Origin of the sequence: Klebsiella sp. 2019SCSN059 (assembly GCF_021739525.1) — a bacterium.
In the GTDB taxonomy this organism is placed as follows: Bacteria; Pseudomonadota; Gammaproteobacteria; order Enterobacterales; family Enterobacteriaceae; genus Klebsiella; species Klebsiella quasipneumoniae.
Window position 1 is genome coordinate 226,068 of the sequence record NZ_JAKKOM010000004.1, and the last position, 52,967, is coordinate 279,034.

Below are 52,967 nucleotides of genomic sequence, written 5' to 3' on the forward strand. Positions count from 1 at the left end.
CAGTAAGTAGATATGCGCCAAATAACACCGTAAAAATTTTTTTCATTAGATAAGTTCCCTTTGTTTCAATCAGAAACACAATATCACAGAAAAATCACAAAAATCCAGACTACCTGACCTTGCTTTATGAAAATACTTAGATTAATGAAGGCATGGCTTCTACTATTTGGCTGCTGAAAGTAATGCAGCCTCTAATCCTGCAAAGGGATCGCCGCCGTCGTTTACCTCATCCTCTTCTGCGCTCCACTGAAGCAGAGCATCTTCAATGGTGACTTTACCGCCCTGCGCTCCGTAAACCGCAGATACCAGCTGAGCATTGAGAATATCGCCGCGAATATCGCCGATTGGGCTGATACGGTCGTATTCAGCCCACATCCTGAATTCGCCAACCGTCATGGTTTGTCGCAGTTCGCCCAGCGTGCGGCCCATCCGGAGCGCCAGCGCCATCAGGAACTGCATGCCAGGCATTTTTACTTTGCTTTAGCATCATCCGCGTCACGAATGAGATCAAGTGCCTGCTTCAACAGCCGGGAATGCACAGGGCCATAGATCGCTTCAACCTGTTCGGTGTCATCGACAGTAAAGACGGGCTGCAGGTCGGTATCCAGCAAAATATCGATGAAAAGCGTGACGTCGGCCCGCATCGTGCGGAAGGCTCGTTCTGAAGGGGTCAGTTCTGGTGCCTCCTGGGGCTCCTGCCCTTCCGGTAGTTTGGGTGGTTCCGGGCTGGCAATGCCCTGCCAGCGAATCCAAGCTTCTGCTGATGGCTCACGAATGATGACTTTGGCGTTATCCCACTCCGGAACGGAAACTTCTTTTTTACGAAAGCCCGCCATCGGTGCCAGTGCCAGTGCTTTAAGACTCGGTTTTGACATTAATTTTATCGCCGGTCTCCCGGCGCTCCGTTAATTGATGGTGACGGTGCAATCAGAAGAAGTGATCACAGTGCCATCGGCATCAGTAACCACGCAGGAATAAACCCCGGCATCACCGGATACAGCGCTGGCTTTCGTAAACGTTGCGCTGGTCTGGCCGCTGACCGTCGAGGTGCCCTTTTTCCAGGCGTAGGTATAAGGTGCCGTACCGCCCTGGACGACCACGCCCATGGTCAGGGCGCTTCCTGCCGCGACCGTTTGAGACGCCGGAAGGTCAGTAGCAAACGACAGAACTCCTGGGGCGTTAATATTGGTGGGTTTACCTTTCAGACGCAGCGAGAACGTTGCAGCAACCACGCCATTGGTTTGAGAATCCCAGGTGTGCTGACGTACCTCAGCGCGCATCAGGAATCCATTACCAGACGGGAAAATAACCTTAAATCCATAAACCCCGTCGTTATCGTATGCTGCACGAAGTGCATCCTGCGCCGGGTTGCGGTAGAAGTTCCCGGAAAGTGACATTTCAGACGGAGCAGGAAGGCCGTTGATATTTTCCGTTTCATCCGAACACAGCACTGTCACGTCAATATCGTTTTTCTGACCAGCGGTAAAGCTGGCCTGTTTGATAGTGCAACTCAGGTTTAACCAGGTTGCCGTATCCAGCCCTGCCGCAGTGACCGGCACAGAGGTAATCATTACTACCGTTTTTTGGGCACGTTCAAATAGTGCTGACATCGCAGCCTCCATAAATGAAAAAACCGCCAGCGGCGGTCGGATTGAATTGGTTTTTATCAGGCAATAACCGTTATTTCGAGGGTTGCCCGATGAAGATGGGTTGTCGTGTCGTAGCCAGGAATTTTTGTCACCTCGACAGGTGAAAGCACCTGCAGGCGAGCAAGGGCGTCCAGGCGTAACGCTCTGGCCTCATCATTCGTTTCAGCCCATACATCAACCTGAATACGCAACGTTGACTCTGCCTGGCCGCAGAAAACATCCCCGGCAACATCAGTCGGTATCGAGAAAATGATGTAAGGCGCTGGAACATCGGGAAGTCCGTCACTGCCCAGCGATACCACATACGGATAAACCCGCCCGTCTGCCAGCGGCGACAGCAGGTCATAGAGATCATCTTCTGTCATTTAGCCAGCACCTCATCAATAGCCTGATTCATCCGCTGCATCGCCACCTGCGCAGCCTCTTCCATGCGGGTATCAAAGGCAGGACGAACAAACGGATGTGCTGGCGCCGTAGCTGTCCCCAGCTCCACAAAGCGCCAGTAAAACGCATTCCGCTTGTTGCTGGCCTTCATGGTGTTGTCGCTGTTCCCCGTTCGCGGGTTAACGCCACGAATATGCACCCCCGATGAGATTTCACCTCGACGGCGGCTTTTCTGGGTGACGACAACAACGTTTTTCTTCAGTTTGCCGGTTTTCTCCGGAGCGCGATCAATAACCTCCTGGCGGAGCAATTCGGCGCCAGCACGAGTCGAATCACGGAGAACTCTATTATTTTCGGCTTTGCTGAGCGTTTGCAGATCGCGGGCGATATCCTGCAGCCCGGAAAAATCCAGATTCACATCAATCATTTTTCGGTCCCCTGTTTGCAGAGAATTTCCAGCCGGGTACCTTTGATATCCGGAACCGGAGGCCCGGTAACGTTAAGAACTGCGCCTTTAAACGGGCCGGTGCGTACTTTCAGGCGGGAAGAAGCTGAGATATCTGTACGAAAACGCACCCAGACTCGAATGGTGGCATCGGCACGCTCAGCGCCAGCGGCTAAAAGTTCACGACCGCTTATACCCTTAACCTCGGCCCAGATGGTTTTCCCATCTTCCCATTTTTCAACCGGCTGACCTGAAGGCGTTCTGGAGGTTGTGAAGTTTTGAATGGTGACCCGGTGCCGTAATCGCCCTGCCTGCATAAGTCCCCCTACGTCCCAGGAATTTTTCGATGCTGTTCCAGAATTGATTTAACGCCGAACGGAATAGTATTAACGCTGTCGCTACTAACAGGCTCCCGGTTTTCATACCAGTGCGAAACCAACAGCATCAGGGCCAGTTTGATATCGTCCTCGATTACCAACCCGTCAGGGTCGTCGTCTGGAACAGCGTTATCATAAAGACGGCAATTTGTGATTTTTTCAGCGTGCTTCAAGGAGGCATTGAGGTAGAGAGTTAACATCACATCCTCTGTATCGTCATCGCTGTCGATACGGCACTGGTAACGAAGCTCATTTACAGAGGGCTTCATTTGCCTTCACCCCGCTTATTACCGACTTTAGGCTTAACAGTTGTTTCAGTTTCCGGTTGTTCAGTGCCGTCAAGAATCCCCATTTGAGCAGCAACCTCAAGAGCGCGCTCAGGAAGTGATCCAGACTCATATTCACCGGCGGGAATGTTTATGATCTGAATGCCATCAGGTGACCATTTCAGGTCTTTTTTCAGCAGCATAATGACCTCCATAAGAATGGGGCCGAAGCCCCATCAGATTATGCGCCAGCACCGATCTGCAGCAGTTTGATGGCCTGAGAATCGGCAAGCATTCCGCCGGTACGTTTGGTGGTGTAGAAACCAACGAATGGTTTGTTGGTGTACGGATCGCGGAGGATGCGGGTACCAATACGATCAACGATGGTATAGCCACGTTTAAAGTTACCGAACGCAATGGCTTTCGCATCTGCTGCGATATCCGGCATTTGCTCATTCTCAGCAACACCATAACCTGCCAGAGAAGAGGGTTGGCCCAGCTCAAGGCCCGGACGCCAGAGATAGTTACCCTCGGAGTCCTTCAGAATGCGAACGGCAAACAGGCTGTTGTTGTTCATCATGAATTTAGCACCGTTGCGATGAACCTTGCGCAGGGTGTAGACCAGTTTGATAATCGCATCGGCAGTCACACCCGCCGCCGCACCGGAAAGAATGTGCTGCAGCGTGCCAAAGGCACGGGTTTTATCGTCCTCCAGAGTGGAGGCGTAGGCCAGGAAGCCTTTCGGTTTTTTCGTACCGTTACCGCTGGTAAAAGCGATTTCTTCCTGTTCGGAGAACTCAACCGCCAGTTCGCTGTTGATCCAGTCCTCTACATTGAAGAAGGCATCATCCAGCATCGTTTGGGTTGCCTGAGGGTTTCCGTAGATTTCACCCATGAACGGTTCAATCTGACCGAGTTTAGACGCATCAGTAGCCGGACGGGGATCGGTTTCACCGACCCAGCCGGAAGCGGTGCCGCCAAGGTTAACCAGCTTTTTATAGTTGGCACCGCCAACAGTGATAGTTGTGGCCTCCTGGCGCATCACTACTTCATCTTTCAGAAGATTAAGAATGGTGCGGTCCAGCTCTTCTGGGACAGCATATCCGCCGTCTTCATCCACGCCAACCTGCAGGGCTTTACGCTCCAGATCACGCAATCCGTCATCCTTACCCTTGCGCATAAAGTCGATGAAAGCGGTTTTGTGCTCGGTTGCGGCCTTGCTTTGAGTGCCACCAGCTGGACGTTTAACCTGTTTAAGCTCATCCTCCAGCGCGGTTTTAAGCTGATCCAGCTCGGTCAGCTTGCCGTTAAGTGTTTCAACTTCTCCGGCCAGCTTGCCTTTTTCAGCTTCGATAGCTTCAATGCGCTTATCATTTTTCGCTTTAAAATCATCGAATTTTTGCTGCAAATCCTGCGCGACCTGCTCAACGTCTTTAATTTCGACTGCCATAATTCAACTCCTGATTAAAATTTGATGTTTTTCAGTGCATCCAGTGCGGCATCCACACCATCAGCGTCACGCTGAGAGAGGTTGCCATAGCCCCCGGCCATGAATGCTTTGGCCTGGGTGCGGGAGAGCCCAACATCGCGCAGGACCCGTTCAATACTTTTCTGGGATGGTGTTTCGCCACGGGCAAACGCGCTTTTAACATCGCTGACCCGCGCCTCGTCATTCGACGGAAACGTTACGGGACTGACCTCCCAAAGGTCGATTTCCTTTAGGAGAAACACGCCTTTCTCACGGTCGTATTCCCAGTCTTTTAGCATGTAACCAATAGAAAGGCCGGTTAAAGAACCGGCCTTCATGTGGGCATGCGCTCGCTTTGAAAGAGGATCATCATCAATGAGTAACCGGCCTTTGACATATAAGCCGACGTCATCCTCTTTCATTTCGGTATAAACACCGATAGGTTCATCCATCTGATGCTGCCAGAGCATAGCTGGCAGCGCGTTTTTCTCCCGCCATGACTGAAGCGATTTACTGAAAGCGCCGGGAACAACTACATCGTCGTAACTGTCCTTAACGCCAAACACAGAGCCATAGCCTTCAAATTCCCCGCTGTCGCTGACAGACTTTAGCTTCAGCGGAATATCCAGCCGCTGTTTAGTCATCGGCATCATGTTGTTCCTCGGTTATTTTGCTCTTATTGCTGTCAGACGGTTTGGTCGTCATATTCATCGGCGTCAGATAAACGTCACCGCCAGAGCGTGGGTTCATATCCTCCAGTTCACGGCAGTCATTTGGTGAGTAAATGCCCCAGTTAATACCGGTTGAATACGATTCAAATCTTGATTTCATATCCCCACGCAGCAAAGCACCGGCATTAAACTTGGCATAATAGGTGCCCTGCTTCGATTCCTTCACCAGCCCCACGTTGATTCGCTGCTCAATACGGGTCATGTACGGAACGAGTGAATAGTTGATGAAGCCAATGCCAAGGTTTTCAATATTGTTGAAGGTGGCGCGGTCAGTGTTCTGCACCATATGCATCGGCACCCTGTACAGGCGGCAGACTTCCTCCAGCTGAAATTTTCTGGTCTCAAGAAACTGGCTGTCTTCGGCGTTGAGTCCCATCGACTTCCAGTCAAGACCCATTTCAAGAATCATCGGACGATGCGCATTGCTGAGCCCAAGGTGGCGATCTTCAAAATCTTTTCTCAGCCGTTCATAGGCTGCATCAGTCAGCGTTTGCTCAGTACGGAGAACGCCAGAAGTGACCGCGCCATTTGCGAACAATCGGGCGCCGTGTTCTTCTGTCGCCATACCCAAAGAAATGGCCTCCCTTGCGTATGCGATTGGGTTCAGGCCCACCAGCCCGTCAAAGGTCAACGTCCTGACGTGCCAGATATCATCCTGACCCAGCACATCCGTAGAACCATCAGGGAACGTGACCTGATATACCGGTTGCCACTGACTGTTAAGCTTAGGGTCAACGCAGCCCGGATCAATGGGTAAAAGCTCGACCACTTCACCCAGCGCTTTGACCTTGTAGGCATAAAAATTACCGCGCAGGCAAAGACACACAATGACCAGCTCCCAGAACTCCTGGGGGGTCATATAGTCATTTGGCTTCATGGTCAGTAATTTATGCAGCCTTTCAGAGGTCGCTTTTTGCTTGCTGTTACCAGTGATTTTGTACAGGTTGCAGGGAAGCATCCCCATAGACTCAGCCAGAACTCTTATGCAACCAAAGACTGCTGTAAGTCGCATCGCTTTCTGGCTGCTAACGCGCTTTCCAGTGTAGGTGTCGTAAGTCATCCCTACAGCTTCCGCCAGTTCCGCTGGCGTCGTGACCGATGCGGTGCTTTTCGTAAACATTCCGGGAAAAAACATTAGCCACCCTCCCCGGATTCAATTTTCCAGTTACCGGAAAGGGAGCGGGATACAAGCCATGACCAGAGCAGGCACAGAATACCGCCAGTAATGTAGCCAGCAGGGGGGTAAATAACCCAGGCACCGAATGAGAGCAGAATAGCCCCCAGCACACCAACAAGTGGCGCGAGTATCATCAGGATCATAATTGCCTCTTAAAGTGAGCGCACGCCATAGCTTTCGAGATGATTTGAAAGGGTTTCTTCCTTTTCAAATAACATTGCCCGTCCAATCGCCATAATCAGAGCAACAGCCCCATCTATTTTATTTTCGTTTTGCTCTTTAATTGGCCGAACAACATCATCATTTCCAGGCAGGTGCTTACCCACCACGTTTGAAATACACCAGGTCATTATCGGATTACCGTCATGATGAAATCGACCGGACTCTACAGCGGCCTCAAGCTCTTTCATCGGGTCAGACATGTTGGTGTAGTTCTGGATAATGGTTATAGGGTTGAGCTGTTCATCAGCAAGCTGATGAGAAAGGTTTGTTGCACCGTGCGGGTCAATTGGGCTTTGTTCAACCGGAGTTTGCTGATTATCACGCTTGGCATCTTCAAGTATTACTCGGTAATCAATTTCCGCACCATCAGTCACGGTGATATATCCTGCTTCAACCCATTTACGGTAACGCTCAGCGGTGCGGTGATCGTCAACATCGTTGCTGTATACGGTGTCATACGGAACATAGAAGCGCGGAGATATACAGTAATAATGCCGTTTCCCATCTATTTCACGGGTAAATAGCCGAACCATAGAGTTCATATCCAGCTTGCGCGCAAGGTCAAAAGACAGAATGCAGGGCTGTCCTTCAAACTGCTCAATGGTGAGCGTCTCATCCTCACATTTTCGCCAGCTTAACAGGTTGAAATAAGCAGCACGTGCGGCGACCCAGATATTCAGGTGTTTCGTTTTGAATATCCCGGCCATGCGGGGATTATTTTTGGCCCTGCTTTGCTGGCTTAAGAGGAAATCCGAGTAAACCGACACCCCCATATTGGGATTGGCTTTGTGAAGAACAGCGGGATCGGTCCAGTCATCACCCTCATCAACGGTGTAAATGACGCCAAAAAGCTCATCATTCGGCACGGTTCCGTTCAGCATTTCGATAACTTCACGACGCTTATCGTAGCAAGGCCCCTCAATGTTATAACCAGCAGTGGTTATAGCCCACATAATCGGCTGTCTGCGGGCCCCCATGCCGGTGATCATTGTGGTATACAGCGCATCGCTTTCGTGCTCGTGATATTCATCAACAATAGCGCAATGCGGTGACTGCCCGTCACCAGGATTACCGATCAGCGGTTCAAATCTGGCGCCATCTTCAGGACGGCTAAGGTTCTTGGCGTTAACCTCTATTCCAAAGGCTTCAACGAGTAGTGGCGTGCGTTTGCACATCAGCCGCGCAGGTCGAAATACTTCCCATGCCTGCTTTTCAGTGGTTGCACCGGAATACACCTCCGCACCAAATTCACCATCACAGGTGAAACAAAAAAGCGCCACACCGGCGCTTATCGCTGACTTCCCGTTTTTCCTGGGGATTTCTGTATAGACCTCTCTGAATCGGCGCAGCCTGCTGCCTTTATGAACCCATCCAAAAGCGCAGCAAATAATAAATAATTGCCAGGGTTCAAGGGTAATAGGCATCCTTTTAAATGCCCATTCACCTTTGGTGTGCGGGAGAAGTTGAATAAACCGTGCGGCACGCTCAGCAAGGTCTTTATCAAAGCGGTATCGAAATTTCTTTCCCTGCGATTTTGACAAATCGTCGATATGTCGCTGGCAGGCATCAATGACATACTGGCATGCCGGAATCTTTCCGGCGACAACATGCCTTGCGTACTGATTTGCAGCGTTAACGTTTGGATAGGCTTTTCGGCTCATGGCGTGATCATCTTCAGGAATGGGTTTTCGTTCTTTTTCTTCCCGGCCAGACCGACCAGGCGCTGTCGGCTGCTGGGGTCCAGCCCCAACATTGAACCGGTAGAACTCATTTCCGATTCCTGTTCTTTTTTAGCCGTAAGTTCAGGGTTTTTAATTTTCCCGCCCATTGCGCCAGTGATGGATAAACCATCAACAGCTATATTTTTTACCGCCCTGCGCCAGAACTCATAGGCAACGCACCAGCGCTCCAGTACTGCAAGATCGGTCACGCAGAGCAAGCCCTGTCCGCATAATTCTTTGGTCGTCAGCTCCCACATGATGGATGCTAACGGGAGTTCCTCTTCTGCAAACCAGTCCGGAGGTGCTACGCCATTGATGGGGGTGAATACTGGTTCTTCTTTATTCAGGGCTCGCTTGCCGGGGTTTCCGGCCAGCTCCTTGCGCGCCGTTGGCTTTGGTCTACGCCCGGAACGCCCCGCCGTTCCAGCCATAAGCGTTACTCCTGGTTAAATTTCATTTTTCGCGGGTATAAAAAATTGACTGAGGCGGCGGTCCTTTTGGCCTTTGCCGTCAGGGATTTGACCCCGCCCCCCTCTGCCACGGCTCAAATGAGAATCGATATCATTTGATGCGTTCGCGCCCGGTTTTCGTTCGATGGCAGGGCCAACACAGGCTTTCGAGGTTCGAATCGTCATCGGTACCCCCATGAGCCTTGGCCTTGATGTGGTCAACCGTCTTTGCGGCGACAGCTCGCCCGCTGCGAAGGCAGTTCTGGCACAAATGGTTGTCGCGCTTCAGGATGTACGCACGTCTGATATCCCACTGGCTACCGTAGCCACGCTCGTGGCGACTCTTTCGCTGTTGATGCTGTTGCCAGCCTTCATTGTGGTGCTTCTCGCAGTAGCCTGAGCGGTCGGTAGTAGTACCGGGGCACCCTCGTTTACGACAAGCCCTTGGTATCAAAGATGGCATTTTTTATCCTGTTGTTTTTTTGTATAGATAGAGCAAGAATAACCAAGCTACACACACCAAAAATAAGGAAATATCAATGGGTATATTCGATAAAACTCCGTCAGACAAACGGGGAGTGATTGATTACGGTAAAGAAAAGAAAGGTGGCGGACACGACCACCGACATAATAAGGGAGAGGACCGAACCCCCTCACAGAAGGAAGGTGATAAGAATCGCCGAAAATAGACCTTACCGTGCCCCTTTCGGGGCATTTTTCTTGTTTATGCAGCTAGTCTGAACTGATTCGTTGTGTGCCAGGATGTCGCGCTTGGTCTGCTTATCCAGCACGTCGATATCTTGGTCGGTCAGGTAGATGACCCGCACCCAACTACAGGCCGTATCAACGACTACCGGGGCGGGTAAATCTTTCGCGCAGCTCCCGATCAACATCGTCATCAGGCATATGGCTAACAGTCTGCTGTACATCGCTTGCCCCTTTCGTGACTTCTGCCTTACGTTCTGCTGCGGCGACGGCAGCGGCGGCATTCTCTTCGGTATGCTGCTGATCGGCTTTCGCTTCTGCCTTACTGGTACCGCGAGCGTGACCAATGCCAAACGCGCCAGCAATAGCACCCAGGATGACAACCACCAGCCCCGCGATAATTTCAAAGCTCATTGCTGCGGCTCCTTCAGTTCGTCGGCCTTTTCTTTCAATGCTGGCTGGCGTACGTACTGCGATAGCACGGCCAGCACCACCAGCGCAGGACTAATCAACGCAACGATGTTTGGCGGCAGGATACTTTTGATATCCGGTGGCAGCATCGCCCAGGCGTGCAGCGCAGCATCCGGGAACGACTGCGCCCATACACCAACCAGCGCGCCGAAAGCTCCCAGCTTTACAGACCACGTTTTCAGCAGCAGGCTGGCATGCCCTACGAACTCCAGCCGGGTATATTTGCGCAGAAGTAACAGAACGAGCACGGCCACCAGCACGAGCAAAGCGAAAATGATCATCTTCACAGGACACGCTCCTTAACCCAGCCGTAGAGAAAATCCTCGTTGGCTTCGCGGCCCTCCGCCAGTTCGAGGTATCTGGCACCCTGGCTGCAGTTCAGCGCACGCAACAGAACCTGTTCACCCTCTTTCCCGCGGGCGGAAAGGTATCCCTTAAGCGCGGTGATGGTTCGGGGACCAATGGCGCCATCCGGAATCAGATCGGGATACAGCTTTCCGCGCATATTCAGGGCAGTGAGCCAGCGCTGAAAGAACTTACTGGCGACGCTGGGCCCCATGTTCACGCCAGTGTCGCAAAGCTCATCTGCCAGTAACGTAGATAGAGCTGCCACCTGGTCAAACCGGGGGCCGGTCCAGTAATCGCTCAGCAGGATTTGCTTTGCTGTTTCCCTGGGCAGGTTCCGCATATCACCGGTGTAGCCATGTGCACGGGCGGTGGTCTGCGTGATGCCCCAGCGGGTCGGCCCGCCTTTATCCGACGGATGATCGACATAACCACCCTCCTTGCCGAGGATCCCCTCGATAATCTGATCTGCTGTCATGGCGCCTTAACTCCGGTAATGCGTTCCCAGAAATAGGTCAAAGCAACAGAACCCATTGCCCCGCTAATTCCGGAAGTGGCCAGTATCATGTAAATGCTCAGTCCGCTTTCAATGCTCACCAGGCCAGCAATAACGCCGGTAAACCCTGAAACCACCATTTGGGCAAGAGCATTGATCAAGCTCCATGTTGCCTTGCTCTGCTTCACATCTATCAGGTAGCGGACAAGTCCACCCCAGCAAGCAATGATCAGCAGAACCAGCCAGGACATCCCGGCAATGCTCTCTTTGTCTTGCATACGTTTAGCCATAGTTACCGCCTCCGATGGAAGATCGGGAAGCTGTGTGTTTGAAAAGGGTCAGGCCCGTCAGGCTGGATTTAACAACGAAGCGTGTCGATGATGATTCCTGCGGGACCTGATAATAAAAAAGCCATGCAAATGCATGGCCTTGTGATTTGAATCCGTTATTTACAAAATGTATTCGAGACAGTATCTTTCGACTTCCGGACAAAAAAACATATACCGGGACAAAATCTAAATGTAACTGCCTTGCCTGCATGAAACCATGCGGGCTTTTTTTTTGCCCAAAGAAAAAGCCCACCGAAGTGGGCCTTACAGCTATCATCATTTTTTATTAGGTGTGGTGCCGGGTGCCTCCCGGTAAGTCGCCGCCAGTCCACAGACGACTCGCAATGCGCAAAAAAACATATCAGACTGGCAATGCCCCTCCGCATAGGGGGATTCACCACACCAGAAATTTAACATTCAGTCTTTCTGGTTTCAATACTCTGCTTGTCTGAGGTATCGGCTCACCATAACCGCCCAGTCTGATGTTATCAGCGTGTAGCGGCTTGTTTTTCTCTTTGATAAAATTGATTCGCAAATGATTAAAACATCAACTGGTGAAAATATGAGTAAGTACTCAGACCTTTTACAGGTAATCAAGTCCCGGGTTTGTCAAAATAACAACTTCCCCCAAACATTACTGGCAGACTCACACAGTTACAGAGCCAGGCAGGTTTGGTATCGAATAGGACAAATATTCACTCTTGAATGTATTCTCGATGAGTACAGGAAACATTTTTCATCGGATTATTATTATCTTGATAACGATAAGGCTCTTCATCACCTTATCTTCGAAATGACCAAGTGGAAACCTGAAGAGATTAGAAGACTCTCGCTAAACGACTGTCTCTTTATCATTGCCAGTCAACTAAAGCCCAGTTATATGTCAGAAGATGCTGCCGCTGTCCTGGCGTCACTCAATCTGCCGACTGGCCACTATCCTGTTGAGGATTTTCCACAAGAGGACTGGGATCCCAGGGAAAACTCAGCATTCCTTCAAAGCTACCAGTAGCGACTCGCCCAATCTCCGCAGAGATCTGACTCAACCGCTCCTCAAGAGCGGCTTTTTCTGCTATCAGACGGTTGAAGTGGGCAAGATAGATTTTCTGTTGCCCAAGCCAGTCTTCAAGCTGTTGAGTGGTCATGCCCGGGTTAAAAAAATATGGTTGCTGCATAGCTTCCCCTAGATAAGTTACGCATTGTGATCGGGATTCGCTTCAGACGCTGGCCCCTCTGCCGTTCTGGTGCTGGTTGACGGAATCGAACCGCTGACATCCTGCTTACAGGGCAGGCGCTCTACCTTCTGAGCTAAACCAGCAATCTGGTTCAGGGCTCTGCGCAGAGGGCTTTAACGTATCGTGCAGCACGTCTCTACCCAAGAGCCCTGACCGGAGTGCAGAAATGACAAAGCCCAAGGGGGTTAGCCTTGGGCCTTTAATTTATTTCATGCTGCTCAGTTCGCTTTAACGTCCCGAGCCTATCACAATTCAAGCAGTTTCTGGCTCACTTTGCAAGTAAAATCTGTCGCCATTTGTGCCGAATGCGTCACACATTGGTGCGTAAAGCATCGATTCTGCCAAACTAAGCCACGTATCAACTCTGCGTCTACAGGTCATAAAGCACCAGTCGGGATGCTTTTCATAGAGCTCTTCCGCTATGCGGCGTTTGCTCTTCCGTAACCGGTAATGCTCCACCAGCAGGTGATACAGCTCTTTGTGACCACCTGTAATAAGGACTGCCCCCAGTACCTTATCAATCAGCAGTCCTTCATCGTCTGTACAGAAGGCCAGGCCGCTTTTGTTTTTCCCCGCGAGTATTTCACGAAAAAACGCCTCAAGCTCTGGCTTCGAGATGCCAGACTTCTTCATCCGGCGTAATGCTTCGTTGATGGCTGTTTTAGTGACTTTCCCGGAAGCCAGTAACTGGTTAAACATATTGCCGCCACTACCGCCGCCGATGTAAGACCAGCGGCCCCACATGCGCAGCTTCCCTTGAATCCAGATGGCCTCCAGCGTTTTCAGCCTGACCATTTCACCAGCTTTTCCAACCTCGGACGGGTTAATCATTATGCGTTCTCCACTATGCCAGCACGCCAATTGCCAGCGAACGATCCAGAAATCGAAACAGCAGCTCCAGCTGTGAGCCGTGCTTCTCCTCAAATGCCACGGTGTCAGCGTGCAACTCGTCGTGATGCGCTCTGCAAAGCGGCAACACAAACAGGTCATGCGCTTTTGTTCCCATTCCACCTTGTCCGTGGCCTATCAGGTGATGGGGATCATCTGCTGGTTTGTTACAGCAGACACACTGCTGGGACTTAACCCAGCGCGTCCAGCTCTCGTTTACCCAGCGGCGGCGTTTTGGTCGCAGCATGAATGATTCCGGCGTTTCAGGATCTACGCGAAGACCGAGAATCTTTTTCTGCACCACTTCGCTCGCCGCTGGCTCCGGCACAATATCGCTCTCCTTCGTCACTGGTTGATGCTTTATTTCCGGCAATCGCAGGGCTTTACGGGCCAGCGATTCAGGGATTACGTGCGCCAGATTGTTTATCACCAGCCACCAGCACAACTCCGGGATCGTCAGTTGATGGTCTTCGTTGAACCCCAGCTGTGAGCGGATGACCGTTATCAGCCAGGATACCAGGTTCCCACGCGCAATGCCTGCCAGCGTCTCTGTGTACTGATCACGCAGCAGGTTATCGCAGGCCCAGCAAAGGCGGATGCTGCCAGGCTCATGCCGGAACAGCGTAAAATTTTCGCTGTGCCATGAGCCATGGGGATACTGGCATTCAAAATGACGCTCCAGCTCGGCCTCCAGCGAGCTGATACCACCCGCGCGCAGAATGACGTCTTTGTTTTCGAATACTGGCTTCAAAACCGGGTCTTCTGCCAGTGGCTGCGTGGCGGGAGGGATGGCGCCGGTTGCGTAGTCGCTGTATTTTTCCGGTGCAGGCTCAATCAGTACCCGTCCTCTCCTGAACATCGGCATGAGATCAGCACCTGGGCGAAGAAGAACAACGCCCATGCGTGGGGCAATCTCAGGGGTTAGTAGTGCTCTCATATCATCTCCACGTCAGGCAACTGCACGAAAACGTCGGATGGTGATTTCTACTTTCCCTTTCTTCACGATGTTCCCCCACTCCACCAGCATGCGCTTAACCTGACTGTCGTCTTCCCAGACGCCTGTTAGAGTCAGGGCATCGAACAGCGCTTTGTTGTAGTTATCGATATCCCGACGGCGCTGATCCGGCGGATACAACACTATGTGAACCTCAGCCAGATCAGAGGATGGCCGGGGAACGGCCCGCAGTTGCTCAATAATCGCCGCTCTCGCTGCCTGCTGGAACTTGCGCCCTGTCTCGCTTACCAGATGTCTGCCTTTCAGCGGTCCCTTGCTCGGGGCGCGCCAGTAACTATTTACGCTCGGTGGAAATGGTAAAGTCAGTTTCATTTAGCCCCCTTAAAGGATCGCTACAACGTCTTTTGCGACTTCCCGCGTACTGCTTTTGCAGGAGATCGAACGGCGCGCTTTGATGAATAGCAGGTTAAAACCATGCTCCCGGTACAGATCGAGAACCTTCGGTGCGGATGAGTTAGAAATTACTACCCGAGCCCCACGGTGAAAGGCAGATACACATTGCTTCGCCAGGTCTACCTGGTTCTCCCAGTTAAACCCACCAGCGGCGTAGGCAGTGAATCCGGCTGTTCCCGGCATCGGTTCGTAAGGCGGATCGCAGTAAACCACATCCCCTTTCCCGGCCAGGCTGATTGTCCGACGGTAATCAGCAGTCATGAATACGCAGTTATGCGCCATAGCCGCGAAGGCTTTCATCTCATCCATCGGGTAATACGGAGCCTTGTAGCCTCCCCAGCCCACATTGAATTTGTTCGCCTGGTTGTAGCGCATCAGGCCATTGAAGCAATGCCGGTTGAGATACAGGAATGCAGCTGCGCGTTCAGTAGCATCCAGCGTCTGAGCGTTGAACTCGGAACGGATCAGCTCATAACCATCTGGTGACCGCATGTGCTCGAACATCCAGCGGGCCTTCAATTCCACTTCATCCGGCACCACCGCTAACATCTGATACAGATTAATCAGGTCCGGATTAACGTCCGCCAGCAGGTAATCTGCGTGCTTTTCGCTGTTCAGGAATACCGACCCACCACCAACGAATGGCTCTATCAGGCGTTTCCCTGCCGGGATATGCACGAACAGGTCAGCCAGCTGGGTATACTTTCCACCAGCCCATTTGAGAAATGGCTTGCTCATGTGCGGAACCCCGAGTTTTCTGGCAATGAGTAATCAACCTCATCGAAGCTAGCTCGCGAAATGGACGCCTCCTGGCGGGAACTATTGAGTGGAGCAGATAGTTTTAACGACAGCTCATCCCATTTTTCCCGAAGCTTCGACGGGCTGAGTACGTTTTTACACCAGAACGAATCTTTGTTGGCGCGCTTGAAAAGTGAGCAAATTTGTTTATGGGTTCTCCCGTCCTGCATCACCATCAGGCGAACCTCATTCGCCCATGCGGTCCAGTTTGGTTCTTTAGGGCGAACTACCTCACCATCACTTTCAGCCGCCAGTTCGTACATGCTGATAATTTTTCCCCAAATGAACTCGGCGCAGGTTAAATCGTCCTGGCTGCCCCACTGCCGCTTTGCAGCGCTGTACACCACCGCGTCAGGATGTCGTGATAGAAATTCATCAGCAGAGCCCTGTTCGTCCGGTTGCGAAGCGTCCGGACAAGAAGGATTTATATCTGATGGATCAGTAGTTGATTTTACTGACGGATCCCCCCCAGATTCTGACGGGTCAAAACTGGTTTTTTTGGTGGATTCCGACGCCTCAAATTTTGAGGGGTCAGTTTTTGACGCATCAGATTTTGACGGTTCAGATTTTGATGTGTCAGATTTTGACGGGTCAGAAACTGACAGGTGAGAAAATGCCGCTTTCTGTAGTTTGGAAACGTTGAGCTGGTAGACGTTCGATGCATTACGGTTGCCGTTGCGGCGTTGCGTACGGGTGAGCCATCCCTCTTTCTCAAGCGTAGTAATCGCCGTTCTGACAGTACTTTCACCAGCGCCAATCTGACGGGATATAGTCGCGATAGAAGGCCAGCAAACACCCTCATCGTTGCTGAAGTCAGCCAGGCGCGCCATGATTGCCACGCTGGATAGTTTCATCCCCGAAGATGCGCAAGCGTCCCAGACGTATCCTGTTAATTTAGTGCTCATGATCGTCCTTTATTTCTCTGAATTTACGTCTGAACTGCTCGAGGGGGCTAAAGCATTCATGCTCGTACCCTTCACGCAGGTATATAACGCGCTGTGTCTGGGGCTCCCAGCGTATGACCCTGACCGGGACACCGTAGTGATCTCTGAACCATCGGTTGAGCTCTCGCATACTTTCTCCGCCTGGCCGTTAAAGTCCCCTACCACCCACTGAGCAAACTGGTAGCAGACAGGTTCGAATCCGCCTGGTACTCTTACCCCATACACGAACTGCACCGGTCCTGCTCCACCAGGAACTGGCCGCGCTACAAGTTGCGACCTGCGGTATTGTGTTGATAAACTGTTCATGCGTTAGTAATCTCCACTGATAACGAGACGCCACGACGCCAGGAGCTGCAACTCGCTGGCGTCACTTCTTTTTGCGTGCAAACAACGTGATAATTGCCGCGATCTCTTCTTCACGCGCAGCCAGGTGGCGGCGGTGATGCACCATGATTTCTTCAGCTTCATGTCTTTCGATTACCCCATCCTCAAGTGCCTGTTCGATAATCTGATCAACCTGTCCTCTGGCGGCAGAGGTACGCATTGCCCGGCTGAACAAGTCCACGCGATCCAGCTCTTCCAGATGCGGAACATCCACCAGCAGAGCACCACGGCGGCGAGCGAAGTAATCAGCCAGTAACGACGTGTTGGAAATGTCCTCCATCGCTTCCAGCTCGCTGACTTCGAAGAAACGACAGCCGTTTTTCTCGTAGAGGTTGTTGTTGAACTGCGTCACCGTCATTCCCAGTGCGCCAGCCATTGCTTCGCGCCCACCTGGATATGCTTTGCACATAGATTTCACGACTTCTTTGAGGTTCATACCTACTCCTTTCAAACTCGGGTGGTAGTTACAAATTTGATGCAGTGACATTAAGCTTTCGGATTGCTGTACCTCTTAAATAGGCCCAGTCAATGTCAGGACGAAGCTCTTCGCAGGTGACAGCACCACCAGTGGCTTTTTCAATCTCAGGGCATCGTTCCGCAGGTATTTGCCTAATGCCCGTTGTCCATTGATTCACTGTTGGTGATGAGATGCCTAGATTCCTTGACAAAGCGGCTTGTCCCCCAACAATGCGGCAGGCTTCACTGATTGCTTCAAGGCTACTTCTCATAAACGGATTCCTATGATTTCCACACAAGCAGATATTAGGCTAAGCCTAATAAACAATCAATAGGAATTGCCTAAGCTAAAGGTTATGAGGATTATTAGGCAATGCTTAGTGGTAAAGAATTGGGCCGAGCGATCGAGCAGGCCATAGACAAGAAGCTTTCAATAGGTTCTGCCAAGAGTAAGGCGGAAATCGCACGTCATTTCAAAATAAAACCCCCATCAATCCATGACTGGATCAATAAAGGCTCCATATCGAAAGAGAAGCTACCAGAGCTTTGGAACTACTTTTCTGATGTTGTGGGCCCCGAGCACTGGGGACTAAAAGGATACCCGCTAACTGATACATGTGAGCCCGCAACAGATCCCATAGTTAAAAATGGTTCTATTGACGAACTCTATAATAAGGCTTCGAGAGAGAAAAAGGCTATCATTGATTTTGTCCTCTTAGAGCAAGGACAGCGTATACCTGGCTGGGTAGATAGCGACGCTAAAGCATATTTAGACTCACTAGAGATGAAGATAAGGAGATGGGCAGAGCAGGAGGAAGATGGAAAAAAACAAACGAAAGCCAGAGCTTAAGCTTATATGGTCTAACGGACAATATCTCTAAGCTCCATACATGTTAAAAGCTCTGAGATTGATTCACTTGCATAACTCAATCCCTGTGGGGGATTGGCTTGTATGAAGCCCATCCGGGGATTGTGATTTGCTTTGATTTAACAGCAGGTTTTCACTTTGCATGGAGGATGCATGGAAAACTTCAAAGTACGTCTTAAAAATCACATTGAACATGTTAAAAATGTTAGAGAACACTGCACAACGGAAGAGACAACCAAGCAGGCTTTGATACTTCCTTTCTTGGACATCCTAGGCTTTAACGCATATGATCCGCAAAAAGTCAAAGCTGAATATGGTGCGGACTTCCCTGGTGTTAAAGTGGGTGAGCGTGTAGATTATGCTCTATTCTGCCAAGGTGTTCCCGTTATGTTTATTGAGGCCAAAGGTTGTAAAGAAAAAATGGACAACCATTGCCCTCAATTATCTAGGTATTTTAATTCTACTCCTGAGGTGACAATATCAGCAATTACTAATGGCATTGAATGGCGTTTTTTTACGGATCTCAATGAGAAAAACATAATGGATTCAACGCCATTTTTACGAATCATGATGGATGACATTAAAGATTCTGATGCTGAGCAATTATTTAGATTCCGGCATGACAAATTCAAACCAGAGGCCTTAAGAACACTTGCAGAAGAGAGTGTATATATTTCTGCATTTGTTAAAGTTGTGAGTACAAGCCTTCGGGAAGTAGATCATGAATTTGTTAGATATGTTGCAGGACGAGCAAACATTGGTCGTCAATTAAATCAAAGATTTATAGAAACAATAACTCCATTGGTGAGGCAGGCCGTAGAGAGGTCAGTAAGTGAAATGGTTGTTTCTGGTCTTTCATCAAGAACATCTATTCCTGAATTAGAATCCCCTGCTGATGTAACTGAAAATAATGTAATTGATGAGCGCGCAGATATTGTCGATGCAGAGAATCCCAACATCGTAACAACCTATAATGAAAGAATTTTATTTGAAAAAATCTGTTCTATTATAGGTCCTGCATACGAACTTCAAGCCAAAGACACAGAGTCATATTACTCTATTCTTTTCCAAGGAAAAACAAACCGCTGGCTGGTTCGCTATTATGACAAGAAGAACCGCTCAAACATACAGTTACCAATTGATATCAATGAAATAACAGGTAATGAAATTAAAAGAGCCGGACTTGAACATGATAACAATCGTATTTTCATTGAACATCCCGAGGATGTATTAAGGATTTCAGGTTTAATCCTTGATTCTTTACAATATGTACAGAATGATGAGAATTTCAGAAAGCGTCGTCCATAATCATAAAAACACTAGCTTTATTTCACACAAATCCCGCTTATGCGGGATTTTTTTTGACTGCCGACAAACATTAGGCTAAGCCTATTGACATATCATTAGGCAGAACCTAATATCAAGTGAGTCTGATGGACTATGTCATCTTGGCGGCGCCATGTGCAAGCTAAGTGTTTCAGGCACGACGTGCGCCCCACCAGCACGGCGAAAAGGTGTGACGCCCGGGAAGAGTCCGGGACGCAACAGATGAGAGCATTGGCGGTGAACGGGCAAACACACAAGCCGTAAGCCGATCCGAACGCAATAGCTAATCGTATCAGTGCTCTGCTCGTTGTGACGTGTACAAGCGTACTGCAGCGCCGCTCGACGCAAAGACCTGGAAATCGACTGAGCAACAGCAGCTGGTTGCCAATACCAAAACAGAGCGGCGGGAAGTAAGCAGATTAGCGATCTGGTGTCACAACATTCATTCCCGATAAGTCCCCTTCTACTGAGGAGGTTTATCGGGACTGGAAGAGTTACCACTTGGAGACGGTCCTTTTAAATGTCCTGGACAGTGGCGCTTTGGTAGCGATAACAACCACTCCAGTTGATCCTGGGAGTTATCAGGTCAGTGAGCTGCCAGCACTCTCGACGGCAGTGACAGCCGGAAGTAGACGGCCCAGCGTGGCAAACAGAGGAAGCACGATGACAGCCGGGAAAGACCGGCACACAACAGGAAAAAGCACTGTGTTAGTCAAGTGAGTTTCCAGTGCTTCAGTGCTCTTTCCGTTGTGTGGAGATAACTAACTAATCCTTTGCAGAGGAAACAGAAATGAAATTATCAAAGTTACGTAACGCCATTGTCTATCGGGCTACTTTGCCCAGTATTGAAGCGGTTGAAGGGCACCTGCAGGAATTGCCCTACTCTGAACTTACAGAAACGGAGTTCGCGCGGGCTTCCTTCGTCCCTAATCCGATTACCGGCGAGCTGGTTACGCCAATTACTGGCGGTTATGCAATCGTGATTCGCCGCGATGAGAAAATAATCCCCCAGCACGTCGTGATGAAAGAAGCCAATGAGCGTATCCAGCGCATTGAAAATGCATGTGGTCAGAAACTAAAGCGCGCTGACCGTAACAACATTATCCAGGATGCTAAGGTTCAGCTCTGCAAACAGGCATTCATCAAGTCGTCTCTGATCCTGGTCCTGTATAACACTGAAGAAAATCTGCTGATCATTAATTCCGCCAATAAAAATATTGCCAATTTAGTCGGGGCGATGCTGGTTAAAGTGATCGGCTCAGTCAAAACAGTCACGATCAACATCAGTGATATCAAAAACGGCCTGACAACGCGCCTTAAAAACCATCTGGACGGCGAAGAATCAGCCTTTGCCGGGTTTGAGGTCGGTGATTATGTCCAGCTATCCCGCCTGGCAGAACAGAAAGAAGTTATTCGCTACTCTGCGGAACACTCTTCCGTTACCAGTGAAATTCTGGAGAGCCTGAACACAGGTTTTATCGTCGATAACATGGAATTAAGAGGCTGCGGCGTCTCTTTTCTGCTTACAGATAAGTTCCATTTCCGGCGGATCGATACCAAGGATAATGATTATTCTGATGATGACGACAAAGCCTACCGCTGGCGTCACCAGGCAGGTACGGACATGTTCCAGTTCTGTAAAGTAATTAACCAGCTTTGTGATCTGCTCGCCTACAAAGAGCCCGAAGAACAAAAACCAGCAGCCTGATTAGAACAGCAGCAATTACCCCATTCTCATGGGTTGGGTTGCTGCACCCTAAATTTACGCGTTGCAGCACGTCAGATGGAGAACAAAAGATGGCTAAGACAGCAAATCAACTTATTAAACAGGCGTACGAAATAGCCAAAACTATGCCACCAGCACAGGCAGCAATCATCAGGGAACTGGCTACCGTCCTCGATGTTTCGAATGTAGCTCTGCGCCAGACCCGCACCGAACGTGACGCCCTTCTCGCAGAGGTCAAATCATGGGCGAAAGAGTGTGATCGTCTGACCGAGCGACACACCAAGAATCGCACAAATATGCATGTTCTAGAGGCTATGCGCGATTTGAAAGCAATTTGCCCCGCCAGCTTCCGTAACGTGGAGGCTCTCTGATGGCTAAAGACTCAAAGCTTGTATACGGCGCCAACGGCAAAACCAACGTTCTGATGTTCGAACCGGAAAAGCTGCATCTTGTTACCGACAAAACCCATCTTCTCTACGATGAACGTATCAACCTGCCGATCGACGAAGGGATGGTACTGAACATCAAGGAGCTGGGTGTACTGGAGCCGATTATTGTCTGGAAAGACCCTGAAATTGGGCTCACCTGCGTAGTTGCAGGCCGTCAGCGCGTTAAACATACGCTGGAGGCAAATAAGCTTCTTTTGAAAGAGGGCAAAGACCCACTGCTTGTTCCTGGGGTTATTAAGCGCGGGTCAGCAAATCAGATGGCTAAATACATGGTCAGCGAAAACGAAATTCGCCGACCTGATACACCGCTTGGCCGGGCTAAAAAAATGTCAGACGCGCTCGACCGCGGGCTCGATGAGGACGACATTGCGGTGTTGTTTGGCTGCAGCGTTCAGACCGTACGCGCAACGCTGTCACTACTGGATGCCACCCAGGCTGTTCGCGATGCAGTGGAGTCCGGAACGGTCACCGTTACCCAGGCGCGTCAGCTGGCATCGCTTAAACCCGAAGAGCAGCGGGAGAAAGTCTCTGAAATCGAAGCGGCAACTGCTGGCACAACCGGCCATGAAAAAGCCCGGCGTCAGCGTCAGATCCTCGGTGATGTAAAGCCGCGCCTGAAAACCCGCAAAGAAATTACTAAAGCCCTGGAATCTGCCGGGGGTGAGTATGCGAGCGCACTCCGTTGGGTGCTTGGGGAGGCGCAATGAATTTTGAACCTGAGAATTACAGCAAATACACCCTGCGTCGGTTCGCCGCCCTGTTAGATGTGATCTGCTGGGTGCTGATTGCCGTAGTAACCGTTGGTATCTGCATGTTTATTGAATGGTGGGCAGCATGAGTAAATCACTGAACGCACGTTGCATCCGCCGCTGGGAAGTTGAATTTAAACCATTCTGCGACTCAAAGCGCAATCCGTACTGGCGCAAGCGTGACCTTCGTGGGTATATCCGCGAAGCGGCGCTTACCACCGCTTACAGCATGGTCGAGAGCATGGCTGAACGTAACGCCAAAGTTGACTTTGACGGCTCCCTACAAGGCTGGACTCCTGAGTTCTCAGAATGGTACCGGAAGCATCGTGAAGTGTATCTCAAAGAAGCCCGCGACCAACTGAATGAAGAAGCTACCAACGACGAGATCGACGAAGAAGTAGAGAACGAGCTGGAGGCTTGGAATGACTGATATCGCCACATTCACTAATGAGCAATTAATCGCCGTGTGCCGTGCTGACGTGGCGGAAATGTCGAAGTTTTTAAAAGAGGGTGAATTCAGCAATCCGTCCCGCGCAGCTATGTATTTGCGTATTACTGAAATCGCATTGGCAGCGCTGATGGGGGAGTTCTCATTTGCTCGCAATCAGGTTCGCCGTGAACACGCTGAATGGTCACAGGCTACCTTCGGCAATGTGGGCCCGGTTGGCCCGCTGAATCACCTCAGCAAAGAAGCACTGGAAGCCGCTGAACAGCCTGGCGACCTGTCGGAATGGGCTGATATGCAGTTCCTGCTGTGGGATGCCCAGCGCCGGGCTGGTGTCACTGATGAGCAGATTACCCAGGCGATGATCGATAAGCTGGCAGTCAATAAACAGCGCAAATGGCCGGAGCCGAAAGACGGAGAGCCGCGCCTGCACATCAAAGAGCAGCCAGCGCCAGTAGTTCCTGATAGTTACGTGATGGTACCGATGAGGTTAACTGCTGAGAACGGTGCAAAGGGGGCGCTATCCGGTGAGTTTTCAGAAACCAAGTTCGTAAACTGCCCGGAATGCTTTGGTGATGATGAATGTGAAACCTGTGACGGCAGCGGGAGAATTGAAATCACGGTACCTGTCACCTGGACGACTATCAAAGAAATCTGGGCTAAAGGCGTTGAGCATTTTTCAGCCACAGCGCAGGAGAATAATTAACGTGAACCATTTAATGATCGTCCTGGAAACTATGGGTAATAAACCCAATGCCCCTATCGTCTCCATCGGTGCGGTATTTTTTGAGCCGTCAACTGGTGAACTTGGCGATGAATTTTATCGCGTTGTCAGCCTGAAAAGTTCAATGGATGCCGGTGCTGTTCCTGACCCTGACACCATTATTTGGTGGATGCAGCAAAGCGAAGAGGCCAGATCTGCTATTTGCGCTAAGAATTCAGCGATGGCTATCTCAACTGCACTCATTCAATTAGTGGTATTTATTCGTGGTAATTCCGAGCCTGGCCGAGTTCAGGTATGGGGCAACGGTGCAACTTTTGACAACGTCATCATGCGAGCCAGTTATGATCGTGTAGATATTCCCTGCCCATGGCATTTTGCCAATGATCGCGATGTGAGAACTATCGTCGAATTAGGCCGCACCATTGGCATTAACCCCCGGCGTGATATTCCGTTTGAAGGTGATATGCATAATGCTTTGGCTGACGCCAAACACCAGGCTAAATACGTTTCCGCAATCTGGCAACAACTTTTACTTAAACATTGGTGAGGTAACTATGAATACTATGTTTTTGTTAATGGCTGAATATGGTTCTGCAACTGTCCAATTAAGTCAGGTTTGCGAAAAATATTTTGGTTTGAAACCTTCTACTGCAGAGAAACGAGCTGCTATGGGCGACCTTCCGATCCCCACTTTCCGTGTCGCTGAAAGCCAAAAAGCGCCACGCATGATCCACATCCAAGACCTGGCTAATCATATCGACGAGCAGTTGCAGAAAGGTCGAGACCTTCTTGAGCAGATGAAAATCGCCAACCACTGACAAAACTTACCCTTGCCGATTGCTGCATTTTTCGCAGCATTCGGTGTTATTTTTTCCAACACCAGCCCCCCAATAGCACCCCAAAATTTCATAACAACATGTTTTTTATGCTTATTCTTATCATGTTCAACTGGAGCAATATGGGTAAGTTTATGGCCGTTGGCCTGACGGACCTGCTGGAGAGCGCCGGCATGAACGGCGTCCCGGCGTTTGTCGGTCTGGCGCTGCTGTCGGCTTTTCTGTGTATGTTTATCGCCAGCGGCTCGGCCATCTGGTCGATTCTGGCGCCGATCTTCGTGCCGATGTTTATGCTGCTGGGCTTCCACCCGGCGTTTGCGCAGATCCTGTTTCGCATCGCCGATTCATCGGTGCTGCCGCTGGCGCCGGTTTCACCGTTTGTGCCGCTGTTTCTCGGTTTTTTACAGCGCTACCGACCGGACGCCCGCCTCGGGACATACTATTCGCTGGTGCTCCCTTACCCGCTGATTTTTCTCGCCGTCTGGCTGCTGTTGCTGGTGGGCTGGTATCTGGCAGGACTGCCCATCGGCCCTGGCATCTATCCGCGGCTTCCTTAAGCCGTTGAAGCGCCAGGGACGGCGGCTTACGCTTAACGCGGCACCTTCACTTTGACCTTGCGGGGGAGATCCACGGCTCCGGCGAAGATGCCGAAAAGCGCGCGATACCCGCGTTCGAGCAACAGCGTGAGGCCATGGATAACCAGGCCGCTGAAGATCAATACGATTACGCCAGTCAGTATATATTGCATAGCCCCACCTCTGAGTTATTAACCGCGCCGCGCCGACGCGGCGGCACCTTCCCGGGCGCGCAAAGCTGCGCGGAGGACCGGCGTCGTCAGCTTAAAAGTAGCAAAAACCATGCCCGATAACCCGCCAGGATCGATCCAAAAATAAATCAACGTAACGGCCGCTGGATGCCGGTCGTCGGGTTTATCTTTTGGGAGTATAGTTGACCGCCGCCGGCGCGTGGTATCGTGTGGCCCTCGTGTACGATGGTGGATGACCGAAACGATGTTGACCTTGCTGCAGGATAAAATGGATACCCCGCTGGGGGCGCTGTGGGTGCTCTGCGACGAACAGTTTAATTTGCGCGCCGTCGAGTGGGACGAGCACCGCGATCGGATGGAAACCCTGCTCGATGTACACTATCGCCGGGAAGGCTATCAGCGCGTCGACTGCCGCAATCCAGGCGGTCTCAGCAGTAAGCTGAACGACTATTTTGCCGGCGACCTGGCCGTTATCGAGACCCTGCCTACCGCCACCGCCGGCACCCCTTTCCAGCGCCAGGTCTGGCGGGCGTTACGCGAAATCCCCTGCGGCCAGGTGATGCACTATGGTCAGCTGGCCGAGGCGCTCGGTCGTCCCGGCGCGGCGCGCGCCGTGGGGGCCGCCAATGGCGCCAACCCGGTGAGTATTGTGGTGCCCTGCCATCGGGTCATCGGGCGTAACGGCACGATGACCGGCTATGCCGGCGGCGTGCAGCGTAAAGAGTGGCTTCTGCGCCACGAGGGCTATCTGTTGCTTTGACTGAAAATGCGTTTTCGGAATTTTCAGGTAATTTTACAATCCAATGTGGCTGAATAATCTATTTTTAATCAAGCAGATATCAGCCTGTGTTGATTTACCCTGCTGATATTACGTGTTTCAGAGCCTGAAGACTTACCTGCTCATCAAAAAGATGTTAAAATTGACCAATATCAATTAAGGCCTGAGCAGACATATGATCCCTGAGAAGCGAATTATTCGACGCATTCAGTCTGGCGGTTGTGCTATCCATTGTCAGGATTGCAGTATCAGCCAGCTCTGCATCCCCTTTACTCTGAACGAGCATGAGCTTGATCAGCTGGATAATATTATCGAGCGGAAAAAGCCCATCCAGAAAGGTCAAACCTTGTTCAAAGCGGGTGATGAGCTGAAATCGTTGTACGCCATTCGCTCCGGGACCATCAAAAGCTACACCATCACCGAGCAAGGCGATGAGCAGATTACCGGCTTCCATCTGGCGGGCGATCTGGTGGGCTTCGACGCCATCGGCACCGGCCTGCACCCTAGCTTCGCCCAGGCGCTGGAAACCTCGATGGTGTGCGAGATCCCCTTTGAAACCCTCGACGATCTTTCCGGAAAAATGCCGAATCTGCGTCAGCAGATGATGCGCCTGATGAGCGGTGAGATCAAAGGCGACCAGGATATGATCCTGCTGCTTTCCAAAAAGAACGCCGAAGAGCGCCTGGCCGCGTTTATCTATAACCTGTCCCGCCGTTTCGCGCAGCGCGGTTTCTCTCCCCGCGAGTTCCGACTGACCATGACCCGCGGCGACATTGGCAACTATCTCGGCCTCACCGTCGAAACCATCAGCCGGCTGCTGGGGCGTTTCCAGAAGAGCGGCATGCTGGCGGTGAAAGGCAAATACATCACCATTGAAAACGGCGACCTGCTGGCCCAGCTGGCCGGTCAGGCGCGCAACGTCGCTTAATCTCCGCGCAACACCTGGTCAGGATCGGCATTTTTTTCAGATTTGTTGATCTGACCAGGCTCCTCCCCTGTTTCAATTCATCCATATAGGTTATCTTTTTAATAACTGACGGTAGCTGCAGTTGTAAGGAGACCCTGTATGGCGAAGTATCAGAGCATGCTGGTAGTAATCGATCCTAACCAGGACGACCAGCCGGCGCTAAGGCGAGCGGTGTACCTGCACCAACGGATTGGTGGACGCATCAAAGCCTTTTTGCCGATCTATGATTTTTCTTATGAAATGACCACCCTGCTGTCGCCGGACGAACGGACGGCGATGCGTCAGGGCGTCATTGCCCAACGAACGGCCTGGATCCGCGAGCAGGCGAAATTCTATCTTGAATCCGGTGTGCCGATTGACGTGAAAGTGGTGTGGCACAACCGCCCCTTCGAAGCCATTATTCAGGAAGTGATCAGTGAGAAACACGACCTGCTGCTGAAGATGGCCCACCAGCACGACAAGCTGGAAGCGGTGATCTTCACCCCGACCGACTGGCATCTGCTGCGTAAGTGCCCCTGCCCGGTCTGGATGGTGAAAGATCAGCCGTGGCCGGAAGGCGGTAAAGCGCTGGTCGCCGTCAATCTGGCCAGCGAAGAGAATTATCACAACACCCTCAACGAGAAGCTGGTTCGCGAGACGCTGTCGCTGGCGGAAGAAGTCAACCACACTGAAGTGCACCTTATCGGCGCCTATCCGGTCACCCCGATCAATATCGCGATTGAGCTGCCGGATTTCGATCCCAGCGTCTACAACGACGCCATTCGCGGTCAGCATCTGCTGGCGATGAAAGCGCTGCGGCAGAAGTTTGGCATTGACGAGAAATTCACCCATGTGGAAAAAGGGTTGCCTGAGGAGGTGATCCCGGATCTCGCCGAGCATCTGCAGGCGGGGATCGTGGTGCTGGGTACGGTCGGACGCACCGGCCTCTCCGCGGCGTTCCTTGGCAATACCGCGGAGCAGGTCGTCGACCACCTGCGCTGCGATCTGCTGGTGCTTAAACCAGAGGCCTATCAGACGCCGGTGGAACTGGACGACGACGACGACGATTAACCTTCCCTCCCGGAACGTTCACCTTCCCCCGCCTCGCGGGGGATTTTTTTGCCCGCTTTCCCTCAGGCACAAAAAAGGGCCGCTTGCGGCCCCGTCATTGCATGGCGATCATGAACGACTCAGTGGATACCCAGACGCCAGGCCAGATCGATCTCTTCTTTCAGCTCCAGCGAGGAGAGCGCCATCAGGTCAGCAAACTCCAGCTCCAGCAGTTTAAGTTTTTTCAGATACTGCGCTGGGGTCATGACGGTGGTGTCGCGGCGTAAGAATTCGATGGCCATCTGCGTTGGGGTTAACTCGGTATCCATAATATCCTCTGTCTGATGTAAGAACCGGAACATTATATCACCTCTCGCCGCTTATTTTATGAACAATTCCTGGCATCCTTCTGCATATAAAAAAGCCGTCTCACAGGAGACGGCTTATAAACAAACGTTGTAAAACAATAATGTTACATTACAGCGCTTTCAGGATCGCATCGACGCTGGCTTTGGCATCGCCAAACAGCATATGAGTGTTCTCTTTAAAGAACAGCGGGTTCTGTACGCCGGCGTAACCGGTGTTCATCGAACGCTTAAAGACCACCACGTTCTGCGCTTTCCACACCTCAAGCACCGGCATACCAGCAATCGGGCTCTTCGGATCGTCCTGCGCCGCCGGGTTGACGGTATCGTTAGCGCCAATGACCAGCACGGTGTCGGTGTCGCTGAAATCATCGTTGATCTCATCCATCTCCAGCACGATGTCGTAAGGCACCTTGGCCTCCGCCAGCAGGACGTTCATATGCCCCGGCAGACGGCCGGCGACCGGGTGAATGCCAAAGCGCACCTTAATGCCGCGCGCCCGCAGCTTCTCGGTGATCTCGGCCACCGGATACTGCGCCTGGGCCACCGCCATACCATAGCCCGGGGTGATGATGACCGAGTGCGAATTTTTCAGCATCTCCGCCGTCTCTTCGGCGCTAATTTCGCGGTGCTCGCCCACTTCTTCATCGCCGCCGCTGGAGGAACCATCGGTGCCGAAGCCGCCGGCAATCACGCTGATAAAGGAGCGGTTCATCGCCTTACACATAATGTAAGAGAGGATGGCGCCGGAAGAGCCCACCAGCGCGCCGGTGACGATCAGCAGGTCATTGCTCAGCATAAAGCCCGCCGCCGCCGCCGCCCAGCCCGAGTAGGAGTTGAGCATAGAGACCACCACCGGCATGTCCGCGCCGCCGATAGAGGCCACCAGGTGCCAGCCGAAGGCCAGCGCGATCGCAGTCATCACCAGCAGGCACAGGACCTGGGTGCCGGTGCTGTCGGAACGCACGAAAATCACCATCAGTACGAAGGAGACCACCAGCGCCGCCAGGTTCAGCTTATGGCGATTAGGCAGCATCAGCGGTTTGGAGGAGATCTTGCCGCGCAGTTTACCAAACGCCACCACCGAACCGGTGAAGGTCACCGCGCCGATGAAGATGCCGAGGAACACTTCGGTCAAATGGATATTGACCAGAATCTGCTCCATACCGGTTTCATGCTGCAGGTAGCTGTTAAACCCTACCAGCACCGCCGCCAGGCCCACGAAGCTGTGCAGGATGGCCACCAGCTCCGGCATCTCGGTCATTTCGACCTTCTTCGCCAGACGAATACCGATGGCCCCGCCGATCACCATCGCGAGGATAATCCAGCCGACGTTGCCGGCGTCCGGCCCCAGAATGGTGGCGATCAGAGCGATGGCCATCCCGGCGATGCCGAAATAGTTGCCCTGCTGCGAGGTTTCGTGTTTCGACAGACCCGCCAGGCTGAAAATAAACAGGATTGCAGCAACAATGTATGCAGCTGTAACTAATCCACCAGACATGTGCTACCCCTTATCCTTTGCGAAACATTTTCAGCATGCGCTGAGTCACGGTAAAACCACCGAAAATATTAATGCTGGCGATCAGTACCGCGATAAAGCTCAGGAAGCTGACCCAGCCGCCGTGGCCTATCTGCAACAATGCGCCAACCACGATAATGCCCGAAATGGCGTTCGTCACCGACATCAGCGGCGTATGCAGGGCATGGGAGACATTCCATACCACGTAGTAACCCACCACGCAGGCCAGCGCGAAGACGGTGAAATGGCCGAGGAACTCTTTAGGCGCCACGTTGGCCAGCCAGCCGAAGAGGATAATCGCCAGCGCGATCAGCGCATATTTGCGCCACGGCGACGCCGGTTTGACCTCTTCTTTCGGCGCTTCCACTTTTTTCGCCGCGGCCTGCGGCTGAGCGGAGACCTGAATCGGCGGCGCCGGCCAGGTGATTTCGCCTTCGCGCACCACGGTCACGCCGCGCACCACCACGTCATCGAAATCGATAACGATATTGCCGTCTTTCTCTTTGCACAGCAGCTTCAGCAGGTTCACCAGGTTAGTGCCGTAGAGCTGGGAGGACTGGGTCGGCAGACGGCCTGGGAGGTCGGTATAACCGATAATTTTCACGCCGTTGGCGGTGGTCACCACTTCGCCCGGCACGGTGTACTCGCAGTTGCCGCCGTTTTGCGAGGCGAGATCGACCACCACGCTGCCCGACTTCATTGAGTCAACCATTTCCCGGGTGATCAGTTTCGGCGCCGGTTTGCCCGGTATTAACGCCGTGGTGACGATAATATCGACCTCTTTCGCCTGGGCGGCGAACAGCGCCATTTCGGCTTTGATAAAGGCTTCGGACATCACCTTGGCATAGCCGTCGCCGCTGCCCGCTTCCTCTTTAAAATCCAGCTCGAGGAACTCGGCGCCCATACTCTGCACCTGCTCCTTCACTTCCGGGCGAGTATCGAAGGCGCGGACAATCGCGCCCAGGCTATTGGCGGCGCCAATCGCCGCCAGTCCAGCCACCCCGGCGCCGATAACCATCACCTTGGCGGGCGGAACTTTGCCTGCCGCCGTGATCTGCCCGGTAAAGAAACGACCGAATTCATGGGCCGCTTCAACGATAGCGCGGTACCCGGCGATATTGGCCATTGAGCTGAGCGCATCCAGCGATTGGGCGCGTGAGATACGCGGCACCGAATCCATCGCCATCACGTTGATATTACGGGCCGCCAGTTTTTCCATCAGCTGCGGGTTTTGCGCCGGCCAGATAAAGCTAATCAGCGTGGTTCCTGGGTTTAACAGGGCAATTTCATCGTCATTCGGGGCATTGACCTTGAGGATGACATCAGACTGCCACACCTCGTCGCCGGTCACGATTTCAGCCCCTGCCTGGGCAAAGGCCTCATCGTCAAAGCTGGCCAGCTTCCCGGCGCCGCTTTCTACCGCGACGCTAAAGCCGAGTTTGAGCAACTGCTCAACGGTCTTCGGCGTGGCGGCGGCCCGGGTCTCCTGGGCTAGCCTTTCTTGTGGTACACCAATACGCATAGTTTTCCCTTCCATCGGTTTTTGATGATGGTTTACTTTTCTGACCAACAGCGACAGGACGGCAAAATCATCCTCGCCATCTTTCGCTGTCTGCAAAATGAAACAGTAACAAACTTTTTATAACCTACTGAAAATAGCGATTGTGATCTACAGCGATAAAACAGAAATTTTGATTTTATTGCTTATTGTCAGCACAGATGGTTCCGGGCAGCAATATTTACCTGAATTTGCCTCTCAGGCCTGATAATCCGCTTATCCAGCGGTATAAAACGCCATTTATCGCCATTGAGATCATTGTATTAACATTACATTAACTAATAAAAGTGGTATCGATTATCGTTTTTGCTGGTCAAGCGACTGTTTTTTCAACATATCGAAAAATGTTATCTTTCCGTAGTATACGATTCGGGCGGCACGCAAAAAATGACGCAGACAGTCACAGCGATTAAATGCAATAATCAAACGTTTTCAGTCAACAACAACACCAGTATATGGTTTGCGCAAGGCAAAGGATTATTTTTATGAAGCTTAAAAACACCCTCCTGGCGTCTGCTCTCCTGACAACCGCCACGTTGTCTGCCCACGCAGCGACCGAGTTGACCCCGGAGCAGGCGGCTGCGCTGAAGCCCTACGATCGCGTTGTCGTCACCGGCCGCTTTAATGCCATTGGCGACGCGGTGCAAGCGGTATCGCGCAAAGCTGACAAAGACGGCGCGGCCTCATTCTATGTTGTCGACACGTCGGATTACGGCAATGGCGGCAACTGGCGCGTCACGGCTGACCTCTATAAAGACGACGCGCCGAAAGCGGATGCGCCGAAAAATCGCATCATCAATGGCGTGATGGAGCTGCCGAAAGATCAGGCCGTTGAGCTGATGCCTTACGACACCGTCACCGTCCAGGGCTTCTATCGCAGCCAGCCGGAAGTGAACGACGCCATCACCAAAGCGGCGAAAGCGAAAGGCGCCTATGCGTTCTTCATCGTCCGCCAGGTCGACGCCAACCAGGGCGGCAATCAGCGCATTACCGCCTATATCTACAAAAAAGATGCGGAGAAACGCGTTCTGCAGAGCCCGGACGCTATCCCGGCTGATTCTGAAGCCGGCCGCGCGGCGCTGGCCAAAGGCGGCGAAGCGGCGAAAAACGTCGAAATCCCGGGCGTCGCCACCACCGCGGCGGTTGGCTCCGGCACCGGCGTAGGTCGTTTCTTCGAGACCCAGTCGTCAAAAGGCGGACGTTACACTGTCACGCTGCCGGACGGCACCAAAGTTGAAGAAGTGAACAAAGTGACGGCGGCGCAAATGGTGCCGTTCGATAACATCAAGTTCACCGGCAACTACGGCAACATGACCGAGATCTCCTATCAGACGGCAAAACGCGCGGCGAAGAAAGGGGCGAAGTACTATCACATTACCCGCCAGTGGCAGGAACGCGGCGGCAACATCACCATCAGCGCCGATTTGTACAAATAATCGCTGCTGACTGGCTAAAAAGGCGGCGCATTGCCGCCTTTTCATTTTTTTTCATCCCCCGCCATTGCATGGCCCCCGGACACTCCGTAAAATCCCGCGCCTTAGCGCAATCCTCCATTTTTATGCGATTTCGCAAAATAAATATTCTGGAACAGCCATTTTCACCTCGGGAATGCAATGGAAAAGAAACTGGGCCTGAGCGCCCTGACCGCCCTGGTCCTCAGCTCAATGCTCGGCGCTGGCGTATTCAGTTTGCCGCAAAATATGGCGGCCGTGGCCAGCCCTTCCGCTCTGCTCATCGGCTGGGCGATTACCGGCGTCGGGATCCTGTTCCTCGCCTTCGCGATGCTGCTGTTGACCCGTATTCGTCCCGACCTCGACGGCGGGATCTTCACCTACGCCCGCGAAGGGTTCGGCGAGCTGATCGGCTTCTGTTCCGCCTGGGGCTACTGGCTGTGCGCGGTGATCGCCAATGTCTCCTATCTGGTGATCGTCTTTTCGGCGCTCAGTTTCTTCACCGATACCCCTGAGCTGCGCCTGTTTGGCGATGGCAACACCTGGCAGTCTATCGTTGGCGCTTCAGTTCTGCTGTGGGTGGTCCACTTCCTGGTCCTGCGTGGCGTGCAGACGGCGGCGGGGATTAACCTGGTCGCCACCCTCGCCAAGCTGTTGCCGCTGGGGGCGTTTGTCGCCCTCGCCGCCCTGGCCTTTCAGCTGGATACGTTCCGCCTCGATTTCAGCGGCCTGGCGCTGGGCGTACCGGTGTGGGAGCAGGTTAAAAACACGATGCTGATCACTCTGTGGGTGTTTATCGGCGTCGAGGGCGCGGTGGTGGTCTCCGCCCGCGCGCGACACAAGCGGGACGTTGGCCGCGCGACGCTGCTGGCGGTGCTTTCGGCCCTCGCGGTGTATCTGCTGGTCACCCTGCTGTCGCTGGGCGTGGTGCCGCGTAGCGAACTGGCCGAAATGCGCAACCCGTCGATGGCGGGACTGATGGTCAGACTGATGGGCTCGTGGGGTGAAATTGTGATTGCCGCCGGGCTTATCGTGTCGGTGTGTGGCGCCTATCTCAGCTGGACGATCATGGCTGCCGAAGTGCCTTACCTCGCCGCTACTCACAAAGCCTTCCCGCGCCTGTTCGCCCGCCAGAACCGCAACAACGCCCCCTCCGCTTCGCTGTGGCTGACCAATATCAGCGTTCAGGCGTCGCTGGTCCTCATCTGGCTGACCGGTTCGGACTACGGCACCCTGCTGACCATCGCCTCAGAGATGATCCTCGTGCCCTATCTGCTGGTCGGCGCCTTTTTGCTCAAAATCGCCACCCGTCCGCTGCATAAAGCGGTGGGTATCGGCGCCTGCATTTATGGCTTATGGTTATTATACGCGTCGGGACCTGTGCATTTGCTGTTGTCGGTGGTACTTTACGCTCCGGGTCTTCTGGTCTTTTTGTACGCCCGACGTACGCACCAGCACGATCGTTCGCTCAAACGCCGCGAATTGGCGCTAATTGGTTTATTGCTGGTTGCCGCTGTGCCGGCAACGTGGATGCTGGTGGGGTAAGCGGTCGCCCTGCCGCAGAAATCAAAGGAGATACCCATGGCTGAACAACAGCCCCGCCCGGTTCTGATCACAGGAGGAGGCCGCCGCATCGGCCTCGCGCTGGCGCACCATTTTCTGCAGCAACACCAGCCGGTGATCGTCAGCTATCGCACGCCCTATCCGGCGATCGAAGACCTGCGCGAAGCGGGCGCCCTCTGTCTGCAGGCCGACTTCAGCAGCGATGACGGCATTCTGACCTTTGCTGAAGCGGTTAAATCGCATACCAGCGGCCTGCGGGCCATCATCCACAACGCCAGCGACTGGATGGCGGAGAAGCCGGGAGTACCGCTCAGCACGGTGATCAACCGCATGATGCAGATCCACGTCCATGCCCCCTATCTGCTCAACCACGCGCTGGAGGAGCTCCTGCGCGGCCACGGCCACGCCGCCAGCGACATTATCCATATCACCGATTACGTGGTGGAGCGCGGGAGCGATAAACATATCGCCTACGCCGCCAGCAAGGCCGCGCTGGACAACATGACCCGCTCCTTTGCCCGCAAGCTGGCTCCGGAGATCAAAGTCAACGCCATTGCGCCGTCGCTGATCATGTTCAATGAAGGTGACGACGAGGCTTATCGTCAGCAGGCGCTGGATAAGTCGCTGATGAAAATCGCCCCGGGCGAGAAAGAGATCAGCGACCTTATCGACTATCTGTTTACCAGCCGCTACGTGACCGGCCGGTCATTCGCCGTCGACGGCGGTCGCCCTCTGCGTTAGTGGAAGCGGCTCCAGCCAACAATCAACAGCCACGCGCACAGCCCCCAGCACCCCACTGCGCCTGCCAGCGCCAACGGCAGGCGCATGATCCCGGTGAAGTACCACAGCGACAGCAGATAGATAAAATAGGGAACGATCGACCACATACCGAACACGATAGTGGTGCGCAGGGCTTCAATACCGCGCTCGCTGGCGACAATATAGTGGGCGATGAGCGCAAAGGTGGGAAACAGCGGAACAAGTCCGGCGATGGCGTAGTTTTTGGTTTTCGCCAGCACGCCAATCAGCACCACCACCAGCGCGCCCAGCAGCCCTTTGATTAACAGCCCCATGTCCTTATGCCTTAACAATGAATCAACAAGTTAGCGCAGCATAGCGGAATTAGCGCTGTTTATAAAAGAGGAATGGCGGGTAAAATAGGCGCGGTGTATGTTACTTCTTTTACTGATGTGCAATAGACATGAATAAAATCGTTTTTGTTGAGGATGACCCTGAGGTAGGGGCGCTGATCGCCGCCTATCTCGGCAAGCATGATATGGATGTGGTGGTCGAGCCTCGCGGCGACCGCGCAGAGGACGTGATCGCGCGGGAGAAACCGGACCTCGTGCTCCTGGACATTATGCTGCCCGGCAAGGACGGAATGACGCTCTGTCGCGATCTGCGTGGGCAATGGCAAGGGCCGATTGTCCTGCTGACCTCGCTCGACAGCGATATGAACCATATCCTCTCCCTGGAGATGGGCGCCAGCGATTATATCCTGAAAACCACCCCGCCGGCGGTGCTGCTGGCGCGGCTGCGTCTGCATTTGCGCCAGCATATCGCCCCGGCGGGAGCTGGCGCGCCTGCGACGCTCACCCCGCACAAGACCATCTCCTTTGGCTCACTGACCATTGACCCGGTCAACCGCCAGGTGCTGCTCGGCGGAGAAAGCGTCGCCCTGTCTACCGCCGATTTCGATCTGCTGTGGGAGCTGGCTACCCACGCCGGGCAGATTATGGACCGCGACGCCCTGCTGAAAAATTTACGCGGCGTCACCTACGACGGGATGGATCGCAGCGTCGACGTCGCCATTTCGCGCCTGCGCAAAAAACTGCTCGATAACGCCACAGAACCCTACCGGATTAAGACGGTACGCAATAAAGGTTACCTCTTCGCCCCCCACGCCTGGGACAACTGAGCGGTCCTTCTGCGGCCCTGAAAGGGGCCCGTTTACCGCCTGTTCCCCGGCGGCATGCGCATCGCGTTTTCCGCCGCCTTCGCGCTGGCGGGCCGCCGCCAGTTTGTCGTATTGAGTAAATCAATATGTTTCGCCGTACAGAAGCCCATCACATAACCCCTCAATATGATTGTGCTCAAGGACTTACCGTTATCAGAATGGCATAAAGCCTGAAAACACAGGACTTTTGCATGATGAAATACGTTGTACTTTTGGCACTTACCCTCTTCACGTCACTCTCTGGCTGGGCTTTTTCCCTCGACAACGCCGATATCCGGCTCCTCTGTCCACAGCGCGGGCAAATTAAGGTGCTCCTCCACCGCTATCAACATACCCAGCAATCCTGGGGAGATCACCATTTCGAAACCGGCGGCGGATACGTGCGCCAGGGGCCGCTGCTGGTGATCCCGTTTGCTAATCTTGATCAGATGATTTACCACCAGACCACCGGCGAATTTGCTTACTGGTATGCCGAAGCAAAACAGCTGGTGCGCTGTCGACTGCTGAGCCTGGCCACCCTCTATCCGGTGGATATCCCCTACTATCGCGAGTAGCGCCCAGCGGCGCGCAGATGACACTGGAGACAATCCTTGCCTAATGCAGAGGTAAGCTCGCAACAAGTGACACTGTCACATTTTTAACGGCGCAGCTCCCCCCCGGCTGGCTATTGTCAGGGGGCATAAACCCTGCTTTGATAGCGTATCGGTTACTCCTGCGCGGGCCTCGGCTCGCCCCGGTAAACCCGAGACGTTTCCGCCTCGCCGGGCAGATGGTCCCGAGGCGCCGGCAGGTTTCTCTTTTTGACTATGCGGTAATGTAATGAAAAAGCTGTTCGTGCAGTTCTACCTTCTGCTCTTCGTCTGCTTTCTGGTGATGACCATGCTGGTGGGTCTGGTCTATAAATTTACCGCTGAACGCGCCGGCCGGCAGTCGCTTGACGATCTGATGAAAAGCTCACTGTATCTGATGCGCAGCGAGCTGCGGGAAATTCCGCCTCGCGACTGGAGCAAAACGCTGAAAGAACTGGACCTTAATCTGTCGTTCGACCTGCACATCGAGCCGATGAGCAAATTCAAATTGTCGGAAAGCTCGATGCAGCACCTGCGCGCCGGGGATATCGTCGCGCTCGACGACCAGTACACCTTTATCCAGCGCATCCCCCGCAGCCACTATGTGTTATCCGTGGGCCCGGTGCCCTATCTCTATTTTCTGCATGAAATGCGTCTCCTGGACGTGGCGCTGATGGCATTTATCGCTATCTCGCTGGCCTTCCCGGTGTTTATCTGGATGCGTCCGCACTGGCAGGACATGCTGCGCATTGAGACCGCCGCCCAGCGCTTTGGCGAAGGCCACCTCAGCGAGCGTATTCATTTTGACAGCATGTCCAGCTTTGAGCGGCTCGGGGTGGCCTTCAACCAGATGGCCGACAACATTAACGCCCTCATTGCCAGTAAAAAGCAGCTGATTGACGGCATCGCCCATGAGCTCAGGACGCCGCTGGTGCGCCTGCGCTACCGTCTGGAGATGAGCGAAAACCTCACCGAGGCGGAATCGCAGGCGCTGAACCGCGATATCGGCCAGCTGGAGGCGCTCATAGAAGAGCTCCTGACCTACGCCCGTCTCGACCGCCCGCAGACGGAGCTCAGCCTGACCACCCCCGATTTCCCCGCCTGGATCAGCGACCACGTCGAGGATATCCAGATGGTCAACCCGCAGCGCGAAGTCGGCCTGGCGACGCTGACCCGCGGCAACTATGGCGCGCTGGATATGCGGTTGATGGAGCGGGTGCTGGATAATCTGGTGAACAACGCCCTGCGCTACAGCGGTCAGCGGGTGGCGGTCAGCCTGACCCTGCAGGGTTCCCGCGCGTCGTTGCAGGTCGACGATGACGGCCCGGGCATTGCCCCCGAGGAGCGCGAGCGGGTGTTCGAACCTTTTGTTCGTCTTGACCCCAGCCGCGATCGGGCGACCGGAGGCTGCGGCCTCGGCCTGGCCATCGTCCACAGTATCGCCCAGGCGATGGGGGGCGACGTTCGCTGCGAGGCCAGTCCACTCGGCGGCGCCCGCTTCTGCTTTAGCTGGCCGGTCTATCATCAGTTGCCCGATTTTACCTCTGCCTGAATAAAACTTGCGCAGAGGCCGCGGGCTGGGTATGCTGCAAAAATCGAATAGTATGTTGTAACTAAGGTGAAGGCGATGGCCAGCTACGACCTCGTTGAACGTCTGAATGATACCTTTCGCCAGATCGAGCTGGAGCTGCAGGCGCTGCGCCAGGCGTTAGCGACCTGCCGGCTGCTGGCGGGCCGGGTGTTTGAGCTGCCGGCGATCAGTAAGGATGCCGAGCACGACCCGCTGGCGAACATTACGGTCGTCCAGCACACCGGCGAGGCGGCGCTGGATCTCGCCCTGCGCCACTACGGCCATCTGTTTATCCAGCAGCAGTCGGAAACCCGCAGCAGCAAAGCCGCCGTCCGCCTGCCGGGCGCTATCTGTCTCCAGGTCACCGCCGCGGAACAGCAGGTGCTGCTGGCGCGCATTCAGCAGATTAACGCCCTGAAGGCCACCTTCGAGAAAATCGTCACTGTCGACGCTGGCCTGCCCCCCACCGCCCGCTTTGAGTGGGTGCATCGCCATCTGCCTGGGTTAATCACCCTCAGCGCCTATCGCACGCTAACGCCCCTCCTCGACCCGAGCACTATCCGCTTCGGCTGGGCCAATAAGCACGTGATCAAAAATCTGACCCGCGACCAGGTGTTGATGATGCTGGAAAAAAGCCTGCAATCGCCGCGGGCGGTGCCGCCCTGGACCCGCGAGCAGTGGCAGAGCAAACTGGAAAGGGAGTATCAGGATATCGCCGCCCTGCCGCAGCGGGCGCGGCTAAAAATCAAACGGCCGGTGAAAGTGCAGCCGATTGCCCGCGTCTGGTATGCCAGCGAGCAGAAACAGGTGCAGTACGCCTGCCCCAGCCCGCTGATCGCCCTGATGTCCGGTAGCCAGGGGGTCAGCGTGCCGGATATTGGCGAATTGCTCAACTACGATGCCGACAACGTGCAATACCGCTACAAACCGGAGGCGCAGGCGCTGAGATTACTGATCCCTCGTCTGCACCTCTGGCTGGCTAGCGAGTAGCCAGGCTGCCGACCATCTGTTCCGGGCGCACCCAGCTATCGAATTCGGCTTCCGTCAGGTAGCCCAGCGCCAGCGCCGAAGCCTTCAGGGTCAGCCCCTCATGGTGCGCTTTTTTGGCGATCTCCGCCGCTTTATCATAGCCGATATGGGTATTCAGCGCGGTCACCAGCATCAGCGACTCGTTGAGCAGCTGGGTGATCCGCTCACGATTCGGCTCAATCCCCACCGCACAGTGCTCGTTAAAGCTCGCCATGCCGTCCGCCAGCAGACGCACCGACTGCAGGAAGTTGTGAATGACCATCGGCCGATAGACGTTGAGCTCAAAGTTACCCGAGGCGCCGCCGATATTCACCGCCACGTCGTTACCCATCACCTGGCAGCAGACCATGGTCAGGGCCTCGCACTGCGTCGGGTTGACCTTACCGGGCATAATCGATGACCCAGGCTCGTTTTCCGGGATGGCGATTTCGCCAATCCCGCAGCGCGGCCCGGAGGCCAGCCAGCGGACATCGTTAGCGATTTTCATCAGCGAGGCCGCCAGACCTTTCAGCGCGCCGTGGGCATGGACCAGGGCATCGACAGTGGCCAGCGCTTCGAATTTATTCGGCGCGGTGACAAACGGCTGTCCGCTGAGCGAGGCCAGCTCGGCCGCCACCCGCACGGCATATTCCGGATGCGTATTCAGCCCGGTCCCCACCGCCGTCCCGCCCAGCGCCAGCTCGGCAAGGTGCGGCTGGCTGGCTTCAAGATGCTTCAGGCTATGGTCCAGCATCGCCACCCAGCCGGAGATTTCCTGGCCTAAGGTGAGCGGCGTGGCGTCCTGCAGATGGGTGCGACCGATCTTCACGATATCCCTGAAGGCCACCGCTTTTTCGTTGAGCGTGGCCCGCAGCGCCTGCAGCGACGGAAGCAATTTTTCCCGCAGGGCGACCAGCGCCGCGACGTGCATGGCGGTGGGGAACACATCGTTCGAGCTCTGGCTTTTATTGACATCGTCATTGGGGTGGATTTTTCGCGCCATCCCCCGCTCACCGCCGAGCAGTTCACTGGCGCGGTTAGCCAGCACCTCGTTCATATTCATATTGCTCTGGGTGCCGGAACCGGTCTGCCAGATAGCCAGCGGGAACTCCTGGGGGTGTTTTCCGGCCAGTACTTCGTCAGCGGCGGCGACGATCGCCCCGGCTTTCTCCGCCGTCAGCAGGCCAAGATCCTGATTGACCTTCGCCGCCGCCCGCTTGGTCAGCGCGAGGGCATATATCAGTTCCCCGGGCATTTTTTCGGTCGAGATGCGGAAATGCTCCAGCGAACGCTGGGTCTGGGCGCCCCAGAGTTTATCGGCCGGGACGTCGATGGCGCCCATCGAGTCTTTTTCACTGCGATGCGTTGTCATTACTTTCTCCTTGGATGAAAAGTGCGTCATAGCGACAAAGCTCACCTGCTTAAAAGAGTAAGTATTGGCCAGATTGATAAGTTGTTTTGGTGGTTCGTGCCGCAAAGCGGCATAAAAAAGCCGCCCCGAAGGACGGCCCGGACGGCTGACAACGTGCCATCTTCAGGAATTGCCCGGCGGCGCTGCGGTTGCGCGGGCCGACAGGGAATGGCATAACCGGTTGATAGTGCTGTTTTCGTAGGCCGGGTAAGGCGAAAGCCGCCACCCGGCAGAAAGCGCGCACGATAACGAAAACAGGTTTGTCATCGGCCAGAGCCGCCCCGAAGGGCGGCCAGGTTTATTTCACGCAGCGGGCGCACTGCGACGTCTGGATCTGCTGGAAGAAGTCGTTGCCTTTATCATCGACGAGGATAAACGCCGGGAAGTCTTCCACTTCGATTTTCCAGATCGCCTCCATCCCCAACTCCGGATACGCCACGCACTCCAGGCTGCGGATGCTCTGCTGAGCCAGTACCGCCGCCGGGCCGCCGATGCTGCCGAGGTAGAAACCGCCGTGCTTGTGGCAGGCGTCGGTGACCTGCTGGCTGCGGTTGCCTTTCGCCAGCATGATCTTACTCGCGCCGTGAGACTGCAGCAGATCGACGTAAGAGTCCATGCGGCCTGCGGTAGTCGGGCCGAGGGAGCCGGAGGCGTAACCGTCCGGCGTCTTGGCCGGGCCGGCGTAGTAGATCGGGTGATCTTTCACGTACTGCGGCAGTTCCTCGCCATTATCGATAAGCTCTTTCAGCTTGGCGTGGGCGATGTCGCGGGCGACGATAATGGTGCCGCTCAGCGACAGACGGGTGGAGACCGGATACTGCGACAGCAGCGCCAGGATCTCGCTCATCGGCTGGTTAAGGTTCACCTTTACCGCTTCGCCTTCGCCGGCCTGGCGCAGATGCTCAGGGATATATTTCCCCGGATTGCTCTCCAGCTTCTCGATCCAGATGCCGTCGCGGTTGATTTTGGCTTTGATGTTGCGGTCGGCGGAACAGGAAACCCCCATCCCTACCGGACAGGAGGCGCCGTGGCGCGGCAGGCGGATCACCCGGATATCGTGGGCGAAGTATTTGCCGCCGAACTGCGCGCCGAGGCCGAGGTTTTGCGCTTCCTGCAGCAGCTCCTGCTCCAGCTGAATGTCGCGGAACGCCTGGCCGTGCTCATTACCTTCGGTCGGCAGACCGTCGTAATATTTGGTGGACGCCAGCTTGACGGTCTTCAGCGTCGCTTCCGCCGAGGTACCGCCGATGACAAAGGCGATGTGGTACGGCGGGCAGGCAGCGGTACCGAGGGTACGCATCTTCTCCACCAGATAGTTTTTCAGCTTCGCCGGGGTGATCAGCGCTTTGGTTTCCTGGTAGAGATAGGTTTTGTTCGCCGAGCCGCCGCCTTTGGCGATACAGAGGAATTTGTACTCATCGCCATCGGTAGCATAGAGGTCGATCTGCGCCGGCAGGTTGGTGCCGGTGTTGACCTCTTTATACATATCCAGCGGGGCGTTCTGCGAATAGCGCAGGTTGTCCTGGATGTAGGTGTTGTATACCCCCTGCGCCAGCGCGGCTTCGTCGCCGCCGCCGGTCCAGACGCGCTGGCCTTTTTTACCCATGATGATGGCGGTGCCGGTGTCCTGGCAGGTAGGCAGAATGCCTTTGGCGGCGATATCGGAGTTGCGCAGGAACTGCAGGGCGACGTATTTGTCGTTTTCGCTGGCTTCCGGGTCGTTAAGGATATCCGCTACCTGCTGCTGATGGGCCGGGCGAAGCATAAAGGAGGCGTCGTGGAAGGCATGTTGCGCCAGAAGGGTCAGCGCCTGAGGGTCAACTTTTAGCACTTCCTGGCCGGCAAATTCGGCGACGGAGACGTAATCACTGCTGAGGAGATAATACTCGGTGTCATCCTTTTTGAGGGGAAAAGGATCCTGGTAAACAAACGGTTTATTCGACATTGTACTCTCACTTACTGCTTTGGCTGATTATGTTTCAGGCAGGGACTCCATGTGCCTGTAGAAAAGCGAGTCGATCAATTTTACACAAATTTTTAACAAAAACTGAGACAGGGACGACTTTTTCTTTCAGCAGTTGCTTCTCCAGCGTTTGCTGGTTTAATAGGGCGATAAATTTTACTTTGATTGAAACAGGGATTGAGAATGCAAAAGCTGATTAACGCCGTGCAGAACTATGCATGGGGAAGCCACACCGCCTTAACTGAACTGTATGGCATCGCCAACCCGGACAACCTGCCGATGGCAGAGCTGTGGATGGGGGCGCATCCGAAGAGCAGCTCGCAGATCCTGGCGGCAGACGGCCAGCCGCGTTCGCTGCGCGAAGTGATTGACGCGGACAAAGCCGCCCTGCTCGGCGACAAAGTGGCGCAGCGCTTCGGTGAACTGCCGTTCCTGTTTAAAGTGCTGTGCGCCGCGCAGCCCCTCTCCATTCAGGTCCATCCTAACAAGCAGGCCTCCGAAGAGGGTTTCGCCCGCGAGAACGCCGCCGGCATCCCCCTCTCCGCCGCCGAACGTAACTACAAAGATCCGAACCACAAGCCGGAGCTGGTCTTCGCCCTGACCCCGTTCCTGGCGATGAACGCGTTTCGCGAGTTCAGCGAGATTGTCAGCCTGCTGCAGCCGGTGGCTAACGCGCACCCGGCGATCGGCGCCTTCCTGCAGCAGCCGGACGCGGCTCGCCTGAGCCAGCTGTTTGCCAGCCTGCTGAATATGCAGGGCGAGGAAAAAGCGCAGGCGCTGCAGGCGCTGCGCGAGGTGCTGGACCGCGAACAGGGCGAACCGTGGCAGACCATCCGCCTGATCGCCGAATTTTATCCCGACGACAGCGGCCTTTTCTCCCCGCTGCTACTGAACGTGGTGAAGCTGAATCCGGGCGAAGCGATGTTCCTGTTTGCCGAAACGCCGCACGCGTATCTGCAGGGGGTGGCGCTGGAGGTGATGGCCAACTCGGATAACGTGCTGCGCGCCGGCCTGACGCCGAAGTACATTGATATCCCTGAGCTGGTGGCCAACGTCAAGTTCGAGGCCAAACCGGCGGGTGAGCTGCTGACCCAGCCGCAGCGGCACGGCGCGGAGCTGGACTTCCCGATCCCGGTGGAAGATTTTGCCTTCTCGCTGCACGATCTCTCCGCCGAAGCCAGCGATCTGGCCCAGGCGAGCGCGGCGATCGTTTTCTGCGTCGACGGCGAAGCCCTGCTGCGCAAAGGCGACCAGAGCCTGACCCTCAAGCCGGGCGAATCGGCCTTTGTGGCCGCCAATGAGTCGCCGGTGCAGGTCAGCGGCCATGGCCGCGTGGCGCGCGTGTTCAATAAGCTCCAGTAAACGACAGACCTTTCAGGTCGCGCTTACTGATTATGACAACTCAGCCAGGCGGTCTCTCCGCCTGGCTTCATTTATGGACAAATGCTATGAAAAAATCGCTGGTCGCAGCAGGAATCATCGTGGCGCTGGGCGTGGTATGGACAGGCGGCGCCTGGTACACCGGCAAACAGCTGGAAGGCCGGATTGCCGATATGGTGCAGCAGGCTAACGCGCAGTTACGCAGCAGCGCGCCGGAGTCAGGTCTGGAGCTGAGCTATCAGGACTACCAGCGCGGGCTGTTCAGCAGCCATCTGCAGCTGGTGGTGAAGCCGATCGCCGGTCAGGCTAACGGCTGGCTGGCCGCCGGGCAGAGCGTGGTGCTTGACGAGGTGGTCGATCACGGCCCCTTCCCGCTGGCCTCGTTAAAAACCTTTAATCTGGCCCCGGCGATGGCCTCGGTCCACACCACGCTGGTGAAAAACGACGCCAGCCAGGCGCTGTTCGAGATAGCCAAAGGCAATACCCCCTTTACTGTCGATACGCGCATCGCCTACAGCGGCGACAGCCAGTCGGCGATCGTCCTCAATGCCCTCGACTACGCCAAAGGGGATGAGAAAGTCACCTTCAGCGGCGGCGAGTTCCAGCTCGACGCCGACCGCGACGGCAAAAACATCAGTCTGAAGGGCCAGGCCGGCAGCGGCCAGATCGATGCTCTCAACGAATATAACCAGAAGGTGCAGCTGCGCTTCGTCAACCTGACCACCGACGGCGCCACCGAGCTGGCCAGCTTCAACGAGCGTATCGGCCAGCAAAAAATGACCCTCGATAAACTGGCCATCAGCGTCGAAGGCAAAGAGCTGGCGCTGGTTGACGGCATGGCGCTGGACGGCGGCTCCACGCTGACCAAGGACGGCAAAGGCGTGAACAGCCAGGTGAACTACACCGTCAACAGCCTGAAGCTGCAGGGTCAGGATATGGGTAGCGGCAAACTGACGCTGAAAGTGGATAACGTCGACGGTCAGGCGTGGCACCAGTTCAGCCAGCAGTACAGCGCGCAGTCTCAGGCGCTGCTGGCGAAACCAGAGCTGGCGCAGAACCCGGAGCTGTACCAGCAGGCGCTTACCGAAACCCTCTTCAATGCGCTGCCGATCCTGCTTAAGGGCAATCCGTCGGTGACTATCTCACCACTGAGCTGGCGCAATGCCAAAGGCGAAAGCAGCCTCAACCTCTCGGTGCTGCTGAAAGATCCGGCCCTGGTGACCGCCCCGCCGCAGACCCTGGCGGACAGCCTGGATCGCGTGGTGCAGTCCCTTGACGGCAAAGTGGTGATCCCGGTGGATATGGCGACGGAGTTTATGACTAAGATCGCCGGTCTGGAAGGCTACCAGCCAGCCGACGCCGCCAAACTCGCCGATCAGCAGGTCAAAGGCCTGGCGGCGATGGGCCAGATGTTCCGCATCACCACCATGGAAGATAACGCCATCAGCAGCAGCCTGCAGTACGCGAACGGCCAGGTGACGCTGAACGGCCAGAAAATGCCGCTGGAGGATTTTGCCGCGATGTTTGGTCTCGAAGCGCCTTCGTTACCGGACAGCGCGCCGCAGGAGGGCCTGCCGCAGCAGGATGACGCCGCGCCTCAGCAGGACGACGCCGCCCCGCAGCCGTAATTTATCGGCTCAGGAGACGGCCAGCGCGCGCCGTCTCCGTCATTTTCTCGTCACCAGCCGCGGGGGCATGATCTGATTTCGCGTCTCGCCCGCGCCCTCCTCCAGCCGCCGCAGCATCGACTCCGCCAGCGTTTTCCCCATCTCGCGCGCCGGGGTGGTGACCCAGGTGAGCGGCAGGTCGTCAAGCGCGGCCTCAGGCACATCGGCGAACGCCGCCAGCGCCACCCGCTGCTCGAAGTAGCTGTCGACGCCATCTTCCCCGCTCTGCCTTCCGGCGCGCAGCAGACCGAACCACGCGCCGGTCGCCACCACATTGTTGTAGCACAGCACCGCGGTGATGGTCGGATTTTGCCCCAGCAGCGCGGTCATCGCCTCCGCCGCCTGCTTCTGGCTCGATTCGCACTCCAGTACCCATTCGCTGTGAAACGGCAGACCGTATTTCAGCAAGGTGGCGCAATAGCCGCCGACTCGCTCGGCGCGGGTCAGCGACGAGCTCTGGCCGCCAAGCCAGGCGATCCGCTGATGGCCGCGGCGGATCAGATGCTCGGTCACCAGCTGCGCCGCCTGCATGTTGTCCGGACGGATCAGGTCGACATCGTCGAGATAGCTGGCGCGGGAAGCGAACACCAGCGGCACACCCGCCTCCGCCGCCCGCTCGCGCAGCTCGCTCCCGCGGTCGATGGCCCCGGCGATGATCACCCCATCCACCCCCTGCGCCGCCAGCGTGTCAAACCGCTGCGCCATCTTCTCGCCGCTGCGCCCTCCCTGGGTGAGAAACACCATTTTCCCCTGCCTCTCCAGGGCATCGGTGAGGCCGGCGGTTAACTCGGCATAGAACGGTTTAGAGAGATCGCTGACGATAAGGCCAATCACCCCGCTCTGTCCGCCGCGCAGCGAGGCGGCCTGACGGTTGCGCACGAATCCCAGCTGCTCGATGGCCTGATTAACCCGCTCGCCGGTGGCGCTGGAGATACGCCCTTTCCCGCTCAGCACCAGCGAAACGGTGCTCACGGAGACGCCGGCGGCCAGCGCCACATCATTGATGGTGATCTTTTTTGCGATAGCCATAGCGTGCCGGCTGACTCCCTTGCCTGTCGATAAAACGTTTTATCATTGTGCGATCTTTATAAACCTTATTATCGCTTGAATATGTGATTTTTATCGCACTAAAAAGTGGTAAAACGTTTTATCTTGCCGTGGCGTTAGTTCTTCCCGACCACTTGAGAATCAGGAACCGCGTTATGACGGCGAAAACCGCACCAAAAATCACCCTGTGGGAATTTTTCCAGCAGCTGGGAAAAACCTTTATGCTGCCCGTGGCGTTGCTCTCGTTTTGCGGGATCATGCTGGGGATCGGCAGCTCGTTAAGCAGTCACGATGTTTTGACCCTGCTGCCGTGGCTGGATATACCGCTGCTGCAGGCCATCTTTATCTGGATGAGCAAAGTCGGCTCCTTTGCCTTCAGCTTCCTGCCGGTGATGTTCTGTATCGCCATCCCGTTGGGGCTGGCGCGGGAGAACAAAGGCGTCGCCGCCTTCGCCGGTTTTGTCGGCTACGCGGTCATGAACCTGGCGGTCAACTTCTGGCTGACGGCGAAAGGCATTCTACCCACCACCGACGCCGCTATTCTCAAGGCCAACAATATCCAGAACATCATCGGCATTCCGTCGATCGATACCGGGATCCTCGGGGCGGTTATCGCCGGGATTATCGTCTGGCTGCTGCATGAGCGCTTCCACAACATTCGCCTGCCGGACGCCCTGGCCTTCTTCGGCGGCACCCGCTTTGTGCCGATCGTCACCACCGTGGTGTTGGGTCTGGTCGGGCTGGCGATCCCGCTGGTGTGGCCGGTCTTCGCTATGGGGATCAACGCCCTCGGAAAGATGATCAACAGCGCCGGCGATTTTGGGCCGATGATCTTTGGCACCGGCGAGCGACTGCTGCTGCCGTTTGGCCTGCACCACATCCTGGTGGCGCTGATCCGCTTCACGGAAGCCGGCGGTACCCTTGACGTCTGCGGCCACAGCGTCAGCGGCGCGCTGACCATCTTCCAGGCGCAGCTAAGCTGCCCGACCACCCACGGCTTCGCCGAAAGCGCCACCCGCTTCCTGTCGCAGGGTAAGATGCCGGCCTTCCTCGGCGGCCTGCCGGGCGCCGCGCTGGCGATGTACCACTGCGCCCGCCCGGAAAACCGGCATAAAATTAAAGGCCTGCTGATCTCCGGGGTGATCGCCTGCGTGGTGGGCGGCACCACCGAGCCGCTGGAGTTCCTGTTCCTGTTCGTGGCGCCGGTGCTGTATGTCATCCACGCCCTGCTGACCGGTCTCGGCTTTACCCTCATGGCGGTGCTCGGCGTCACCATCGGCAACACCGACGGCAATATCATCGACTTCGTGGTGTTTGGCATCCTGCATGGTCTGGCGACCAAGTGGTACCTGGTGCCGGTGGTGGCGGCAATCTGGTTTGCGGCCTACTATGCCATCTTCCGCTTCGCCATCACCCGCTTCAATCTGAAAACGCCGGGCCGCGATATCGACACCGCCGCCAGCGTGGAGAAAGCGGTCGCTGGCACCATTGGTAAATCCGGGTATAACGTGCCGGCGATTCTGGCGGCCCTCGGCGGCGCCGACAACATTGTCTCGCTGGATAACTGCATTACCCGTCTGCGTCTGTCGGTACACGATATGAGCAAAGTGGACGCCGCCGCGCTGAAAGCCCATCGCGCCATTGGGGTGGTTCAGCTCAACCAGCATAATCTGCAGGTGGTTATTGGCCCGCAGGTGCAGTCGGTAAAAGATGAGATGGCCACGCTGATGAATACCGTTCAGGCCTGATCCCACCGGTCCCCTTCCGGCACGGAGGGGGACCCTCGCTAAGGAAGTTCCGATGTTTGATTTTTCCACCCCCATCGACCGCCACGGCACCTGGTGCACGCAGTGGGACTATGTCGCTGACCGGTTTGGCGTCCCCGACCTGTTGCCGTTCACCATCTCCGATATGGATTTCGCCACCGCGCCCTGCATTCTCGACGCCGTCAGTCGGCGGCTGGCCCACGGCGTGTTCGGCTACAGCCGCTGGCAGAACGAGGCGTTTCTCGGGGCGATTGCCCACTGGTACGCCAGCCGCTTTCACAGCGTCATCGATCCGCAAACGGTGGTCTACGGACCGTCGGTTATCTATATGGTGGCGGAAACCATCCGTCAGTGGTCGCAAGAAGGCGACGGCGTCGTCGTGCATACTCCCGCCTACGATGCGTTCTATAACACCATCACCGCTAACCGCCGACAGATTGCCCCGGTGCCATTGACCCTGACGAACAATCAGTGGCACTGCGATATGGCGCGCCTGGAAGCGGCGCTGGCGGAGCCGAAGAATACCCTGCTGCTGCTGTGCAGCCCGCACAATCCAACGGGGAAAGTGTGGCGCCGCAAGGAGCTCGAGACCATGGCGGCCCTGTGCCAAAAGCATGGCGTGAGGGTGATTAGCGATGAAATTCATATGGACATGACCTGGGGCGACCACCGTCATATCCCGTGGAGCGAGGTGGCTCGGGGGCCGTGGGCGCTGTTCACCTCCGGGTCGAAGAGCTTCAATATCCCGGCCTTTACCGGAGCCTATGGCTTTATCCCGGAGGCAAACTGCCGCGACAGCTATCTGCAGGCGCTGAAAGCGCGCGACGGGCTCTCGTCGCCCTCGGTCCCTGCGCTGGTGGCTCATGTCGCCGCCTACCGCGACGGGGCGCCCTGGCTCGACGCTCTGCGCGACTACCTGCAGGAGAACCTGCGCTATGTGGCTGATACGCTCAATCGCGCCTTTCCCGCGCTGCGCTGGCAGCCGCCGGAGGCCACCTACCTGGCGTGGATCGACCTCCGCCCCCTCAACATTGACGACCGCGCGCTGCAACAGGCGCTGATCGCCGGGCAGAAGGTGGCGATTATGCCGGGGTATACCTATGGTCCCGAAGGCAATGGCTTTCTGCGCCTCAATGTCGGCTGTTCACGCGAGAAGCTGGAGCGCGGTGTCGCAGGGCTGATAGCCGCCCTGCGCAGCCTTATCTGATGCGCCGGCAAAGTGAATTATCTGGTTGTCAAACCCTATCCTGCCTGCCAGATGGCTGGCAGGATGATCGAGGCTTTTCCCCTGGCGCAGGCAAACCCTGTAGCGGCCATGAATGACTCTCGCGCCCGGCTGATGTCGGCATTATTAAAATAATTTTGATATTCCTCAAAACTTTTTTAGGCAGGAAGCGGTATTAATTTGGCCGCTTAATCATTGCTTACACTGGTTTATTGAGGAGGAGAGCATGAAAACCTATGACCGTAATCGTAACGCTATTGCCACCGGCAGTATGGTCATGATCGCCGGTAACGGTACGACGGGCGTGATTAAAGCGATCCATGGCGAGGGGAAAACCGCCGAGCAGCTGCGTCGGGCGGACTGCGTGGAAATCGACGGCTGCGAGGGCCGCTTCTGTCCGTTAGATCTGATCCGTCTCGGTTTCCATTAATCCCTGCCGCCAGGGCAACATGAGCAGGCCACCCAGGGTGGCCTCTCCTTTACCGGCCTGATACAGGCGCTTAGCGAAAGCTCCACTGAATACTCATCACAAAGATCGCCGGGAGAATAATCCCGCCCTCGACGCCGAAATAATCGGTAAAGTTATACTGCAGACCATGATAGATATAGGGCGAAAAACCGACGCCGGTGATTTTTTTGGCGGTGCGGTAGGTGCCTGAATCGCCGCAGTGGCTAAAAGCGTCAAAGAAAAATTCTCCGGTATAGGCATACACCCCTTTCAGCAGCCAGCCGGTGTCGTTTTTCAGCCAGTCGCGGCGCACGCCGAGGGTCAGACAGCGATCGTCGAAGCTGTTTTTCATGGTGCCGACCAGCGCGCTGTATTTTGAATCCGCTGAAAACTTGCGCTCCACCGAGAAAAAGTTGTTGTTGAAATGCTCGTTATATTGTCCGTGGTTGCCGGTCATGTGATAAACATAGGAGCCGGTATTCATCGAATAGAGATTTAATTCCCCGGCCTGCGCCGACGGCATGGCAACCAACAGCAGCCCGGATAACACAACCCATAATTTATTCAACATTCAGTAACCTACGCCACACCCGTAAAAAAGAACCCGGCATACTATCACCGCTAAGCTAAACCAAAGGGCAATCAGATAAACCGGCGCTCGTCGCGGCAGGCAAACATGACGCTATATGCACTATAGCAGTCGCCCTCTCGCCTGGTGAGCGCCAGCGGCTATACTGCAGACACATTCATCTCATCGATTAAGGACTGCTGTGTTAGCCACTCTCCTCGTTGCGCTGGTCGCTATTATTCATCTCGCCATCCTGGTGCTGGAGATGTTTTTCTGGGAAGCGCCCGCCGGGCGCCGGGCCTTTAACCTCAGCGCCGATTTCGCCCGGGAAACCCGGGTGCTGGCGGCCAACCAGGGGTTGTATAACGGTTTCCTGGCCGCCGGCCTGGCGTGGGGACTGTGGCTGGGGGAGTCCGGCAAGCCGGTGGTGATCTTTTTCCTCGCCTGCGTGCTGGCCGCCGGGGTATTCGGCGCGCTGACCGCCAGCCGCAAAATTCTCTATATTCAGGCGCTGCCCGCGCTGCTGGCGCTGCTTGCTGTGCTGACGCAGGGGTAGGGCCTTGATCTAAAACAGAGAAAGCTGGCGGTAAGGCGGATACTATGTGCCCCCTTCGGTCGGTCATCGACCTTTAATACCTTCTGAGTTCAGAGGCATTTTTATGACATGGCAATCCTTCAAACAGGCCTGGCTTATCCGGTTCTGGTCCCCCGTCCCGGCGGTCATCGCCGCGGGCATTCTCTCAACCTACTATTTTGGCATCACCGGCACCTTCTGGGCGGTGACCGGCGAATTTACCCGCTGGGGTGGCCAGCTGCTGCAGCTGCTGGGGGTCCACAGCGAACAGTGGGGCTATTATCAGCTGATCCATCTCGACGGGACGCCGCTGACCCGCATCGACGGCAGGATGATCATCGGTATGTTCGGCGGCTGCCTGGCCGCGGCGCTGTGGGCCAATAACGTCAAATTGCGCTTGCCACGCAGCCGGATCCGCATTGTGCAGGCCGTAGCCGGGGGTATCATCGCCGGGTTCGGCGCGCGGCTGGCGATGGGCTGCAACCTGGCGGCCTTTTTCACCGGCATTCCGCAGTTCTCCCTGCACGCCTGGCTGTTTGCCATCGCCACCGCCATCGGCTCCTGGTTTGGCGCTCGCTTCACCCTGCTGCCTCTTTTTCGCATACCGGTAAAAATGCAAAAGGTATCCGCTGCTTCGCCGTTAACCCAAAAACCACAGCAGGCGCGCCGCCGTTTCCGCCTGGGCATGGTGATCTTTTTCGCCATGATCGGCTGGGGCCTGCTCACCGCCGCAGACCACCCTGCGCTCGGCCTGGCGATGCTGTTCGGCATCGGCTTCGGTCTGCTTATCGAGCGCGCGCAGATCTGCTTCACCTCCGCCTTTCGCGATATGTGGATCACCGGCCGGACGGTGATGGCGAAGGCGATAATCTTCGGCATGGCGGCGAGCGCCATCGGCATCTTCAGCTATGTGCAACTGGGGATGGCGCCGAAAATCATGTGGGCCGGTCCCAACGCGGCGATTGGCGGGCTGCTGTTTGGCTTTGGCATCGTGCTGGCCGGCGGCTGTGAAACCGGCTGGATGTACCGGGCGGTGGAAGGCCAGGTTCACTACTGGTGGGTGGGGCTGGGCAACGTTATCGGCTCCACGCTGCTCGCCTGGTGCTGGGACGATATCGCCGCCCCGCTCGCCACCCACTGGCAAAAGGTCAACCTGCTGAACGCTTTTGGTCCCTTCGGCGGACTGCTGGCGACCTATCTGCTGCTGCTGATCGCCCTGCTGCTGGTGATCGCCTGGGAGAGACATTTTTTCCGCCGCCAGTCGGCAGCGGTCCGGACCGCGAAGGAGAGCGCATGAAGAACATCATCCCTGATTATCGCCTGGACATGGTCGGCGAGCCCTGCCCCTAT

67 protein-coding genes, 1 tRNA gene and 2 pseudogenes (2 of these 70 cut by a window edge) are annotated in these 52,967 nt (G+C 55.1%); 30 read left to right on the plus strand and 40 right to left on the minus strand.

All coding sequences use genetic code 11. The annotated features are described in order from the left end of the window. The 21 genes from L2I46_RS07345 to L2I46_RS07445 form a co-directional block, all read right to left on the minus strand. On the minus strand, positions 1–46 hold the start of the coding sequence (locus tag L2I46_RS07345) for a hypothetical protein (RefSeq protein WP_032441522.1). 368 nt of this gene lie to the left of the window's left edge; the window shows 46 of its 414 coding nt (coding positions 1–46); it begins with the start codon at positions 44–46; its stop codon lies off the left edge, out of view. Positions 47–162: 116 nt separating this feature from the next. Further along, on the minus strand, positions 163–468 hold the full coding sequence (locus tag L2I46_RS07350) for a phage tail assembly protein T (protein ID WP_143832115.1): 306 nt from the start codon (positions 466–468) through the stop codon (positions 163–165). Positions 469–470: 2 nt separating this feature from the next. Then, the gene (locus L2I46_RS07355; RefSeq protein ID WP_021313622.1) at positions 471–875 is read right to left on the minus strand and encodes a phage tail assembly chaperone; all 405 of its coding nucleotides are present in this window, start codon (positions 873–875) and stop codon (positions 471–473) included. 30 nt (positions 876–905) lie between these two features. Beyond that, positions 906–1,610 (minus strand): immunoglobulin domain-containing protein, encoded by a 705-nt coding sequence (locus tag L2I46_RS07360; RefSeq protein ID WP_236947696.1) that lies wholly within the window; start codon positions 1,608–1,610, stop codon positions 906–908. A gap of 56 nt (positions 1,611–1,666) precedes the next feature. Continuing rightward, positions 1,667–2,014, minus strand: coding sequence for a DUF3168 domain-containing protein (locus L2I46_RS07365; protein WP_042947699.1), 348 nt, complete (start codon positions 2,012–2,014; stop codon positions 1,667–1,669). Continuing rightward, complete coding sequence (locus L2I46_RS07370; RefSeq protein ID WP_048337506.1) at positions 2,011–2,460, minus strand: HK97-gp10 family putative phage morphogenesis protein; 450 nt, start codon at positions 2,458–2,460, stop codon at positions 2,011–2,013. The genes L2I46_RS07365 and L2I46_RS07370 overlap by 4 nt, the downstream gene beginning before the upstream one ends. Next, positions 2,457–2,795, minus strand: coding sequence for a phage head closure protein (locus L2I46_RS07375; protein ID WP_032408655.1), 339 nt, complete (start codon positions 2,793–2,795; stop codon positions 2,457–2,459). Before L2I46_RS07375 ends, L2I46_RS07370 begins: the two co-directional genes overlap by 4 nt. Positions 2,796–2,803: 8 nt before the next feature. After that, entirely contained in the window at positions 2,804–3,124 is a 321-nt protein-coding gene (locus L2I46_RS07380; RefSeq protein ID WP_021313626.1) for a head-tail connector protein, read from the minus strand. Then, positions 3,121–3,324, minus strand: coding sequence for a hypothetical protein (locus L2I46_RS07385; RefSeq protein ID WP_021313627.1), 204 nt, complete (start codon positions 3,322–3,324; stop codon positions 3,121–3,123). The genes L2I46_RS07380 and L2I46_RS07385 overlap by 4 nt, the downstream gene beginning before the upstream one ends. Positions 3,325–3,362: 38 nt before the next feature. After that, positions 3,363–4,571 (minus strand): phage major capsid protein, encoded by a 1,209-nt coding sequence (locus L2I46_RS07390; protein WP_021313628.1) that lies wholly within the window; start codon positions 4,569–4,571, stop codon positions 3,363–3,365. Between the two features lie 14 nt (positions 4,572–4,585). Then, complete coding sequence (locus L2I46_RS07395) at positions 4,586–5,239, minus strand: HK97 family phage prohead protease (protein WP_004884313.1); 654 nt, start codon at positions 5,237–5,239, stop codon at positions 4,586–4,588. After that, positions 5,226–6,455 carry a phage portal protein gene (locus tag L2I46_RS07400; RefSeq protein ID WP_094818659.1) on the minus strand — a complete coding sequence of 410 codons (1,230 nt, stop codon included), beginning with the start codon at positions 6,453–6,455 and terminating at the stop codon, positions 5,226–5,228. The genes L2I46_RS07395 and L2I46_RS07400 overlap by 14 nt, the downstream gene beginning before the upstream one ends. Further along, positions 6,455–6,640: a hypothetical protein gene (locus L2I46_RS07405; protein WP_021313630.1), complete on the minus strand. Its 186-nt coding sequence runs from the start codon at positions 6,638–6,640 to the stop codon at positions 6,455–6,457. Before L2I46_RS07405 ends, L2I46_RS07400 begins: the two co-directional genes overlap by 1 nt. A 9-nt stretch (positions 6,641–6,649) precedes the next feature. Then, entirely contained in the window at positions 6,650–8,380 is a 1,731-nt protein-coding gene (locus L2I46_RS07410; RefSeq protein ID WP_032418747.1) for a terminase large subunit, read from the minus strand. Beyond that, positions 8,377–8,871: a phage terminase small subunit P27 family gene (locus L2I46_RS07415; protein ID WP_004884285.1), complete on the minus strand. Its 495-nt coding sequence runs from the start codon at positions 8,869–8,871 to the stop codon at positions 8,377–8,379. The genes L2I46_RS07410 and L2I46_RS07415 overlap by 4 nt, the downstream gene beginning before the upstream one ends. A gap of 130 nt (positions 8,872–9,001) precedes the next feature. Then, the gene (locus L2I46_RS07420; protein WP_159187588.1) at positions 9,002–9,352 is read right to left on the minus strand and encodes an HNH endonuclease; all 351 of its coding nucleotides are present in this window, start codon (positions 9,350–9,352) and stop codon (positions 9,002–9,004) included. A 229-nt stretch (positions 9,353–9,581) separates the two neighbouring features. After that, entirely contained in the window at positions 9,582–9,782 is a 201-nt protein-coding gene (locus L2I46_RS07425) for a hypothetical protein (RefSeq protein WP_236947719.1), read from the minus strand. After that, positions 9,733–10,008: a hypothetical protein gene (locus L2I46_RS07430; protein ID WP_031592524.1), complete on the minus strand. Its 276-nt coding sequence runs from the start codon at positions 10,006–10,008 to the stop codon at positions 9,733–9,735. Before L2I46_RS07430 ends, L2I46_RS07425 begins: the two co-directional genes overlap by 50 nt. After that, positions 10,005–10,352 (minus strand): DUF7940 domain-containing protein, encoded by a 348-nt coding sequence (locus L2I46_RS07435; RefSeq protein ID WP_064370843.1) that lies wholly within the window; start codon positions 10,350–10,352, stop codon positions 10,005–10,007. The genes L2I46_RS07430 and L2I46_RS07435 overlap by 4 nt, the downstream gene beginning before the upstream one ends. Further along, on the minus strand, positions 10,349–10,888 hold the full coding sequence (locus tag L2I46_RS07440; protein ID WP_004206700.1) for a glycoside hydrolase family 108 protein: 540 nt from the start codon (positions 10,886–10,888) through the stop codon (positions 10,349–10,351). The genes L2I46_RS07435 and L2I46_RS07440 overlap by 4 nt, the downstream gene beginning before the upstream one ends. Further along, positions 10,885–11,184, minus strand: coding sequence for a phage holin family protein (locus tag L2I46_RS07445; RefSeq protein ID WP_031280382.1), 300 nt, complete (start codon positions 11,182–11,184; stop codon positions 10,885–10,887). The genes L2I46_RS07440 and L2I46_RS07445 overlap by 4 nt, the downstream gene beginning before the upstream one ends. 613 nt (positions 11,185–11,797) lie before the next feature. On the opposite strand from L2I46_RS07445, the gene L2I46_RS07450 reads away from it, so the two are divergent. After that, positions 11,798–12,244: an ECs1072 family phage-associated protein gene (locus L2I46_RS07450; protein WP_031280381.1), complete on the plus strand. Its 447-nt coding sequence runs from the start codon at positions 11,798–11,800 to the stop codon at positions 12,242–12,244. On the opposite strand, the gene L2I46_RS07455 is transcribed toward L2I46_RS07450, so the two are convergent. The 10 genes from L2I46_RS07455 to L2I46_RS07500 form a co-directional block, all read right to left on the minus strand. After that, on the minus strand, positions 12,150–12,407 hold the full coding sequence (locus tag L2I46_RS07455) for a hypothetical protein (RefSeq protein WP_004184721.1): 258 nt from the start codon (positions 12,405–12,407) through the stop codon (positions 12,150–12,152). The two genes, L2I46_RS07450 and L2I46_RS07455, sit on opposite strands and share 95 nt — an antisense overlap. Before the next feature lie 67 nt (positions 12,408–12,474). After that, positions 12,475–12,550 (minus strand) — tRNA-Thr (locus tag L2I46_RS07460). A 169-nt stretch (positions 12,551–12,719) separates the two neighbouring features. After that, on the minus strand, positions 12,720–13,298 hold the full coding sequence (locus tag L2I46_RS07465; RefSeq protein ID WP_004899672.1) for a DUF1133 family protein: 579 nt from the start codon (positions 13,296–13,298) through the stop codon (positions 12,720–12,722). A 13-nt stretch (positions 13,299–13,311) separates the two neighbouring features. Then, complete coding sequence (locus L2I46_RS07470; RefSeq protein ID WP_004197461.1) at positions 13,312–14,292, minus strand: DUF968 domain-containing protein; 981 nt, start codon at positions 14,290–14,292, stop codon at positions 13,312–13,314. Between the two features lie 12 nt (positions 14,293–14,304). Continuing rightward, positions 14,305–14,682 (minus strand): RusA family crossover junction endodeoxyribonuclease, encoded by a 378-nt coding sequence (locus L2I46_RS07475; protein ID WP_004184734.1) that lies wholly within the window; start codon positions 14,680–14,682, stop codon positions 14,305–14,307. A 9-nt stretch (positions 14,683–14,691) separates the two neighbouring features. Then, the gene (locus tag L2I46_RS07480) at positions 14,692–15,501 is read right to left on the minus strand and encodes a DNA adenine methylase (protein WP_023301982.1); all 810 of its coding nucleotides are present in this window, start codon (positions 15,499–15,501) and stop codon (positions 14,692–14,694) included. Next, positions 15,498–16,466 carry a helix-turn-helix domain-containing protein gene (locus L2I46_RS07485; RefSeq protein ID WP_023301983.1) on the minus strand — a complete coding sequence of 323 codons (969 nt, stop codon included), beginning with the start codon at positions 16,464–16,466 and terminating at the stop codon, positions 15,498–15,500. Before L2I46_RS07485 ends, L2I46_RS07480 begins: the two co-directional genes overlap by 4 nt. Continuing rightward, the gene (locus L2I46_RS07490; protein WP_001208720.1) at positions 16,456–16,635 is read right to left on the minus strand and encodes a DUF4222 domain-containing protein; all 180 of its coding nucleotides are present in this window, start codon (positions 16,633–16,635) and stop codon (positions 16,456–16,458) included. Before L2I46_RS07490 ends, L2I46_RS07485 begins: the two co-directional genes overlap by 11 nt. 237 nt (positions 16,636–16,872) lie before the next feature. Beyond that, a complete protein-coding gene (locus tag L2I46_RS07495) occupies positions 16,873–17,325 on the minus strand; it encodes a YmfL family putative regulatory protein (RefSeq protein ID WP_004184739.1) in 453 nt (150 codons plus the stop codon). 28 nt (positions 17,326–17,353) lie between these two features. Beyond that, positions 17,354–17,617, minus strand: a complete 264-nt coding sequence (locus L2I46_RS07500) for a transcriptional regulator (protein WP_075205440.1) — start codon at positions 17,615–17,617, stop codon at positions 17,354–17,356. 101 nt (positions 17,618–17,718) lie between these two features. Here L2I46_RS07500 and racR point away from each other — a divergent pair, with 101 nt between their 5' ends. The 11 genes and pseudogenes from racR to L2I46_RS07550 all read left to right on the plus strand — a co-directional run. Further along, entirely contained in the window at positions 17,719–18,195 is a 477-nt protein-coding gene (racR, locus tag L2I46_RS07505; RefSeq protein ID WP_004184740.1) for a DNA-binding transcriptional repressor RacR, read from the plus strand. Positions 18,196–18,366: 171 nt separating this feature from the next. Further along, complete coding sequence (locus L2I46_RS07510) at positions 18,367–19,521, plus strand: type I restriction endonuclease (protein ID WP_004184742.1); 1,155 nt, start codon at positions 18,367–18,369, stop codon at positions 19,519–19,521. A gap of 808 nt (positions 19,522–20,329) precedes the next feature. After that, positions 20,330–21,247 carry a recombination-associated protein RdgC gene (rdgC, locus tag L2I46_RS07515; RefSeq protein WP_236947698.1) on the plus strand — a complete coding sequence of 306 codons (918 nt, stop codon included), beginning with the start codon at positions 20,330–20,332 and terminating at the stop codon, positions 21,245–21,247. A gap of 89 nt (positions 21,248–21,336) precedes the next feature. Next, the gene (locus L2I46_RS07520; protein ID WP_004216769.1) at positions 21,337–21,636 is read left to right on the plus strand and encodes a hypothetical protein; all 300 of its coding nucleotides are present in this window, start codon (positions 21,337–21,339) and stop codon (positions 21,634–21,636) included. Beyond that, positions 21,636–22,421, plus strand: a complete 786-nt coding sequence (locus L2I46_RS07525) for a ParB/RepB/Spo0J family partition protein (protein WP_236947700.1) — start codon at positions 21,636–21,638, stop codon at positions 22,419–22,421. Before L2I46_RS07520 ends, L2I46_RS07525 begins: the two co-directional genes overlap by 1 nt. Beyond that, positions 22,418–22,552 (plus strand): hypothetical protein, encoded by a 135-nt coding sequence (locus tag L2I46_RS29530; protein ID WP_004213353.1) that lies wholly within the window; start codon positions 22,418–22,420, stop codon positions 22,550–22,552. Before L2I46_RS07525 ends, L2I46_RS29530 begins: the two co-directional genes overlap by 4 nt. After that, complete coding sequence (locus L2I46_RS07530; RefSeq protein WP_023301988.1) at positions 22,549–22,893, plus strand: hypothetical protein; 345 nt, start codon at positions 22,549–22,551, stop codon at positions 22,891–22,893. The genes L2I46_RS29530 and L2I46_RS07530 overlap by 4 nt, the downstream gene beginning before the upstream one ends. A 169-nt stretch (positions 22,894–23,062) precedes the next feature. Continuing rightward, positions 23,063–23,407, plus strand: a pseudogene (locus L2I46_RS07535) (DUF550 domain-containing protein); the annotation flags it as partial. A gap of 208 nt (positions 23,408–23,615) precedes the next feature. Next, positions 23,616–24,179 carry a 3'-5' exonuclease gene (locus L2I46_RS07540; protein ID WP_236947702.1) on the plus strand — a complete coding sequence of 188 codons (564 nt, stop codon included), beginning with the start codon at positions 23,616–23,618 and terminating at the stop codon, positions 24,177–24,179. Between the two features lie 7 nt (positions 24,180–24,186). Continuing rightward, complete coding sequence (locus tag L2I46_RS07545) at positions 24,187–24,450, plus strand: pyocin activator PrtN family protein (RefSeq protein WP_017880203.1); 264 nt, start codon at positions 24,187–24,189, stop codon at positions 24,448–24,450. Between the two features lie 122 nt (positions 24,451–24,572). Continuing rightward, positions 24,573–25,025 (plus strand): annotated as a pseudogene (locus L2I46_RS07550) (AbgT family transporter); the annotation flags it as partial. Between the two features lie 32 nt (positions 25,026–25,057). Here L2I46_RS07550 and L2I46_RS07555 read toward each other — a convergent pair. Continuing rightward, on the minus strand, positions 25,058–25,216 hold the full coding sequence (locus L2I46_RS07555) for a hypothetical protein (RefSeq protein WP_048297429.1): 159 nt from the start codon (positions 25,214–25,216) through the stop codon (positions 25,058–25,060). Positions 25,217–25,478: 262 nt separating this feature from the next. Here L2I46_RS07555 and ogt point away from each other — a divergent pair, with 262 nt between their 5' ends. From ogt to uspE, 3 genes are all read left to right on the plus strand, one after another. Further along, positions 25,479–25,994 carry a methylated-DNA--[protein]-cysteine S-methyltransferase gene (gene ogt / locus L2I46_RS07560; RefSeq protein WP_023289506.1) on the plus strand — a complete coding sequence of 172 codons (516 nt, stop codon included), beginning with the start codon at positions 25,479–25,481 and terminating at the stop codon, positions 25,992–25,994. 193 nt (positions 25,995–26,187) lie between these two features. Further along, positions 26,188–26,940: a fumarate/nitrate reduction transcriptional regulator Fnr gene (gene fnr / locus L2I46_RS07565; protein WP_004887031.1), complete on the plus strand. Its 753-nt coding sequence runs from the start codon at positions 26,188–26,190 to the stop codon at positions 26,938–26,940. Between the two features lie 138 nt (positions 26,941–27,078). Further along, the gene (gene uspE, locus L2I46_RS07570; RefSeq protein WP_004887033.1) at positions 27,079–28,029 is read left to right on the plus strand and encodes a universal stress protein UspE; all 951 of its coding nucleotides are present in this window, start codon (positions 27,079–27,081) and stop codon (positions 28,027–28,029) included. Positions 28,030–28,148: 119 nt separating this feature from the next. Here uspE and L2I46_RS07575 read toward each other — a convergent pair whose 3' ends face one another. The 3 genes from L2I46_RS07575 to pntA form a co-directional block, all read right to left on the minus strand. Beyond that, on the minus strand, positions 28,149–28,337 hold the full coding sequence (locus L2I46_RS07575) for a YdiH family protein (protein ID WP_004887037.1): 189 nt from the start codon (positions 28,335–28,337) through the stop codon (positions 28,149–28,151). A 148-nt stretch (positions 28,338–28,485) separates the two neighbouring features. Further along, positions 28,486–29,874 carry a Re/Si-specific NAD(P)(+) transhydrogenase subunit beta gene (gene pntB / locus L2I46_RS07580; RefSeq protein WP_023289505.1) on the minus strand — a complete coding sequence of 463 codons (1,389 nt, stop codon included), beginning with the start codon at positions 29,872–29,874 and terminating at the stop codon, positions 28,486–28,488. Between the two features lie 10 nt (positions 29,875–29,884). Further along, a complete protein-coding gene (gene pntA, locus L2I46_RS07585) occupies positions 29,885–31,414 on the minus strand; it encodes a Re/Si-specific NAD(P)(+) transhydrogenase subunit alpha (protein WP_048297428.1) in 1,530 nt (509 codons plus the stop codon). A gap of 521 nt (positions 31,415–31,935) precedes the next feature. Between pntA and ydgH the strand changes: the two genes are divergently transcribed. From ydgH to folM, 3 genes are all read left to right on the plus strand, one after another. After that, positions 31,936–32,886, plus strand: coding sequence for a DUF1471 family protein YdgH (gene ydgH / locus L2I46_RS07595; protein ID WP_004887044.1), 951 nt, complete (start codon positions 31,936–31,938; stop codon positions 32,884–32,886). 177 nt (positions 32,887–33,063) lie between these two features. Then, positions 33,064–34,446 (plus strand): amino acid permease, encoded by a 1,383-nt coding sequence (locus tag L2I46_RS07600; RefSeq protein WP_044522700.1) that lies wholly within the window; start codon positions 33,064–33,066, stop codon positions 34,444–34,446. Between the two features lie 36 nt (positions 34,447–34,482). Beyond that, complete coding sequence (gene folM, locus L2I46_RS07605) at positions 34,483–35,205, plus strand: dihydromonapterin reductase (RefSeq protein ID WP_032452696.1); 723 nt, start codon at positions 34,483–34,485, stop codon at positions 35,203–35,205. Here folM and L2I46_RS07610 read toward each other — a convergent pair. Then, complete coding sequence (locus L2I46_RS07610; protein WP_023289501.1) at positions 35,202–35,537, minus strand: GlpM family protein; 336 nt, start codon at positions 35,535–35,537, stop codon at positions 35,202–35,204. The genes folM and L2I46_RS07610 overlap by 4 nt on opposite strands. A 128-nt stretch (positions 35,538–35,665) precedes the next feature. On the opposite strand from L2I46_RS07610, the gene rstA reads away from it, so the two are divergent. The 4 genes from rstA (at position 35,666) to tus (ending at position 39,550) form a co-directional block, all read left to right on the plus strand. Beyond that, positions 35,666–36,382, plus strand: coding sequence for a two-component system response regulator RstA (gene rstA / locus L2I46_RS07615; RefSeq protein WP_072413140.1), 717 nt, complete (start codon positions 35,666–35,668; stop codon positions 36,380–36,382). A gap of 230 nt (positions 36,383–36,612) precedes the next feature. Further along, on the plus strand, positions 36,613–36,975 hold the full coding sequence (locus L2I46_RS07620; protein ID WP_023289499.1) for a hypothetical protein: 363 nt from the start codon (positions 36,613–36,615) through the stop codon (positions 36,973–36,975). A 265-nt stretch (positions 36,976–37,240) separates the two neighbouring features. Then, positions 37,241–38,542: a two-component system sensor histidine kinase RstB gene (gene rstB, locus L2I46_RS07625; RefSeq protein WP_032452694.1), complete on the plus strand. Its 1,302-nt coding sequence runs from the start codon at positions 37,241–37,243 to the stop codon at positions 38,540–38,542. Between the two features lie 75 nt (positions 38,543–38,617). Next, positions 38,618–39,550 (plus strand): DNA replication terminus site-binding protein, encoded by a 933-nt coding sequence (gene tus / locus L2I46_RS07630; RefSeq protein ID WP_032452693.1) that lies wholly within the window; start codon positions 38,618–38,620, stop codon positions 39,548–39,550. Here the strand turns inward: tus and fumC are convergent. Together fumC and fumA are read right to left on the minus strand one after the other, a co-directional pair. Beyond that, complete coding sequence (gene fumC / locus L2I46_RS07635; RefSeq protein WP_023289496.1) at positions 39,540–40,940, minus strand: class II fumarate hydratase; 1,401 nt, start codon at positions 40,938–40,940, stop codon at positions 39,540–39,542. The two genes, tus and fumC, sit on opposite strands and share 11 nt — an antisense overlap. Positions 40,941–41,277: 337 nt before the next feature. Continuing rightward, positions 41,278–42,924 carry a class I fumarate hydratase FumA gene (fumA, locus tag L2I46_RS07640; protein WP_085550812.1) on the minus strand — a complete coding sequence of 549 codons (1,647 nt, stop codon included), beginning with the start codon at positions 42,922–42,924 and terminating at the stop codon, positions 41,278–41,280. Between the two features lie 201 nt (positions 42,925–43,125). On the opposite strand from fumA, the gene manA reads away from it, so the two are divergent. Both manA and L2I46_RS07650 read left to right on the plus strand, forming a co-directional pair. Continuing rightward, positions 43,126–44,304, plus strand: coding sequence for a mannose-6-phosphate isomerase (gene manA / locus L2I46_RS07645; RefSeq protein WP_023289494.1), 1,179 nt, complete (start codon positions 43,126–43,128; stop codon positions 44,302–44,304). An 86-nt stretch (positions 44,305–44,390) separates the two neighbouring features. After that, entirely contained in the window at positions 44,391–45,950 is a 1,560-nt protein-coding gene (locus tag L2I46_RS07650; protein ID WP_236947703.1) for a YdgA family protein, read from the plus strand. A 39-nt stretch (positions 45,951–45,989) separates the two neighbouring features. Here the strand turns inward: L2I46_RS07650 and L2I46_RS07655 are convergent, their stop codons facing one another. Continuing rightward, the gene (locus L2I46_RS07655; RefSeq protein WP_048334909.1) at positions 45,990–47,018 is read right to left on the minus strand and encodes a Mal regulon transcriptional regulator MalI; all 1,029 of its coding nucleotides are present in this window, start codon (positions 47,016–47,018) and stop codon (positions 45,990–45,992) included. A 173-nt stretch (positions 47,019–47,191) separates the two neighbouring features. Here L2I46_RS07655 and malX point away from each other — a divergent pair, with 173 nt between their 5' ends. The 3 genes from malX (at position 47,192) to ydfZ (ending at position 50,457) form a co-directional block, all read left to right on the plus strand. Then, complete coding sequence (malX, locus tag L2I46_RS07660; protein WP_065805671.1) at positions 47,192–48,784, plus strand: maltose/glucose-specific PTS transporter subunit IIBC; 1,593 nt, start codon at positions 47,192–47,194, stop codon at positions 48,782–48,784. A gap of 52 nt (positions 48,785–48,836) precedes the next feature. Then, positions 48,837–50,009: a MalY/PatB family protein gene (locus L2I46_RS07665; protein WP_065805673.1), complete on the plus strand. Its 1,173-nt coding sequence runs from the start codon at positions 48,837–48,839 to the stop codon at positions 50,007–50,009. Positions 50,010–50,253: 244 nt separating this feature from the next. Further along, positions 50,254–50,457, plus strand: coding sequence for a putative selenium delivery protein YdfZ (gene ydfZ / locus L2I46_RS07670; protein ID WP_004151566.1), 204 nt, complete (start codon positions 50,254–50,256; stop codon positions 50,455–50,457). Positions 50,458–50,527: 70 nt separating this feature from the next. Here the strand turns inward: ydfZ and L2I46_RS07675 are convergent, their stop codons facing one another. Then, the gene (locus L2I46_RS07675; protein ID WP_162823501.1) at positions 50,528–51,007 is read right to left on the minus strand and encodes a hypothetical protein; all 480 of its coding nucleotides are present in this window, start codon (positions 51,005–51,007) and stop codon (positions 50,528–50,530) included. Between the two features lie 238 nt (positions 51,008–51,245). Here L2I46_RS07675 and L2I46_RS07680 point away from each other — a divergent pair, with 238 nt between their 5' ends. The 3 genes from L2I46_RS07680 to yedF all read left to right on the plus strand — a co-directional run. Continuing rightward, positions 51,246–51,599: a DUF1304 domain-containing protein gene (locus tag L2I46_RS07680; RefSeq protein WP_065805677.1), complete on the plus strand. Its 354-nt coding sequence runs from the start codon at positions 51,246–51,248 to the stop codon at positions 51,597–51,599. A gap of 103 nt (positions 51,600–51,702) precedes the next feature. Next, positions 51,703–52,914: a selenium metabolism membrane protein YedE/FdhT gene (gene yedE / locus L2I46_RS07685; RefSeq protein ID WP_023289489.1), complete on the plus strand. Its 1,212-nt coding sequence runs from the start codon at positions 51,703–51,705 to the stop codon at positions 52,912–52,914. Beyond that, on the plus strand, positions 52,911–52,967 hold the beginning of the coding sequence (gene yedF, locus L2I46_RS07690) for a sulfurtransferase-like selenium metabolism protein YedF (RefSeq protein WP_004204092.1). It continues 177 nt past the right edge of the window; only the first 57 of its 234 coding nucleotides appear in the window; its start codon is at positions 52,911–52,913; the stop codon falls past the right edge of the window. The genes yedE and yedF overlap by 4 nt, the downstream gene beginning before the upstream one ends.

Excerpts from the sequence above, each read along its gene's own strand:
- L2I46_RS07490 (WP_001208720.1), bottom strand. The coding sequence starts at position 16,635 with ATGCGAGAGCTCAACCGATGGTTCAGAGATCACTACGGTGTCCCGGTC.
- L2I46_RS07600 (WP_044522700.1), top strand. The coding sequence starts at position 33,064 with ATGGAAAAGAAACTGGGCCTGAGCGCCCTGACCGCCCTGGTCCTCAGC.
- pntA (WP_048297428.1), bottom strand. The coding sequence starts at position 31,414 with ATGCGTATTGGTGTACCACAAGAAAGGCTAGCCCAGGAGACCCGGGCC.
- L2I46_RS07395 (WP_004884313.1), bottom strand. The coding sequence starts at position 5,239 with ATGCCGATGACTAAACAGCGGCTGGATATTCCGCTGAAGCTAAAGTCT.
- pntB (WP_023289505.1), bottom strand. The coding sequence starts at position 29,874 with ATGTCTGGTGGATTAGTTACAGCTGCATACATTGTTGCTGCAATCCTG.
- L2I46_RS07400 (WP_094818659.1), bottom strand. The coding sequence starts at position 6,455 with ATGTTTTTTCCCGGAATGTTTACGAAAAGCACCGCATCGGTCACGACG.
- folM (WP_032452696.1), top strand. The coding sequence starts at position 34,483 with ATGGCTGAACAACAGCCCCGCCCGGTTCTGATCACAGGAGGAGGCCGC.
- L2I46_RS07465 (WP_004899672.1), bottom strand. The coding sequence starts at position 13,298 with ATGATTAACCCGTCCGAGGTTGGAAAAGCTGGTGAAATGGTCAGGCTG.
- L2I46_RS07510 (WP_004184742.1), top strand. The coding sequence starts at position 18,367 with ATGGAAAACTTCAAAGTACGTCTTAAAAATCACATTGAACATGTTAAA.
- ydgH (WP_004887044.1), top strand. The coding sequence starts at position 31,936 with ATGAAGCTTAAAAACACCCTCCTGGCGTCTGCTCTCCTGACAACCGCC.
- L2I46_RS07545 (WP_017880203.1), top strand. The coding sequence starts at position 24,187 with ATGAATACTATGTTTTTGTTAATGGCTGAATATGGTTCTGCAACTGTC.
- L2I46_RS07475 (WP_004184734.1), bottom strand. The coding sequence starts at position 14,682 with ATGAAACTGACTTTACCATTTCCACCGAGCGTAAATAGTTACTGGCGC.
- L2I46_RS07410 (WP_032418747.1), bottom strand. The coding sequence starts at position 8,380 with ATGAGCCGAAAAGCCTATCCAAACGTTAACGCTGCAAATCAGTACGCA.
- L2I46_RS07620 (WP_023289499.1), top strand. The coding sequence starts at position 36,613 with ATGATGAAATACGTTGTACTTTTGGCACTTACCCTCTTCACGTCACTC.
- ydfZ (WP_004151566.1), top strand. The coding sequence starts at position 50,254 with ATGAAAACCTATGACCGTAATCGTAACGCTATTGCCACCGGCAGTATG.
- L2I46_RS07380 (WP_021313626.1), bottom strand. The coding sequence starts at position 3,124 with ATGAAGCCCTCTGTAAATGAGCTTCGTTACCAGTGCCGTATCGACAGC.
- L2I46_RS07555 (WP_048297429.1), bottom strand. The coding sequence starts at position 25,216 with ATGCAATATATACTGACTGGCGTAATCGTATTGATCTTCAGCGGCCTG.
- L2I46_RS07365 (WP_042947699.1), bottom strand. The coding sequence starts at position 2,014 with ATGACAGAAGATGATCTCTATGACCTGCTGTCGCCGCTGGCAGACGGG.
- L2I46_RS07370 (WP_048337506.1), bottom strand. The coding sequence starts at position 2,460 with ATGATTGATGTGAATCTGGATTTTTCCGGGCTGCAGGATATCGCCCGC.
- L2I46_RS07440 (WP_004206700.1), bottom strand. The coding sequence starts at position 10,888 with ATGACAGCAGATCAGATTATCGAGGGGATCCTCGGCAAGGAGGGTGGT.
- ogt (WP_023289506.1), top strand. The coding sequence starts at position 25,479 with ATGTTGACCTTGCTGCAGGATAAAATGGATACCCCGCTGGGGGCGCTG.
- L2I46_RS07425 (WP_236947719.1), bottom strand. The coding sequence starts at position 9,782 with ATGTTGATCGGGAGCTGCGCGAAAGATTTACCCGCCCCGGTAGTCGTT.
- tus (WP_032452693.1), top strand. The coding sequence starts at position 38,618 with ATGGCCAGCTACGACCTCGTTGAACGTCTGAATGATACCTTTCGCCAG.
- L2I46_RS07655 (WP_048334909.1), bottom strand. The coding sequence starts at position 47,018 with ATGGCTATCGCAAAAAAGATCACCATCAATGATGTGGCGCTGGCCGCC.
- L2I46_RS07495 (WP_004184739.1), bottom strand. The coding sequence starts at position 17,325 with ATGAACCTCAAAGAAGTCGTGAAATCTATGTGCAAAGCATATCCAGGT.
- L2I46_RS07610 (WP_023289501.1), bottom strand. The coding sequence starts at position 35,537 with ATGGGGCTGTTAATCAAAGGGCTGCTGGGCGCGCTGGTGGTGGTGCTG.
- L2I46_RS07385 (WP_021313627.1), bottom strand. The coding sequence starts at position 3,324 with ATGCTGCTGAAAAAAGACCTGAAATGGTCACCTGATGGCATTCAGATC.
- L2I46_RS07390 (WP_021313628.1), bottom strand. The coding sequence starts at position 4,571 with ATGGCAGTCGAAATTAAAGACGTTGAGCAGGTCGCGCAGGATTTGCAG.
- L2I46_RS07420 (WP_159187588.1), bottom strand. The coding sequence starts at position 9,352 with ATGCCATCTTTGATACCAAGGGCTTGTCGTAAACGAGGGTGCCCCGGT.
- L2I46_RS07530 (WP_023301988.1), top strand. The coding sequence starts at position 22,549 with ATGAGTAAATCACTGAACGCACGTTGCATCCGCCGCTGGGAAGTTGAA.
- L2I46_RS07415 (WP_004884285.1), bottom strand. The coding sequence starts at position 8,871 with ATGGCTGGAACGGCGGGGCGTTCCGGGCGTAGACCAAAGCCAACGGCG.
- rdgC (WP_236947698.1), top strand. The coding sequence starts at position 20,330 with ATGAAATTATCAAAGTTACGTAACGCCATTGTCTATCGGGCTACTTTG.
- manA (WP_023289494.1), top strand. The coding sequence starts at position 43,126 with ATGCAAAAGCTGATTAACGCCGTGCAGAACTATGCATGGGGAAGCCAC.
- L2I46_RS07525 (WP_236947700.1), top strand. The coding sequence starts at position 21,636 with ATGGCTAAAGACTCAAAGCTTGTATACGGCGCCAACGGCAAAACCAAC.
- L2I46_RS07450 (WP_031280381.1), top strand. The coding sequence starts at position 11,798 with ATGAGTAAGTACTCAGACCTTTTACAGGTAATCAAGTCCCGGGTTTGT.
- L2I46_RS07665 (WP_065805673.1), top strand. The coding sequence starts at position 48,837 with ATGTTTGATTTTTCCACCCCCATCGACCGCCACGGCACCTGGTGCACG.
- fnr (WP_004887031.1), top strand. The coding sequence starts at position 26,188 with ATGATCCCTGAGAAGCGAATTATTCGACGCATTCAGTCTGGCGGTTGT.
- rstB (WP_032452694.1), top strand. The coding sequence starts at position 37,241 with ATGAAAAAGCTGTTCGTGCAGTTCTACCTTCTGCTCTTCGTCTGCTTT.
- L2I46_RS07360 (WP_236947696.1), bottom strand. The coding sequence starts at position 1,610 with ATGTCAGCACTATTTGAACGTGCCCAAAAAACGGTAGTAATGATTACC.
- L2I46_RS07520 (WP_004216769.1), top strand. The coding sequence starts at position 21,337 with ATGGCTAAGACAGCAAATCAACTTATTAAACAGGCGTACGAAATAGCC.
- L2I46_RS07355 (WP_021313622.1), bottom strand. The coding sequence starts at position 875 with ATGTCAAAACCGAGTCTTAAAGCACTGGCACTGGCACCGATGGCGGGC.
- L2I46_RS07480 (WP_023301982.1), bottom strand. The coding sequence starts at position 15,501 with ATGAGCAAGCCATTTCTCAAATGGGCTGGTGGAAAGTATACCCAGCTG.
- L2I46_RS07375 (WP_032408655.1), bottom strand. The coding sequence starts at position 2,795 with ATGCAGGCAGGGCGATTACGGCACCGGGTCACCATTCAAAACTTCACA.
- L2I46_RS07470 (WP_004197461.1), bottom strand. The coding sequence starts at position 14,292 with ATGAGAGCACTACTAACCCCTGAGATTGCCCCACGCATGGGCGTTGTT.
- L2I46_RS07650 (WP_236947703.1), top strand. The coding sequence starts at position 44,391 with ATGAAAAAATCGCTGGTCGCAGCAGGAATCATCGTGGCGCTGGGCGTG.
- yedE (WP_023289489.1), top strand. The coding sequence starts at position 51,703 with ATGACATGGCAATCCTTCAAACAGGCCTGGCTTATCCGGTTCTGGTCC.
- L2I46_RS07500 (WP_075205440.1), bottom strand. The coding sequence starts at position 17,617 with ATGAGAAGTAGCCTTGAAGCAATCAGTGAAGCCTGCCGCATTGTTGGG.
- malX (WP_065805671.1), top strand. The coding sequence starts at position 47,192 with ATGACGGCGAAAACCGCACCAAAAATCACCCTGTGGGAATTTTTCCAG.
- L2I46_RS07445 (WP_031280382.1), bottom strand. The coding sequence starts at position 11,184 with ATGCAAGACAAAGAGAGCATTGCCGGGATGTCCTGGCTGGTTCTGCTG.
- L2I46_RS07575 (WP_004887037.1), bottom strand. The coding sequence starts at position 28,337 with ATGGATACCGAGTTAACCCCAACGCAGATGGCCATCGAATTCTTACGC.
- fumC (WP_023289496.1), bottom strand. The coding sequence starts at position 40,940 with ATGACAACGCATCGCAGTGAAAAAGACTCGATGGGCGCCATCGACGTC.
- L2I46_RS07405 (WP_021313630.1), bottom strand. The coding sequence starts at position 6,640 with ATGATCCTGATGATACTCGCGCCACTTGTTGGTGTGCTGGGGGCTATT.
- L2I46_RS07485 (WP_023301983.1), bottom strand. The coding sequence starts at position 16,466 with ATGAGCACTAAATTAACAGGATACGTCTGGGACGCTTGCGCATCTTCG.
- L2I46_RS07350 (WP_143832115.1), bottom strand. The coding sequence starts at position 468 with ATGCCTGGCATGCAGTTCCTGATGGCGCTGGCGCTCCGGATGGGCCGC.
- L2I46_RS07455 (WP_004184721.1), bottom strand. The coding sequence starts at position 12,407 with ATGCAGCAACCATATTTTTTTAACCCGGGCATGACCACTCAACAGCTT.
- L2I46_RS07430 (WP_031592524.1), bottom strand. The coding sequence starts at position 10,008 with ATGAGCTTTGAAATTATCGCGGGGCTGGTGGTTGTCATCCTGGGTGCT.
- L2I46_RS29530 (WP_004213353.1), top strand. The coding sequence starts at position 22,418 with ATGAATTTTGAACCTGAGAATTACAGCAAATACACCCTGCGTCGGTTC.
- rstA (WP_072413140.1), top strand. The coding sequence starts at position 35,666 with ATGAATAAAATCGTTTTTGTTGAGGATGACCCTGAGGTAGGGGCGCTG.
- racR (WP_004184740.1), top strand. The coding sequence starts at position 17,719 with ATGCTTAGTGGTAAAGAATTGGGCCGAGCGATCGAGCAGGCCATAGAC.
- uspE (WP_004887033.1), top strand. The coding sequence starts at position 27,079 with ATGGCGAAGTATCAGAGCATGCTGGTAGTAATCGATCCTAACCAGGAC.
- fumA (WP_085550812.1), bottom strand. The coding sequence starts at position 42,924 with ATGTCGAATAAACCGTTTGTTTACCAGGATCCTTTTCCCCTCAAAAAG.